Source organism: Nocardia sp. XZ_19_231, from assembly GCF_015355705.1.
Taxonomy (GTDB): domain Bacteria; phylum Actinomycetota; class Actinomycetes; order Mycobacteriales; family Mycobacteriaceae; genus Nocardia; species Nocardia salmonicida.
Genome location: NZ_JACUZI010000001.1, coordinates 1,547,601 through 1,598,369, shown reverse-complemented (window position 1 = coordinate 1,598,369; position 50,769 = coordinate 1,547,601). Strand labels below are relative to the sequence as shown.

The following is a 50,769-nucleotide window of genomic DNA, read 5'->3' as shown; positions in this document are numbered from 1 at the left end:
GATTCCTACCGGATGAAACACCGCACGAAAGCAGGTGAGCGCCCCTGATCTGAGCACCCCACCCCCGCCTGGGGGTGGGGACTTCCCGTTGGCCACCAGCGGGGACTTACGAATGGCCGTTGACACCGACCGGGCAGGGCCATCCGTAGATGTCGGGCAGTCGAATTCCTGGGTGAAGGGTCGGTTTCCGTAGCGCTCACAACCCTGCGACGACCCTTCAGCGAAAAGGCAACGCCCGGTCGCTGGTCGGATCGACCTCGACCGGGCATACTCGAATGCGGCCCGCCAAATCACATCACCACGTCAGTGTCCGGTCGCCGACGATCCGGTGGGAGATGTTTTCTGCCCGCTGCGGCGGCCGCGCGTAGGTGCGATGAGGTGCTCGTGCATGACCTGTTCCCACCATGATTGCAGCGGACTGGGGTCCGGCCAGGACACGAACGCAGTATCGATAGACGGTGTCGGTGAACGGTCGAGGTGATCGGACATGACGGTTCTCGATTGCAGTAGCGATCCCGCCGGAGGGGCAGGAACTAAGGGACGGGTGGCCGAGGGGTTGCGCACAGTCGTTGCCGAGGGCGGCCCAGGGCTTGCCCGTTGCGTTGCACGACGAGCTCCGCCAGCCGCCGGGGAAAGCTCGGACTGAGCCGCGGCCAGGGCGTCGACGAGTTCGGGGTAGACCGGCAGCCAGTCGGTCAAGCCGGTGATCTCGACGATGCGACCGGTCACCGCGTACGGTCTAGCTTCGACCACGCTGATGCCCACACCGAGCCGCTGGCCTGAGCGGGTGAGTTCGGCCAACGCGAAGATCGTGCGCAGGGACATGAACTCGACCGTGGTCAGGTCGATGATCAGATGTCGGCCGCCCTCGATCGCGGTCGCGCCGATCGCCGATTCCAGCAACCGCCGCCACGGGGTGAGTGTGTGGGCGTCAGCCATCCCGCGCACATGCAAGATGGTGGTTCGGCCGCAGGGTTCGGCCTCGGCGCGCAGGCGTTGAGCCGCGTCGGGTGCTTCAGCAGTGATGGTGTTCGACCAGTAATGTGTTCGGCGAGTGACGTTCATCGAATACTCGATTCCTCGGCACCGGCAGACCTACTACCGCCCGCCCGCTCCTGCGCTACTCAAGACCGAGCGGTTTCCCCCATTCCAACACAAGCCATGTCGAGCCCGCCTGATCGTGATCTATCTGTGGCCTTTGCGCAGGTGAACCCAGCGAAATGCCCTGTCGTGCGATTCTCGCCAAGCCACCGAAGTCCGGCAGGTCAGCGCGTTATTCGGGTATGAGTGGTCGCTGACTACTCGTGTCGGCAGCGACCTGTTTCATCGCCAGCAGCCCGCAATCCGCGGCTTCGCGGGCCTCGAATATCGGGGTGATTCGGCATTGCTGCGAATGCCGGGTCACCCCGTCCGCGTCCCGGGAGAAGCCAGCCGACTCAAACCGGTACCGGGTCGCGGCCGGAAAATCGCCCAGTCCATGCCTTCGCAGTTCGAGGTGGGTCAGGTGACTGGAAACAGTCGGCTGATGGCTATCGGTGTCAGGCCCATCGCGTCGTCCAGCCGGTCCAGCACCGACCGAAACCCAGCTCGGCCATCGACCGAGCCGGTCAGCCGGGTCAGTTCGCCGACGTGCAGGGCTTGCAGTTCGGGGAATGCAGCGCACGCCCGAGCCGACAGCAGCCCTTCGACGACGAATTCGTAGAGCATTTCTTCCAGGTTGCTCGCGCGGCAGCACTCGGCCTCATCCCCCTCGAGTGGACTCTGTGTCGACACCAACGGTGATCCACGCGCAGTGAACACGGGCCACCAGTGCGCGGTGCCGGCCGTGTACGAACTCTGACACCAAGGTGAATCCGGACGGAATACAGGTTTCCGGTGTCGGGCTCGCGGAATTGGGACAGGTTCGTCGGTCAAGTACCGCTCGAGCATTGCCACTGCCCGTGGTCAGCTAACGGGAGGCGTCGTTACGGCGACTCGCGGCGCGGATGTGGGCTCTGGCGTCATCTGATCAGAGCCAGGACGAGGTCCGAGTGTGGTTACGATCTGGGTTCTCTGGTCGAACACCAGCGACCCATGAGCGAAATCGACTCGCACGCCTGCTTGGACAGGATATTCGTTGCTGCGAGGCGCACCCAGGACACCGCGGTGACCGCCGAGCTGGGAATACCGTTGTCCGATTCGCCCGCCCACTTCGAAAATCCGGCCCTCCGCAGCTTGATACAAGTAACCGTTGACGAACTGGGCGTACTGACCACCGTCGTCGGTGGGCTTCGGCTCCGAGGCCGCCGGCCCCAGGCGTCCCCGCGGTCCACCTGCCTCGATCCATTGCCTGGCCAGCACGTTGCTGTCGCCCAGCGCCAACAGTTTCGCGGTCATAGCCTGCAACGTCGAGGCATCGGGATCGGGTTGCGCGAGTGCTGATGTCGTCGAATCCTGCCCGTCCACCATTTGTTTCGGTGCCGCCCCGGAGTTGAAATCTGCCGCGAGATCACGAATGCGGTCCAGCAGGGCATAGGCGGCGTCCCCGGCACACGCGGTGTTACCGACATCTCGGTGGGAGAACACTACGGGCAGTTGCACCTGTTCACCCTGCTCGAAAGGGGTGAATTCAGTGCCTTCGGAGATCATGGTGGTAGTCCCATGAGGATCCAATCCTGCTATGCGCGTGCGCCATCCGATGATCTGCGCCATCGCGGTGACTGCGGCTGGAGTCGGTTCCTCGGACTCGTGATTGCCCATGAATGCCACCCCGGCGGTGTTCTGATTGAACCCGCCCGCGTGCGCTCCCTGCACCGGCCGGTCTAGACCACCGAAGTGCCCTTCATAGATCTGACCGTACTTGTCGACGAGCGCGTTGTAGCCGATGTCGCACCACCCCAACGTCTCTGAGTGATAGGCGTAAATTCCACGCACGATCGCCGCGGACTCGGCGATGGTGTAGTCGTTGCGGCCTGCGGTGTGATGGACGATCACGCCGGCGAGGCCGTCGTCGTACGTCGGATCTTCACACCGAATTGATTCGTCGGCACCCCACTGGCCGCGGCTGATCACCGGGGGCCCACCATTTCCTGGCGGGGCCGCGACCACTGAGGATTCTTCCTCGCCGTGACCGGGATCGAGCAGTACCGCGGTCAGTTCCGGGCCTGCCGAACCGAGGTGGTCCGCACCCGCGATCGGGCTCGGACCCTGCAGGCGGGGTTGGTCGGAGGGCTCGGGTGTATGCGTGCTCAGGATCTGTACCGCGTCGGTGTCACCGACATAGATCGGTTCGCTACCTTGCATGTTCCCTTGGCCCGGTGGTCGAGCCGCGACACTGTCGTCGGTTCCGGCCTCGAACCACTGTCCCCAGGATCCGTCGAGTTGGCGGGCCCGCACCCTGATGGTGGTTCCCTCGAGGTCCGGCGCGGTCAACCCGATCATGCTGAATCGGCTCTGGTGGGTCAGCTCTTTGACCTCGGGCCCGACTCGATCGGCCAATTGCTCAGGCACCACACCGGGATTCAATGCCGGCGTGGTGCTGGTGACAGACTCGGACGCGCCCGCGGCGATGAGTCCGATCGGACCGGTCGCTGAACCTGTAGGAAGCGGTGATGCGCCGGGCACCAGCCGAAGATCACCGACCCGAAGGTCGGGCAACTGCATCTCTGCCAACTCTCGTAGCGGCACCACCACTGTCGGGGCGCCCGCCAGCCCGACCTGCGTGGTCGTCGTTTTCGCGAAGCCGTCGGAATCGCTGTCATTGGAAACGCTGTACTGCCCTGCGTCGCCGAGAAAAGCGGCGGCGACCGGCGCCGCAACCACAGCTAAAGCGACCAGAGGAAGCGCATACGTCCGTCTGCGCGCGTAATTCGGCACCAGCTACTCCACTTCGGTAGAACCGCGTCGATGGCAGTGCACAGTCATCGACCACACCAGTACCACCGATCACACCAACCACAATTACACCAAAGTGTGAAGTGCTACTTGACACTATAGCTACGTGTTAGCTCAGCCGTCAACGCGGGACAATCGGTACCAAAGCCTCTGTCGCCAAAGGGATGCCAGCCACATCCGCCCAAGGCGTCCGCATCACTCGTTCGGTGAATCGGCCAGTGGCAAGAACGTGGCCGGTCGGGTCGATGGCTTCGATGGTGGCAGAGCGTTTTGTGTGGATCTATTCCGATGATGACGGCCATCGCTGGGCCTGCCGTGGTCTACGAACGTGTGGTGTCCGTGCCGGGAGGGCATTGCTAGTTCGAGCGTGGGGCAGTCCCTTTCGAGCCACTCCGGCACGGCTCCGGGTGGGAGGCAGGCCAATTAGTGAGCCACACCAGTCACGATGGTGGGCAGCCGCTGAGTGATCACCCCACCGGACACCTGAACCAGATCAGGGCACCCCGCCACGAGCATATCCGGGTGCGCGCCCGGGTAGTCGGTCGAGCAGATCGAGGTCATGGGAGGCCTCGACACCGAGGAGCTCATCGTGCATCACACTGATGTCGGCAATCTCAGCGAGTTCGGCGCGCACTCTGCTCGCCGAGGCCAGCGCCTGTTCGAGTAGGTCGTGGCCGAATTCGACCATCTGCCGTCGCCACCCGTCGAGCGCCGCATAGATCAACACGTTGGGGCTGGTAGTCATCAGCAGATCAGCGCAACCGCGTAAACGCACCGGATCGATCAGATCGCCCTGCAGATGAAACACCGAGCCCTGTTCGAAACCTATGCCCATCTTGTGCAAGGAGGATGGCAGTTGGGTGCCGACTCGTCACGCTGATCAAAGGCACGGATGCCACGGATGAGCTCGGTTGCGCTGGCGACGATTCGTTCTTCGAGACCGATCGGGCGCTGGGCGATCTCGGTCATGCATTCGAACAGACTCTGCGCTTCTCGGGATATCACCGCCGAGATGATGGCGTCCTTGGATCCCAGCTTGCGGAAGACCGTCATGCGTCCGACCCCGACCCGCTTAACGATGTCGTCGATGGTGGTCTTCTCGATCCCGATTTCCTGAAATTGTTCCAGCGCCGCGTTGAGGATTCGCTGGGTCATGGCATCGGTCACGACGGTCGAATCCGATGTCTGAGCTGGTAAGACGCGGGATGTCCCTCGAAACCGCCGAGCACGTCACCCGCCGCGAAGGTGCCGACACCGCCGCCGACGCGTTTCGTTCGATCCGCACCACCACGGGCGTCCTCGAGCCCGGCGAGCTGCCCATCAACGATTACGGGAACTCAATGTCGCCCAAGCCGTAGCCGAGGTGAAGGAACTGACCGACTCGGCCGACATCCGAGCGATCGTCGCCTACGAGCAAGCTCACAAGAACCGCCACAGCGTCGTCTCGGCCGCCCAGACCCGGCTCGCGGCAATCGCCCAACAACTCGCAGGACTCACCTGAAAATCCCCGCACAGCCCCCCGACAAGATACCCACCACTGAGGCGATCGACACTCCACCCGCGGTTACCGGTTGGAGTTCCATGTCTTCGCCGCGGCTGCCCCGCCGAGCCACGGCCGGATCCACGGAATCATCCAACGGCGGGCGGGCCCGAAGTGCTGCAAGAGCCCGCCCGCCGATCGCTACCTGGCGCCGGTGTCAGCGGCAGGAGTAACTTCGGTCAGCGTGGTATAGGCGACGATGTTGGATTGGTAGCTGCGAGTCTCGGTGTCGAATACCCCGCCACAGGTGACCAATTGCAAGGCGCCGAAACCATGCGATCCGTACACTTCTTCGGCTGGGAACTCCGTCTTCGGGTAGGTCTCGACCCTGGTGACGGAGAATTGCGCTGTCCGGCCGTCGCTCAAGATCACCTCGACCTGCTCTCCTGCCTGCAGTTCGGGCAGCCGGAAGAAGATCGCCGGACCGGCGAAGGAATCCAGGTGGCCCAGGATCACCGCTGAACCCGGTTGGCCGGGAGAAGGTCCCAACTTGTACCATCCCGGCTTGCGGAAATCACGGGGCACCTCGACGGTTTCATCGGGATTGAGCCCGAGCGCGTCGATCGACTGATCAACACCGATGGAAGGGATACGCAGCCTCACAGGCACCGGGGAACCCGACTCCGACCCCTCGGCGTCGGAGGGTGCAACCGGTTCCGGCACCGACACCGACACCGCCCCGGGTTCGGAGGAACCCGGATCGTGCTGGCCGCGGGTGACGAACACGACCAGCCCCGCCGTGATCAGCATCAGCACAGCGACGAGCAGCAACCGCTTCTTCACCGACACCTGCTTTTTCGGGATGCCAGCGGCTTCGAATTCGCTCGTTCCAGATTCGAAGAATCCCACCCCATCGTCGAATCGACCCGGCTCACCGTGGAATCCGGCCGAATAGGCTTCGGGTTCCCTCGGCGGGTCTTCGAACTCGCTCCTCCCGGAGTTACCGTCACTCATCGCTGTTCTCCGGACAAGAGAGCGCCCCCGTCGATCGCTACTTCGGACCCGGCTGCGGCCGGGCCGGCGGCGGGAGAGTGAGCCGCGCTGTGCTCGGAGTGGCCGATCGTAGCGGTTGCGGTACCGCCTCCACCGGTTTCCGGATGCCCCTTCGGAATTGTGTATCCATTCCCACCGGGACCACCTTCACCCTTATCACCAGGGCCACCCGGACCCGGGCCCATTTCACCGGGACCGCTTTCACCGGGACCGTTTTCCTGCGGAGCGCCTTCGCCAGGACCACCGGGACCGCCAGGTCCACCTTCACCCGGACCACCCGGACCTTCACCCGGACCACCGGGTCCACCAGGACCTTCACCGGGTCCACCGGGTCCACCGGGTCCACCGGGACCACCGGGACCACCGGGACCACCGGGACCACCGGGACCACCGGGACCACCGGGACCACCGGGACCACCGGGACCACCGGGACCACCGGGACCACCGGGACCTTCACCGGGTCCGCCGGGTCCCACTTGCCGAGATGCCGGAAAGCGACTCGGAGCCAACGCGCTTCGGTTTGGGTCGTCTTCAACGACTCTCGAGAAACCAGATCCACCATGTGTGGTGGTAGATCGAGGTCGGCCACCGCCAACTGCGGTGCTGAAGGCGCGTACTCGACATGGAAGATGTACCGCTCGTAGGAATATTCACGCACCTTGATCCGTAGCCTGACCTCGACTAACCGTCCGTCGGCATATCCGCCCAGTTGCAATACCGCTGGCGTGTCCTTCACAGTGTGCAGCCCAGGAAACCGGGCGACCAGCGCGTCCCGGCGTGCGACCGCCACCAGCGGACGCCGGATCTGCCACGGCCCGTCCGCTAGTACGCGCTCAGCGAACACCGTGCACAGAACGCCTTCCGAACTGCCGGGGGTGCGGTGACGGTTGTCGACCGCGGGCGATTCGCATATTCCACAGCGAACGTACTCGACCATACGGAGACCCTACGGCGGGGAGACTTCGTGCGCACAACGCATTTTGATCGACCGGTGACCATCCTCAACTCGGCAGATGCGGACGTTCGTTACCGCGCACCCAGCGGCATGAACGGATCCACTCGACGGCGGTATGAGGTTTCACCTTCACCCGCTTCCTGCCCGTGGGCGTGGGCGTGGTGAAGGTTGATTGCCGTTGTCGGCAATATCTGGTCTTGCAGCGTGGGCGTGGTGGGGATCGACATTTGTCGCCGAGGAGTTCGGCTCCAGCGACCTGGTCGCGAGTTCGGTGAGGAGATGCATCAACGCTCGAGCCGCGGCAGGAGTGAGGACGGGCGGATTCGTCGGGACGATGATTTCGAGCTCTGCCGGTTCTGTGCTGGCGTCTCGGCGGGTGGGGTGCGCCGGTGAAGGGTTTTGGGGCAGGTCCGGTTTCTGCATGGGTCCACCTTCAGCAGTGGTGGCCTCGCCAGGGTTGCCTGCGGCGAACTCGAACGGTTGATGTCCTCCGAGGCTGGGAGGGTTCATGATCCGCTGATGTCGTCGTTTTCTCAAGGATCTCTCAGATGGACCCGTGTTGAACCCCCACGGGCTCCTGCCTGCGGTTTTACGAATTACCCGACCCGGCTGCACCATCGACCCACATCTATATGTGCAGGTCAGAGGGGTGATACATTGAAAAGCGTTGTGTCCGGAGGGGGACTCGACCGCTACGCACACGGACTCACCCGGCAGACGTCGCTGATGATCGATTGACGTCGGCGACCGCGTGGCAAACCGCGGCGAAGGCTTCAAGCATCGATGGCATGCCGGTTCGATCTTGGGCTGGTTATGTTCTGCACCAAACTCTGCCGGTTCAGTACCTCAACAGACTGCATGTCAGATACTACGCACCCTCAGAGGCAGCGATCGCGTCAGCCTGCCGCCACAGCTCGTTCCATTCCACGCCTATCTGCACGATGGTGACTACTGCGAGACCAAGGGAGACCAGCTCGCCGAAAGGCAGTGGTCCGTCCGCTGCTGACAGACCTAATGCCACGGCCCCGCGGATTGCGAATCGGACCGCAACAGCCTTCCAGAAATGGCGCCACAGAGCTCGCCCTGCGACCGCCAGACCGACCGCCGCGACAGCTCCGACAGCGACCGGGGCCAGGTTACGAGCCTGGACCTCACCCGACAGACGTTCGCGTTCGCGTTCTCGCTCATCGGCACCGACACTCTTAGGCGACGGATGAGGCAGCGCTTGGACCGCGTATGCCAGCAGACCCGGCATACACCAGGCTGTCTTGATGACGACCGCGGCACCCGGAATAGGCACGACCAGCTGCGGCGGTTGGTAGACCGACGGCAGCATGGGCACCACTACAGTGACGCCGGCACCCGCACGCCACATCACCTGCTCGTGGTCGGTGGCGTTACCGTGGGCGATGTAGCCCGCCAGTTGCGTCTCCCCCTCGAGAAGATGATCCGGCAGCGCGGGCTTGATCTCGGCGACCGACAGCACTCCCGCCTCGTTTCTCCGAGCCAGATCCGGTTTGCCCATACCGGCCGCTCCCCCGATTGTTTGCGGTGGAACGACATTCGGCGGCCCGCCAGTAGTCCCTCCGGTCCGGTAGGGAGCGAATGAACCGCCCGGAATGCCGATTGACAACGCGCCCGGTACGCGGAGGGCGAAGTCCTTCTCGATTAGTTGGTGCACCACAATCCCGGACAACAGACTCATATTGGGGCCCTCGGACAAATCGGCACAGCCGGCAAACTGCCGACGTACTCGCGGGGCCCGATTCGCATCGTGCTGCGTCACGTGGGCAAGTTCGTGAACGATCAGTTCGCGCCCACGATCGATGTGCGGCTCGTATGCGCCCCGCCCGAAAAAGATCTGCCGCCCGATAGTGACCGCCTCAGCATTGACACTGCGCGAAAGTTCTTCCGCTACGCCGTCAGTGTGAATCCTGACGTTACTGAAGTCGTGCCCGAAGACGGGGCCCAATGCTTGCGGCGTGGCCGCAGTTCCTGGCCGTAGCCGGGAGCGAACTGTCGCTGCCTTGCGGTCGGCCGCCACCTCGTCGGCGTCTGTTGGCGAGCTGATCTCCCACGGCACACGCGTGCGGCACACTGCCGGAGCTACGGCGGAGGACCCGCCCAGCGGCGTGTCGGTCGGTCCGTCGACATCACGATGTGTCGAGATTCGACAAAAGCCGTGTGCGAAGTGACCGGATGCGCCGACCGCCATGGCTTCGACCGGATGAACAATACGTGTCTGCCATGTAGGTGCTATCACCACAGGATTACGGGCGCGCCCCCAAACGGTGGGGACGGCCACCGGTTCTCGTCTGGACTGCTCAGCTGAATGTTCCATCTCGTCCTCCGGCACGTTTTGTCAAGCGGGACCGTTCACATTCTCGAGCGGCGCGAACAGGCGACGGCAGTCAGTCGTCACGGTGAACACGCGGTCATCGACGGCCATCTCCGCGAGCGGCGCGTAATGGTGCACCACTCCGCGCGGGGGTAGGGCATCCGGCGCCGAGCCGATCGACCATGGCCATTCAACGTCGCCGGTGGCGGTGCGGGCGGGCACCAGCCAATAGTCGCCGGTTCGGTATTCCCGTTCTGGACCTTCGCCGGTGGCGAACTGGATCCGGATTCCGTCCTCGAGGTCGATCCAGCCGTCGTCACCACTCGATTCCCTTACCGGCAGCGCACCCTCGAATTCGCTCGCAGCGTCGTGGTCCCAGCGCCGCAGGACGGGGTGCAAATCGGGCTGGGTGCCCACCCCGTCATGCGTTGCTCCGGTGAGGACCACCTCGAACTCGTCCCGATCGACCGAGGCGACCTGCAGCAGCGGCGGACTGGCAAAGGCCAATGCGGTGGCGTCGTCGGAAAGTTCCACCCAGTCACCCTCTTTCAACCCCAGACGCGCATCGCGGCCGACCGACCCAAGTGTAAGGACAACGGAGCCGCGATTATCCCGCCATTGTTGCAAGATAGGAAACGCAACGGACCCATTTTCTCGCGACCATTTGAAGGTCGCGCCGCTGGACGCGTACTCGCGACATGCCGGTCCGCCCCGGTGGATCTCGACCCTGTACAGCTGGTTCTCCGCGCCTCGGTAGCGCGCCTCGGGATCGATAACACAGGCATCGGGCGCTGGCTCGGGTTCGCGCCCCTTCGCTCGCATGAGTCCGCTACCACAGGCGAGGAATTCCTCGGTGGCAGCGCAAGTGAATATCTCACCCGCGCCGAGCAATGCACGCACCTGCCACACCAGCTGACTCCTGGTAGCGGTGTCTGGTCCGCCAAGTGCGACCTCACGCAGACCGGGCGCTTCGAGGTAGCTCACATGACGCTCCCAAACATCGAGGTAGAGCAGGAACCCGCTCGCCCGCCGCAGCTCCTCGAGCGTGGGCTCGAAGGGATAGCTGGGTTGCTCGGTATAGCCGATCTTATTCTCATTCTCGCAAAGAAGACCCTGGACATAGTACCGACCCACGCCGACAGTCAGGTCACCGGCATCGGAGACGGCGATTTGGAACCCACCATCACCCGCCGGACCACCATGCTGCCCGACGACATCCGTCACGAATACGCGCAGATAGCGCTGAGCGATCGACGCCTGTTCGTTCCAGTCAGCGTCAACCTGCACGCGTCCCTGCTGCATGAATACGCGGGTGTAGTGGTTGCGCGGGTCGAATGTATCCCGTGTGAAATCGCCCTTCATGGTGTACCCCTAACTCGCGTAGAAGATGCCGGTGGCCATACCGGCTGGTGTGTACTCGTCCAGTCGGGTCCGCAGATTGTCCAAGCGCTGCGGTTGACAGAGGTCGTGGAAGACGCCGACCTCCGACTCGTCGTCGGCGCCACGCAGGATCTCATCCGCGACCGTTTCTCTCAGGCGCAGATACTCGGGCTCGCCATAACGCATGCTGTCGAAAGACGGTGCTGGGCAGGCGGGCAAATCGTCTTGCGTCTCCGCCGGTGGCTGACACGAGTAGCGGCGGGGGGTACGCGAGCCGGGCGGAACGTAGCAGTAACGCACACACCCGATCTGGCGTCGCGCCACGCGCACAGGCCCGGTGAACAGCGAGTTCTCAGCGAGTTCGATGGCGTGGACCATGATCTCGCCGATTACCGTACAGCGGGCGAGGGTGACTTTCGTGTAGGCAAGCCGTCCCTCTGGATCGGAGACCGCCAGACCCTCGACGCTCGTGGCATCGACAATGCTGTCCGAAATCATCAGCGGGAGTGGGTCGGTGCGCCGTTCATCACCGGCCACCCAGATCGACCCGACGATGCTGTGTTCGATACGCACGGCGGCGCGGGAGTTGTCGACAGTCAGGCTGGGTTCCTCTGGGCGCGCGGGTGCGCAGTCGGCAGCCAGGTCCCATCCGGGAACCAGCGTGCAGTGCCGAATCGTGATGTCGCACAACTCGTCGGCAGCAGCTGGCTGGTGATCGTCCTCCGCACAGCTATCCCGGTGCGCATTACCGATCACCGTGATTCCCCGTCCGGCGACGAGCATGCCATCGAGCACGAATCGGCTACCGGTGTCGCCGCACACACTGAACGGGTCGGGTTGGTCCACCCGATAGTCCAGTAGCCGCAGTACCGGACGTCTGCGGTCGGCGGCGCGCAATTGCAGGCTCTCCCCTGCCACCAGCTCGAGTTCGAGCCGTTCGGCGTAGACACCGCTGTCGGCGATTTCCACGACGGCCCCGCGGGGCGACTCGCCGGTCTCTGAATCGACCTGCCGTTTGTCATGATCCCATTGGGCCAGAGCAGCATTGATGGTTGCGAACTCCCCCGCCAGGCGGTCTCGTTGCCTGACCCGATACAACCACGCGCCGAGCGGCTGGGCCAGTGGTCGCCGATACTCGCCACCGCCGATTTCGGCGCTGAACCCATACCGGTAGCTGACCGCGACGCCCTTCGGCGACTGGCCCAGCGGGAACACCATGCGCCCGCGTTCGGTATCGACGAGGACCTTGCCGCGGGGTGCGCGGTATCGGTGCCATTGCGACAGATCTGCGGGAATGACGTTGCGCGCGTCGATTATTCCGTTCACCCCGCGTTTCGGCCAGCCCCGCACCTCGATCGCGAGGCTGCGATCCTTGCCGTAGTAAGTGGCCGAAGCCACGCTGACGAGCGGATGTTCCGACAGCCGATGCTCGAAGGCGCGCAGCCGGATTCGCGCCGGGACATTGATCTCCTCGGCGATGCGCACCGGATTCGTCTCCACCACCGGTCGGGTGAACAGCGAGCTGTCGTTGCCGAGCACGCTGAACGTGTAGCACTGTGTTCCTTCCCGTTCCACACAGCAGGCCGGTGTCCAGGTCACCGGGTAGGAGCGCAGTCGCCAGACGAAGACACCGACGCTCGGAATATTGAAATGCCCCGTCGTGCGATGCGAGGTGAGCCGCCGCACGTCCACGGTGTGTGCGGCGGTCTCGAAGGGCTCGTCCTGGGGTGGCGTTCGTACGTCGAGGTACCGGCCGCGGTCCGGGTATCGATGGTCGAGATGCTGGGTCCAGCCCAGCAGGCGATAGAATTCCACGGCACGCGCCGGCCAGGCCGCTACGTCTGACGCGAGCTCCTCCAGTAGCGCCAGCGTGCCCTTGCGGCGGCGGGATCCGATGGTCTTGGCCACCTCCCGCCGGGGCACCAGGATCTTCGCTTCGCCGCCGCCCGCGTGCACCGGGCGGTAACCGATGAGGTCACCGATGTAGGGGACGGCCCAGTCCGAACAGGTTTCGATGAACCAATCGGCGTACAGCCCTTCGATATCCGCTTCGAGGATGTCGAGCTGTTCGCCCGCCACCCGTAGTAGGTCTCGCAGCGCGTAGCCGCCCTCGGCATCGCGGACCCGGTGGACGTACGGGAGCAGGTGGTACAGGTAGTCGGGTTGCCTGGTCATGCCCTCACCTCGTTCAGGATCAGCGTGTCGCGTACCGACGGCTGTAGGTAGGCCAGTTGCGCGGACAGAATCCGCCTGTCCACGAATCGCGCCGGTAGCACCCGCACGGTATCGACGCCAGGCAGCACCAGCGACGAGCCGTCGGACCGGATACCGTCGACGATCCGGGCCTCGTCGATCGCGGTCAGGACGTTGAGGTCGACGTACTCCACGCCGGGAACAGCCTGCATGGTGGCCAGCACCATGCTCGGCACCAGATCCTGGCCGAGTTCGCGCCGATCGAATCCGAAGTCCGCGAGCAGCGCCGCACGTAACGCGGGCTCGATCGTCTCCCAGCGATAGTCTGGTAGCACACCGACATTGGCACTGAGCGCGATGACGAGTAGTTCGCGCACCGCGACCTGGATCGGCAGGAAGGGATCCCCGTGGCGGCGCAGCGCGATCCGCAGGTTCGCGTACAGGTCCGAGGTGTGATCGACCGGAGCGTCGCCCGCCCCAGCGATCGTCACATGGACCACCTCGCGCACACCGTCGGACAACCGCACCGACACCGCCTTGCCGATTCCGGCGAAGGTACGTGCGAAGTCCGCGTAGTCACCGATGCCGACGAGGCGATCCAGAGCGAGCACGGCCAGCGGCGCGTTCCGACGGGCATCGTCGCGGCTCTCGGGTCCCGCCCCGCCAGAGGCCCGGATCGGATTGTCGACGCCCGTCACACCGAGCGGTTTGGTAGCGGGCAGGCTGATCTGATTCGGCCGGACATTGCCGGGACCGCCGATGCCGGTTCGGTAGGTCGCTGTGATGTTGTCGAACCCGGTGGGCAGCCTGGCGCCATGGCGTCCATTCCCGAAGGTCACCGATGTTTTGCCGGTGTCGTCGATGCTAGTGATGAATCCTCGACCCGCGGGGCCGAGTGCGAGCAGGCTGTCCGCCTCGTACCATTGCACATCGGCGACCCTGACCTCGAGCGAACTCGCTACGCCGGAGGTGGTCGGCGCGGAGGTTAAGGTGAGCGGTGATTGCTTGAGCGCGAAGGTCTGTAGCGACGCCGTCGCGTCCCCGCCGCCGAGTACCTCTCGCCGGGTCTCGCCATGGGTGGCATGCACGACATTGCCGTGCATGACGACCGTGTCGCGCTTGTAGCGGTAGGCGAGGTCCTCGGCGAAGGTGAGGTAGGTGTGCAGGGTGTCGCCCGGTCGGCGTATCACGCTGTCTCCCTGCGTGACGAAGCTCGTACCATGGCGAACACCGGCGATCATGACCAATTCGCTCGCCCGAACTCCGCTCGTGCCCGGCACATCGGTACGTTCGCCGGAGACGATCACCCATCGCCCTGATCGCAATCCCTCGTAGAGCCCGTCGAGTTCGACCTCACCGCCGACCACATCGTCGCGGATCGGTTCCTCGGCAAGTTCGAGGCGTTCGCTCCGGCAGTACACGGTCGTACCACGGATGACGTCGAATCCGTCGCCATCCTCGCCATCCTCATCTTTCGGTTTCCACCAGTCACTGGTAAAAGTCAGTCTCGTTGTCTGCGCAGACAAACCGTAGGCTGATCGTGAGAAGGTTGTCGCCGTCGCGACCTCCGAGAGGATCCAGCGAACGTCATCATCGGTCCGTTGCACGATCACCGGTGTGCCCACGGCCACAGACGGATAGGCGGCGTCGAGGAACGCGGTCTCCGAACTCTCGGTGTCCCTGTCCAGGTCCCACTCGTCCCATGGCTGCGATTTCGGCTGCCCGGCAAGCGGATTGGGCTCTTGCCCGTCGTTGTCATCACCGACGTCGTCCTCGCCGTCCTCGAAAAACCAGGGTTCGTACTGAGGCTGCCGAGGCGCATTGTGACCGAACAGCGGTGCGGCTCGGCGCATAGCCTCCACGACGAGCGGCGACGGCTCGGTGACCGGCAGGTTCGCCAGCGCGCTGTACAGCGACGGTGTGCCCGAGCTCAGTAGGCTGGGATAGACATCCGATCCGGCGGCGAATGCGGTAGTGGACGAGCGGGCGAGATGCGCGCTCGTGCGCGGGGGAAACGAGGGCGGCAGGCGCAGCGGCGCGACGATGTCGTCGATCCCGGTCGCAGGGAGGTCGGTCCCGCCGATACCCTGATCGGCCGAACTCGAGGCGGTGGCAAACTCGCTGACTCGCGTCAGTACCCCGATCATGCCGGAGAGCCACGGCACCAACCGTCCGAAGTGGCTCGCGCGCGCGGCATCACGTTCCGGCCGCAGCGCCGCCAGCGCGTCGCTGGCGGCCGCAGCCACACGGGTCGGCGTCGAATCGCCACTCACCTCACGGTCCATCGCGTCGAGGGCATCCAATGCGCGTACCGCTACCGCGCCGTCATGCGCGATGCCGAATCGGGTGAGCTCACGGAAAGGCGCCAGCTCCTGTCGCAGGATTCGCGCGAAATCGGCGCCGGTGACCCATTCACGGAGCGTGACGCGAGTGCGCTGGTTGCCGTCGTCGGGCTCGACGGTCCCGACCCGCACCGGAACCGGCAGCCCGGGTGGCGGTTTGATATTGATCAACAGCGCGTCACCAAGGTGCAAGTTGGTGGCGGTGCCCGCGAGGTACAGCCCGTTCGCGAAAATCGATTCGACGGTCTGCGGCCATGTCCTTCGAATCCGGAGAGTGCTCCACTCGGTACGAGCCTCCAGATCGTCGGAGGTCTCGAACGCCTGCATCTCCTCCCCCGGGCCGGGAACACTGCTGGCACGAGCGCCTTTCGGGATCGTCACCGGTTCAGCGCCCTCGGCGACGGTGTAGGCGAGGTAGACACTCGCCGCCACCCCGGGACGGGGAATGTAGCCGATCAGCCGCGCGAGTTCGACGATGGATCGCCGCTCGGTCGCGGTCCGCAGGTAGCCCTCGTTGGCGACACGCTCCTGGTAGAAGGTCAGCACATCGCCGACGACCGCCAAGGCATCGAGCAGGGCGACAGACGGGTCGCCGATATCGTGGGTGCGCAGCCCAGCCAGGCCTGGATACTCGGCCGCCGACAAACGTGCACGCATGTCGCGCAAGAACGTCGCATGGGTCCCGGCCCGATACGCGACCGTGCCGAGGCCCGGCCGGTTTCCGGCTCCCCCTTCCGATCCGCCACAACCGCAAGCGCATTCAGTACTCATCGCCCACCTCCCAGCACCAGTTCGAGCCGTCCGAGCTCGGCCAGATTGCGGTCGTTGGAGATCCGGGCGACCTCCATATCACCGATCCGCAGTACGCCGCTGTCGACGGCGCCGTCATCAGGCTCGTTCCAGCGGCGCAGGCGCGTCACCGACACGCTCGCCACGCCCTCCACCGCCTGCGCGGCGGCGACAATCGCCGAGACGCGCACGTCGGTGCCGAAGGTGAGACTGTCCGGGTGGAACATGCCGAGCCGCCCATCCGGCAGGCTGCCGCTACCGAGCACCGCGAGCAGTGCCCGCCGCACGTCGCCACGCGAATAGTGTGCTCGGACACAAACTGTCACCTCGACATCCAATGGAATCTTCGTCGCCGCGACGACTTCCAGGTCGTGGCCCACCCGCCGGTACGGATGGAGGAATTCGGTGACGGCCGTGCACAGCGCGTCGTCGACCTCGTCGGTGTGGTCCGGGTCGAGCCCGACGCGAGCGGCGTACCAGCTACCGGTCCACACCAGTTCCCCCGCGGCGCGCAACCCGCCGTGGCGTTGGGCGATGCGCGCGTAATCCTCGGCGGTCACCGCGCGGCGCAGCTGGGCGCGGAACGCATACGGCGCGAACATTTTCGCCTCCGCGATCGGTTCCGGGTCGGCGCCGCCCGTCGCGGCGATGGGGTTGCGCGGCCACAACCTGACACCGCTCCAGCGTTGACCGCGCACTGCCAGCGCGACGATGGCGTCGCGGCCCACATTGCCCGCCGTGCCGTTACCGACCCGGTAGGTGGCGTGCACCGAGGCGCGAGCCGGAGGTCGCGCGCCCAGCTCGCCGTCGCCGAACCGCAGGTGTGCAGCGCCTTCGTCGTCCACCTCCACGACGAAGTTTCGCGCTTCGCCGTCGCTGGACAGTAGATCCGGAAGCGGGGTCCAGCACTCGACCGGTGTTCCGATGGCCAGCGATACCGCGGGCTCGGCAAGGCCGGGGTCACGCCGCAGAACAGACACCGCCGGTCGCGCTCGATCCACCGGCTCGGCCCATGTCAGCGGCGACCCGGGCAGTGTCGGCTCATAGGGTGCGGGGCGTTCGACCAGGTCGACGAGGCTTCCCTCGCAGGCGCATTCCCCGACCGTCGCTCCGGCTGGCACCGTGCCGAGCGGAGCACCGACGGTGCGTCCGTGATCGACGAGGATCACATTGCCGCGGGCGACACTGATGCCCTGGATGAATTCGCAGGATGGAGCGGGGCGCCGCACCGACACCGTCAGGCAGAACGGCAGCGCGTCGGCAATATCCCATTCCACCTCCAGAACCTGCACATCCAAGAGCGGGTCGGTCGTCGCGTACACCCGCGTCAATCGCACGGCGTGGCGATGCGCGGGATCGGCATCGGCGGGATGGGCCGTGACCGCACCCTTGACCTCTTCGAATACGAGGAGGTCACCGCAGACGAGATGCAATACCCGGCAACCATTTCCGTCGTCGTCTAGCAGCGTCGCCCGGGTGGTGCCCTCGGGCAGACGGCATTCCTCATCTCCCCAGGTGTAGATGCTGATCTCGCTGTGGTCGGCGTGGAAAGACACTGTGCGCGCTGCGGTGACCGCCTCGAATGCCCGATATGTCGACGCGGGGTGGGCGAGAACCTCGTCCTCGGTGAGGACGTGGCCGTCGACCGGGAGGTCGGCGAGCGCGGTCACGAACAGCAGATCCTTCGGGTCGACCTTATGGATATCGGTGTCGGTCCGTACGGTCACCCAGGCACGGGCGTTGGTTCCCTCGCCCAGTCGGTAATCGACCAACCGGGCGTGACGACGCACCGAACGGCGCCGACGGGCGGTGCCCAGATACGCCTCGGTGGCCACCGCGTCCTGGTGGTAGCTCAGGTGGTCGGCCGCGTAGGCGAACAATTCGACGAGGGTGACACCGAGGTCGGCTTCGTGGCGCTCGCTCCAGTCCGGAATCGTCACGGCGAGCCGGTCGAGCATGAGCCGACGGAACGAGGCGTAGTCCTTGGCGAGATAATCAATTTCGATCGGCTCGTGTGCAGGCGGCGGGCAGTCCGCCACAGGCACGCAATCTGTGCCGTCCGGGCAGTCGATCCGGAATCGTACCTCGGCGCACACGTACCGCGGATCGAAGCCCACCGGCGGCTTCTCCGGCTCTTCCTCGTCGACCAGACACAGCAGGTAGGTCGAGAAGTCGCCCTCACGATCGAGCCGCAGGTGCAGGCAATCGTCGACTTCACCACTATTCGCCGATTGCGCCTCGACGGCCACAACCTCGAGGTTCCGGATTCGACGTCCACCCAGGATTCTGATGTTGCCGACACCGAGTTCTTCCGGCACGTCGCCGAAGAAGTGCACGCACAGGGAGGTTCCGTCGTCGAGCGCCTCGACGTAGTCGAGGCCGTTGAGCCGGTCACGCGCGGCGAAGAGTTCGGCACGGCGGTGCCGTGTGCCGCAGACAGGCACGGCGGGCTTCATCGCGTGCTCGCCAGTTCGAAGGTGTACTCCCTGGTGGCGCCCGTGCGCAACACGACATAGCTGGTCGCGACAGTTAGTGTCGCATCGCTGCTCTCGACCTCCAGTGAACGAATATCGACGACGTCGCCCAGCCAGCGCTGTAGCGCGGCGTTCGCGGTGAACTGCAGGGCGGCCGCCAATTCAGGGCTGTTCGCACCGAAGACCAGTTGGAGCAGTCCGCACCCGAAGTCTGGTCGGTTGACGCGTTCGCCCGGATTGGTGAACAGCACCTGTTCGATCATGTCGCGCACGTGATCGTCGTAGTCAGTGGTCGCGGTTCGGCCCGACGCGTCGAAGTGGAGCGGGAAGTCGATGTCCATCAGTGCCTCACTCTGCTGTGACCCTGGTCTGGGTGGTGGTGACGAGCAGCGGCGTCCCGGTGGGCGCGCAGATCGCCTGACTGTCCAAGAGCAACAACGGCACTCCGCCCGAGGTGACTCGGGTCGCAGCCGTCACCCATTGCGCGGTCACGCAGGGACCGTTGGCCGCGGGCGGAGGCGGCAGGGTGCAGCCGCCGACGACGTACGGCGCGGACATGGTCACGGTCGGCTGTCCCGAGACCATGACGCGCGGGTTCTGCGCCGTAGGTTGGGCCTGCCCCGCGTGCGCGCACAACACCGTCGCGCCCACATGCACCATGAATCCGGGCACTGTGCTCTCCTCTCAAATCACTACGAGCGCACCGTTGTTGACGGTCACTGTTGGTCCGGTGAGCACGATGCTCGCGCCCTTTCCATTGCTGATGGTGATGCCAACGTCGTTGACGAGGATCATCGCGCCGAGCGTGCTCTTGATGAGGATGCCGCCGGTGGGTCCTGGCATATCGCTGATCGTGATGCCGTTCTGCAGCCCGCTCTGGATCACGATGCTCGGGCTGACCGGATTTCCCGCGAGCGCGGTGGCGGGCACCTCGGCGGCCGACCCCCAGAAGCAGCCGGTCCAGATCGGATAGTCCGGATCGCCCTGCTCGTACTCGATCCACACGCCGGCGCCGATCTGCGGAACCAAATACGTACCCATGGACTTTCCCGCGACGGGCACGCACGCTGATGCCCACGTCGTCGGGATGATATTCGACACGTCGGGCACCAGCGCCTGGATCCGGCCGCGCTGTTCCGGGTCGATGTTCTGGACGACGGTGCCGCGATACTTGCCGAAGTATTTCGTCGGCGAACTACTCATACCGGAACCTCCTGGACCGTGGACACCAGGCCGTTCCTGGTGAGGGTGAAGTCCTGTTTGTATTCGCCGCGTTTGATGCGGTGCTTGACCTTGGTGACGTAGTAGAGGCCGTCGAATGCCGTGCCGACTCCGCGTACGCCGACCAGCTGCCTGGCCTTCAGAATTCGGCCGTACCGTGCCACGTCGAGACTCCCGTCTCCGGTCACGGTGTCCGCGGAGCGCGCGGCCTCGGCCAAGCCGACGAGCACGGCCTGCACAGCGGAGTACTTGGCCGTTTCCGGCAAGCTCCGGAACTTCACCGGAAGCGGTTGCAGCAGTCCGAGTGGCGGATTGAGCGGGCCGACATCGGGCAGCGGAAGCGGGATCGCAATCCCGGTCTGATCGTTACGGATATACACGACCGGTAGCGACCGAGCCTGGCTGTTGAAACCGAAGGTGATCTGGCCGGCGTTGGAATGCGCGTCCATATTCACATTCAGGGCCGGCTGCGGCACCCCTACCTTCACCTTCGGTCCCCAGTACGCGGTGCTTGTTCCCGGCACCGGACCTGGTTGCAGGTAGAACACGTAGCCGACGCGTTCGGCGAGGAGCCGAAGGTATTCCAGATCGGTGCCGCGCTGCGCGGGTATGCGGCTGGTCGGGATGGGGACGTCGAGCATGATGCTCGGAATGATCAGCGGAACGACACCGAGCGCGGCGTATTTGGCCAGCACGAGCGCGACGATCGCCTCGCCCGGCATCGCCGGGTAGGGCAGACCGGTCAACTCGATCTGGTCCATGATCGTGGTGAGATCCTCGCCGATCACCTGCAGCGCCGAATGCCTGCCATCGCCTCCCGGCACGATCTGGGTCTTGGTGACTACCCCGTCGACGAGGACTTCGGGCGTACCGTTCACCGTCGCCACCAGCACCACCCGGACGATGGGAATCGGACTGCCGCCAGCGATCAGGAACAGGGTCGGCAGGACCGAGCGATTGTCGAGGCTGAACGACAGCGAGAATCCGCCGACACCCTCGTCCTGCGCGGTGACCTCGACCGAAGTCAGCGCCTCGACCACAGACCGGGGCACCGGAACCGCGACCGCGGGTCCGACCATCAGGGTCAGGTTCACCGCCCTAAGCATCTCGGGCTCCCGGAAATCCCGCGGGCAGCGTGATCCGTAGCTCCCTGCCGACCACGGCGAGCAGATCGTCGGGGCGCAGCGCCCGGTTCGCGTCCGCGATCCGCCAGAACTGTTCCGGATCACCGAGGTACCGGGCGGTGACGTTGTCCAGGCGCTCACCTTCGGCGACGGTGTGCGTGTGCAGCAGCGCGAGCTCCTCGGGTTGTGGAAGGAAGCGTCGCGTCAGATATCGGGTGGTCCGGCCATCCACGTCGTGAGTGGCGGTCGGGATGGTCACGTAGCGGCTCGTCGCCGGAAAATCGGTGGTCACGAGGGCACTCCCGTCAGGCCGAGAGCGCCGAGCACCGTGCCGCCCCGGCGAGCGAACTCTTCCTTTTGCCGCAGATAGCTCATGAACAGATCACCGCCCTTGTGCGTAAATCCGACGTCGTCGACCGAGAGCACCCGCAACCCCAGGCTGACCTTCGCCCGGATCGGATTGAGCGCCGCGTCGAACGCCTCCTCGGTAACCGAGAACTCGGTAACCCGCACCGGCACGATGCGCGACTTGCTCCAGACGAACAGCGCCAGATCGGTCTCCATCGGCAGGACCTCGAGCGTGCCGGACCCGGCAAGGTTGTTGTTGGCCGCCAACTGCCCACTGGTCGGGTAGACCAGCGTCTCCAGCGCGGCCAGCTGCGGAAAGATCCCGAGCTTCGCCGCGTCGGCATGCCGCGCCGGATCCTCGAGCTGATCGGTCGCATCGATCTCGGCGTCGAGTTTGATCGTCTCGGTCGGCGGCCCGGTCAGCCGCAAAGCCTCCGACCGATCCCCGCCCTCGGTCCCCACCCCGCGCACCTGAAGGCCGCGCGACAGCGTGTCCGGGTTGTATTGCAGTGCAATGACTTTGCGCACGACTGCGGACTGTGGGTCGATGAGGACCAGTCCACCTTTGAGCAGGCGGGGCGAGAAGGGAGCGGTCATGGCTGGTTCCTCACTGTCTCGGTATTAACAACCGCTGGCCTGCACGCAGGCTCGCCCAGTCGATGGCCGGATTGGCTCGCTTCAATGCCGCGACAGAGATACCGTTCTGCGCGGCGATGCCTTCGACCCTCTCTGTCGACGCGGCGTCAACCGAAGTGACGGTGGCGACGACAACATGCTCGCGGAGCCCAGGCAACGTGACTCTCCGAGGTAAGCCGACCGGTCCGAGCCCGGGGTTCGCCGCGCGGATCTCCGACTCGGGAATGCCCGTGCGACTCGCCAGATCCGCTGCTGTCGCGATTCCGGCGGGCACCGTGACGAGGCTCGTTTCGACCGTAGCCGGGGGTGCGCCTACGAAGTCGTTCGTGGTGGGGTCGATACCCAGCATCTCGACGTGCCCCTGAAAGTATGCCGCCCGCACCGAATTGCCCCCGCCGGACATCGTCCGAGCAATCTTTTCGACATGCCGCAGGGACTCCAGGTAGCTCTCCGGCGTCTTGTAGTCGCCGACCACCTCGCGGGTCGTGGGCGGCGCGAAGATGCCGCCTTCGACCTTCTTGACGAGACCGGTGTTCTGGTGGGCGACCGGAGCGGCCTTGAGCAGAACGGCTTTCGTGAAGTACTCGGTGAATCCCTCTTCCATGACAGGCCCGATGTACGCAGCACGGAATGTGGGATGCGCGAGGGTATGCAGGTATTCATGAACGCCGACATGCCACGTCATCCACATAGCCTGGCGGTCGGGGAGGTTCGGGATCGACCCACCAGCGCCGAGCCTGCCGCCGGGCACCGTGGTCGGGACCGCGATCGTTCCGGTTTCGAGGGCAAGTGCGAATCCGAACAGATCGTATCGCTCGACTTCGGCACGGCGGCCGGGCACCGCGAGAAATGGTTCGATGACCGTGTCTTCCAGCCATCCGGGTTCACCGTATCCGGGTCGACGGGGATTGAAGCTGTGCGCCTTCATGTGGTCACCAGCACCGTGCTCGATAATCCAGAGTGCACGCCCCTCGGCACCGATCGCTGCTCCGGCCGCGGCGCGTACCGCCGGATCGTTCGCGTCGATGAGGTTGCCGGCAGCGGAGGAGAACTCGAAACCGGATCGCAACGCCGCTTGACCAGGTGGCGCCGCCGACACGGCATACCAGCTCTTGTACTCGTCATCGGTGACCTCGACCGCAGCACTCGCGGCACCCTCGAGCGTGTGAATCGGGAGCTTTAATGATTTCGCGTGCTCATCCATCTCGCCCTTCACCTGTGCCAGATGGTCGGTCAAGGCAGCGAGCAACTTCGTGCGCAGCACGTCCCTCGACGCTTCCCAATCCCCCCAGTTCTCAGGGTCATCACGGCCATCCCACAATGTTTGCTGCGGTAGCGACTTTGTCGCTTCTGCGAGCGGCTCGACGGCGGTGCCTGGCAGCAGTTCGTTGCGAACCGCCAGCAGCTGTTTCCCCGAAAGTTCGGCCGGTGTTCCGGCATGCGGGTCGGGCACCCACAGCAACTCGAGCGCGTGCGCCAGCTCCGATCCGGACATCTCGTCACCGAGCCGCATCTCAAGGGTCGCCGGGTCGCTGTTACCCATTGCCCGGGCGAAGGCGTCCTTGATACTGGCGACCTTGTCTGGATTGCCCGATAAAGGTTCGAGCACGGCGAAGATCGCCTCCTCGTCGGTGCCGAGGGTCCGGTACTCCACGGCCGCTTTCAGCCGGCGCGCGAGCGCATCCCAGCCGATAACGCTCATGATCGGCCCCGTCGGAATAGCCTGTGCGGAAATCGGCGCGACCGGCTCGCCCAACAGTCCTTTCGCGTAGTCGAGCTCATCCGAGTCGAGATCTCCCTCGAGCGCTTCGAGCAACTTCTGCTGGTACCGCCGCTGGTATGCCGACTCGAGTTCGCGAATGGACTCGGGATCCCGTCGTAGTGAATTCAAGGCGCGATAGATCGCTTCCTCGTCCGTACCGATTCCCTCGATCGCTGTATGGATCTCGCCCGCGAGCTTCTCGTAGTCGACGACCACGCCGAACTTCTGTGCGACGCACACACCGTGGGTGCGTTGCTGCGCGACGTGGGTCAGTTCGTGACCGATCAGAGCCCGTCCTGCAGGCGTCGTCGGCACGAAAGCTTTTGCAGCAAACCAGATATGCGTGCCCTCGGTGATGCCGAGTGCTCGCTTCCGTGCCGCACAGACCTGCGCCGCCGGTCCGTCATCGAACTCGACACCGGCCAATCCCGTCCCGAGCACAGGCTCTACAGCGCGGCGAACCCGGGGGGAGATCGGCCCCGCTGCCAGTGGAACCGCGACAAGGGCCTCGGCGATTCGGCTGCCAAGGCGATCGGCCTGGACTTCTGCCGGATCCCGTACGCCCGACCCGGGCACGACGCCAGGTGGTGCCACAAGTTGTTCGCCATGCGGTCGCCACGGCTGGCCTGCGAAGGTCGGCACCTGCGACAGGGATCGGCCGGGCGCCCGCGTCGACAACTCACCGACCAGCGGTGGCACGCGCCTGGGTGCGCGGTCCTGCCCGGCCTGGCGATGGTTCGGCTGCTCGGGTCGCTGCAGCGGCGCGCGGTCGATCAGCATCACTGCATACCTCCGTACACTGCCCGCGCGATATCTCGACCGAGCGTCACCGGATCCGCGGCGGCAGGCGCATCGATGCTCGGCGCTTCAACGCGGGCCAGTGCCTGTGACCGAGTATGTCCCGCTATCGGGCCATACTCTTGGAACAATCGCGCGAGTTCGGTGCGCACGGAGTCGCTGAGCGCAGCGTATCCGCCCGGCGGGATCATGATGCCATCCAGCACGATTCTTTCGATCGAGAGTTCTATATTCATGCTGAACCTCCGGCGCGTTCGAGCCAGCGAAAGTCGGCCTCGTTGACGGGGCGGTCGTTCTTGCGGAATTCCGTTCGGGCGGCAGTCAATATCATCGCCATGGTGACCGTTCCGCCGTCACCGGCGGCACGGAAGGCGGCATTGACCGCGATATTCTGTATACTGCCGCCGCTCAGGACCAGCCGCGACAGACGGTCATAATCCAATGTGGCACAGGGTGTTTCAGGCGGAAACACCTGTTCCCAGATAAGCTTTCGCTCGGCTACGGCGGGAAAGGGGAAGGTCACCACGAAGCGCAGCCTGCGCAGGAAGGCCGAGTCCATCGCGCTTTTCATGTTCGTGGCCAGAATCGCCAGGCCGCGGTATGCCTCCATACGTTGCAGCAGGTAGTTGATCTCGATATTGGCGTAGCGGTCGTGGCTGTCCTTGACCTCGCTGCGTTTGCCGAACAGCGCATCCGCTTCGTCGAAGAACAGGATGGCGCCACCGCTGTCGGCCGCGTCGAACAGTCGCCGTAGGTTCTTCTCGGTCTCGCCGATGTACTTGTTCACGACGGCGGACAGGTCTATGCGGTAGAGCATGAGCCCCAAGGCATTGGCGATGACCTCCGCGGCCATGGTCTTACCCGTGCCGCTATCGCCCGCGAAGAGCACGCTGATGCCGAACCCGCGATTCATGCGGGTGCGGAAGCCGAATCGGTCGTAGACCGCGCCGCGGTGTGACACCTGATCGGCAATCTCGTGGAGCAGAGCTTCCTCCTCGCGCGGCAGCTTGATATCGGCCCAGGTCGCCTTCGGTTCGATGCGCTGGGCCAGCCGCTCCAGGCTCGGCCGGGATTCGCCCAGACAGGCATTCCACAGGCAAGTGGACTGCTCCGTGACGGCCTCCTGGTCGCTCACCTCTTCCGCAATACGGCGGATCGTTGACAGATTGAAGTTGAACTGGCCGACTAGCCGCTCGGGATTTGCGCCGCCCGCCGACTCCGCGAGCGCGGACACCCAGCCGTCGCGCTGCTCCCCCGGCGACGGTCGTGCGATGTCCACCGTGTGCGACCGCGCCCCGAGATCCGGCAGCGGGTCGTCGACATCACAGAACACCGGACCCCTACCGTGCGACAGCCACCTGCGCAGCGACCCGAGTCCCGCGCTGTCGCGCTCTGTCCCCGAGGCGTCGAGGTAGAGCATGACCGGCGACAGAGCGGATTCGCGCTGCCATAGCCGGGCCAGCAATTCAAGTTCCGTTGCCTGCTCGGGCAGCAACTCTGCGGGCAGTTCGTACAGGCGCACGCCCATTCGATCGGCCGCGTGCGCAGCAACCAGCCGCTTGCTCTCGCCGTCGCCGCCCACCAGTTGGAGGACAGTCGATTCAGGACGCTGCGCGGCCTGCGCGATCGCACTGACCAGATGGTCGGCGACCTGCACTTGCGACGGGGCCAGATCGGAGTCCGCCGGGGGTTGGATCGGAATGCTCACCGCGCGGAACCGGAAGTCGAGATGATTCAACCCTTTGACGTAGTTGACGACTCGCTCATCGAGACGTAATGCACTCATGGTCACCGGCTCGGTTCCGCGCTCGTCGAGCGTTACGAGTCGCCAATAGCGCAGCGATCCCTCGGGGGATATCGCTTCCCAGCTCGGATCATCGAAGAGCGCCAGTGCGAGGGCGAAGGTCGGGTAGGCGCGCTGAGGGTCACCGTGCGCGCGGGCACACAGGGCGGCCATTCGAGTATCGAGTTCCATTGCGGCGCAGAGCAGCAGCACGTGGCGTTCGAACACCGAGAGACCCAGCCGCCGGGCCAGCTGGACGAGCGGAGGTGGGATGTCGAGGTCGTCGGCCGCGGTGATTGCCGTCGGCAGGGCCCTGTTCCGCCCACCAGAGGTGGCCACAGGCTCTTCGGCGAGGGAGCTTCGACCACCGCGAACCCAACGCCCGCGCCGATCGGGCTCCGGTGCCGGTGCGGTGGATGTTTCGGCGGCCGACTCCGTCAAACGCGCACGCAGCCACCCCACATACTCGGCCAGGTAGTCGCCGTTCGTTGCGAGCCACCGCTCGTAGTCCTGCGGCTGCTGTGTCATGAGATCACCACCTGCTGGCGGACGTCGAAGGTGGGCGGGTCACCGTCGGCGAGCGGGATGCTGTCCACGTCATCGACGCGCAGGCGAACCAGGTATCGGCCCGGCGGCATTTCCGGCACCGCGCAGGTGACCGTTGTCGGGGTCGTCCCGAAGTTCGGTGATACTGGGACCGGATTGGTCCGCGCGGTCGGCTCGATCACCTTGTCGCCGAACAACACCCGGACGCGCTGGGTGTCGAGGATGCGGGGTGCGCTGGTCAACGTGAGCGTGTCGCCGACGTGTACGGGCCCGGGCGAGGTGCTGTTCGGACTGACTGTGATCGTTGGTGCGAGATCGCAGGCGATTTCATTGCTGATCACGGTCGAAGTTGCGGGGGCCGATACCGCTGCGAGGACCGCGTAGTGTCCGGGTGCCCAGCGACCGAGCGCATCGGGATCGCTCGCGACATCCTGGATGGTGACCAGCGTTTCGCCGGGACGAGCACCTGCGGTGGGCGCCAGGGCCACTGTCGCGAGTGCGGGCACACCGTCGGCGGTGGTCGTCAGACTGCGGAACCGCAGCGTCGTATCGGCGATGGTGAGCGCTTCGGCGATCACCACCAGTTCGTCGCCGAGCAAGGCCGCCGGGCGCCGCCGCGGTGCACGGATCTCACGCAACTCCGGTACCGCACCCACCGATGCGACCGCGCCCGTATCCTCGGCACCCCGACGCAGCACCGGCTGGGGCACGCGGCCGGGCTCGCTGTCAATCAGAACCACTCCCACCTGGTAGGCGGCCGAGATCCGGTACTGCGACTGAAACGCGCTCCACAACTTCGATATGTCATCGACCGACAGCGGTAGGGCGGTGATCCGGATCCGCTCGGCCTGTGCGGCGAGGTCGCTGTCCGCAACGGCGGACAGATCGGTCACGGAGAACAGCGGCTGGTTGTACAGCACACTCATGGCCGCCGCGAGCACGCGGTGCCCCAGCATGTTTGTGTCGACATCATCCGGCCCGAAGGCAGTGATCAGGTACTGCAAATTGAGCGGCAGCGGCGGAACTTGCGGCTCTCCGGCCAGCACCCGAGGCGACGGCTCACCGTTGAACCAGGCGGCGTCGACAACGGTTCGATACAGGAACAGATTGAGCGACGAGCCAGTGACATTCGTCCGCGCGTGGTCGGGCGTTCGGGTCGTGACGGTGAATGGTCCGAGGCCGGCATCCTTGTTCTGCACGCCCGCGAGCAGCAAGTTGCGCAATGCCGTCGTCACCGCCGTGAGCGCGAGGGTATTTGCCATCTCAGCCCCGATGGTTTCGCTGGGCCAGGTAGTCGTCCAGGCTGGTGGGTTTCGCGGTAGCGCGTTCGACGTGGGGGCGAGCGGCGGGCGGCTGAGTCGCGCGCACATCGATGCGACCGATGGTGACCTGAACCGTCGGAGGCGCCGGCATCGCTGCAGACGCCTGCGTGCGGCGGACGGACCAGCGGGCGGTCCCCGCGGTAGTCGCGGCCGGAGGGCGATCCGGGTGCGCCGGGAGTGGTCGTTCGTGGTCCGGTGATGGTTCCGGCGCGCGGCGTTGCACGACAACGGGAACGACAACGCGATCCCGTGGCGCCGGCGAATCCGGCGGAGAGTCGGCCGCCGAATCCCCGGGGTCGACGTGTTCCGGATTTGTCAGCATGACAACCACTTTCGGCGCGTCGGAATGATGCTCGGCTTCGGGCCGCGCGGTCGACGGTTCAGCTTCGGGCCGGACCGTAGACCGATCGCCATCGACTGGGCCGGGCACCAGGGAACTTCCAACACCATGGTGCGGATCATCCGATCGCTTTCCCTGCCGCGCCTGAGATTCCGGCGGGACGGGGGTAGTCGGGCGAGGGAGCGAGCGACTCGGCTCAGCGAACTCGATCGAACCCCGATCGGTTGCCGGTGGATCTTCCAGGTCGGTGAACACGACCGGCCACCGGACCGGCGCCACCCCGTCCTCGGCCTCAGCCCTCTGCCGGAGCAGGGGCTGATCATCACCGTCGCGTGCGCCATTATCGTCGAAGCGTGTATCCAGTTCCATGACAGGCGAAGAGGTTTCGAACCAGATGGGCAGACGTGGCCGCAGTGCCAGCACCTGCAGGCGGCTGCGGTCGATGAGGTCGAGCAGGAAGTCGCTCATGTGCCGATCAGCTCCAGATACCGGCGGCGGCGGCGGGCGGACATGGCCATGACGTCCCGTTCTCGCCACCCGTAAGCCAGTGCGAGCATGTGAACCTCGCGCAGTTGGCGCTGCGCCCAGTGGTCGACCTCGGCCCACAGGAAGGAAGCGATATCGAACGGCTCGGCCCAGTGGTTCGCGCACTCCGGGCAGGCCAGGGCGAACTCGACCCGCGCCGCAGGATCCGCCTGCGCCAAGGCGTCGACGAGGGCGTCGATCACATCGGTGGGTATGGTGTCGAGCCGTGTTGCCTCGCCTTCGAGCCGCACGTCGCGCACACACCGTGCAAGGAGAAGCTCCCTGGCCCGGGGCGGTGGGCTCTCGGCCACGTCGAGCAGGTCGGCGCTGGTCGGGGTGCGGTAGGCGATCTCGAAACCGCCCGTACACAACACACCCCCATCGGCCGACGGAGCGGGTTGCACCTCGCCGATCCCGAACGACAGCTCCAGCGACGCCTGGCACGTCGGACACACGGCGAGACAGGACGCGAGGTCGCCGAACAACTGGGCACGCAATCCCATCAACTGCCGGTCCCGGTCTCCGATGGACAAGGTGGCCAACTGATTCAGCGATGCCCCCGGATTCACTGTGGCGAGCAGCGCCAGCGCCCCGTGTGTCAGCGACCGGTCACAGCCGTAGTCCCACGCCGCGAGCAGCGTCTCGATGTGTGGCTCAGTCATCGCTCACCCCGCCGTGAAGGTCGGCTCCGACGGTTCGGGCACCTCATAGTCGCGTTCCCACCCCTCGTTCTCCAGCTTCAGGTGCTGGATCGCAACGGCATTGGCATTGGCGTCGAGATCGGGCAATGCCTGATACTCCGATACCCAGCAGCGAAATACCTTGTAGGCCAGCGCGACCTGTCCCGCCTCGTTGTAGACCTCGATGATGATGTCCTTGCGGAAGTCCTGGAGTGAGGATTCCGCACCGAGGCCGGATCCGAAGTTCCACACCTTGTTCGCCCACTGCTCGAAGTCGGGGTCGTGGGTCACCCCGCGTTCGATGGTGATCGCCTCGAATTCGGTACGCCCCGGCGACTTCCGGCTCGTCGAGGGATCGCCGCCCTCGCGATGCTTGACAACCTCCGTGGTTCGCTTGAGACCGCCGACCTTACTGGCGCCTGCGACATAGTGACCGTCCCATTTCACCCGGAACTTGAAATTCTTGTATGGATCGAATCGCGCGGCGTTGACGCTGAATTGAGCCATGCTGTCCTCACTAGGTCTGGAGTTGTCCAGCGAGCTGCTGGAGCGTGACGATGACGAATTCAGCCGGCTTCAAAGGTGCGAAACCCACGACGATGTTGACGATTCCGAGGTTGATATCGTTCTGTGGGGTCGTCTCCTTGTCGCATTTTACGAAGTACGCCTCCTGCGGAGTCTTACCCTGGAACGCGCCCTGTCGGAACAGGTTGTGCATGAACGAGCCGATATTGAGCCGAATCTGCGCCCACAGCGGTTCGTCATTGGGTTCGAAGACCACCCAGTGGGTTCCTCTATACAGCGATTCCTCGATGAACAACGCCGTCCGGCGGACCGGGATATATTTCCACTCGGAAGCCAGCCGATCGTCGCCCTCCAGCGTGCGCGCGCCCCAGCACACCCGACCGGCGGCGGGCATCACACGCAGACAGTTGACCCCTAGCGGGTTGAGCTCGCCGTTCTCCGCATCGTTGAGTGACACACTCAGCTCCGGCACTCCGACGAGACCAGCCCCCAAGCCTGCCGGGGCCTTCCACACCCCGCGGGTCGAGTCGGTTCGCGCATATATGCCCGCGATCGCACCGCAGGGCACGAAGTCACCGATCTGGTTGTCGCGCTTGGGATCCGGCTGCCGCAGCCGAGGGAAGTAGAAGGCGGCGTTTCGCTTGGCGTCATCGTCGACGCCAAGGGTCGAGGGGTTCTTGGCATTGTCCTTTTTCCACGCTGCTGGCGGATCCACCAGCAGAATCGCCCGTCGTTGCAGGCAGTATTCCGCCGCACGGGTGACCAGGTTCGTTTCGACATCGCCCGATTCAAGATAGGGAGGGAGGCAGAGGATATTGAACAGGTCGGCGTCGGCAAGCGCGTACAGGCCGTCCTTCTTCGATGCCTTCCCGTCCCCGATGAAATCGTTGACCTCCAGCCAAACACCATCAGAAGCCTTTGCCGCATCAGCCACCTTGGTGTTGGTCTCGGGGCTGCGGTCCGCCCACACATCCGCCCCCGGAGATGCCGGATCATGCGATGGGTCCGGACGCGCCGGCGGCAATGCCCCCGTCACCCGAACCAGGTTCGACTCGTTCGTCAGGACTTTGTCGAGTCGCCGAATGTGGTTCGGCTCCACTGAGACATTCCGAAAGACCTCGACCGAACGAGTGGTGCCATCTCGAACAGAGATGTTGAACAGGTTGACCGAATCCGGACCGGCGACATCGTGGTCGATGCGGGCTCGCAAGGCATTGGCCCAGGACCCCTCCGACACCGCCTCGAGGGCAATGCTCCCGATGCTGAGCGATGCCTTGGACACGGGAGCCGCCTTTTCGGCGGCCGCTTTCGCGGCGGCTGTGACCTTCTCAACGGTGGCGCCGGATGCCTTGCTCGCGGTGTCGGCGGCGAGCGCGACAGCGTTGGCTGCGGACTTGTCCGGATCAGCGGTATAGGTATCAGCCTTGGCTTTCGCGGCGGCCGCCGCCGCAGCCAGGTCGGCACCGACCGCGGCGTCCGCGGTCGCCTTCGCCGCCGCAGCGGCCTTCTCCTGATCCGCCGCAGTGTCGAATGTGGGATGGAAGAGGCGCACGATGACGGCCTGGCTCCCACCGTTGAGGTAGAAGTCGCGCACCGCGTAGCCAAGCGAGCTGTCCGCCCACAAACCGCCGAAGGCGCGCTCGAAGTCGCCGAAGCTGTTGATGGTCACTGGCGTGTCGGTTGGGCCGCGCACCGCACGGCCGATCATCGCGGTGATGGAAGTCGCCACCCCGGTGATCGTCCTGACGTCACTTGCTTTCTCGACGACATACACGCCGGGATAGGTTGTTGCGATTGGCATCACACACCCGCTTTCCGTGAGTTTCACGTCCGCTCAAGCGGAGTGTCCGGCATTCGCGTCACACCAGCGCCAACGCGACGTCTCCCCGAACGGGTTCGCGGCAGAGCGGGACGCGCGGCCGGAGCCGCGGTCAACGGGCCGAATTCCTTCACACCGGCACCGGCAGCCAGGTGCGCTCAGGACGCACAGGGCCATCATGCCGGACCCGCAGCAATCGTCGCCTCGATCCCTCGGTCTGCTGTCCGACTGCTGGTACGCAATGCGGCAGTAATTGCAGTAATTCGGGTAGGCTATTACTCATGCTCCGCATGAGTGTTCGCGGACGTAGATCGGGCGGGTTCAGCGCAGAGTCTTGGCGGTGGGAGTTGTGCACTGAGCGAGCGAGAGGGTTTCGATGTCAAATCCTGACTACTCCACGGCCACAGCATGTTCCAGCTGACGCTCGTCGAGGAGTTCGCGCTCGAGGTGGATAGTCACAGGCTCGTCGTTCCGCATATGGCCGAACGCGTACTCACCTACCTCGCGCTCGTCGGCCGACCTGTGGCACGCTGCCGCCTGGCGGGCACCCTGTGGCCGGAATGCAGCGAGCTGGCCGCCTCGAAAAGCCTACGCACGGCCCTATGGCGCCTCCGCCAGGTGGAGGAGAGCCTGGTCGAGACCGACCGCGATCGACTTCGACTCGACCCTAACGTCGCCGTCGACTTCGCCGACCTCGTCGGCCTTGCCTATGCACTCGTCGATGATCCCCGTTCTGCGGAGCTGGCCCATGTCCATTTGCTGATAAATCACGCTGAGCTACTGCCAGATTGGGACGAGGAGTGGGTTGTCGCAGACCGCGAACGCTATCGGCTGGTTCGGTTGACTGCCCTCGAATCGGCGGCGGAGGCACTGCTGACCATCGGGCAACTGGGCGGTGCACGGGTGGCAGCGGCCGCAGTAGTGCGGGCAGAACCCTTGCGTGAGAGCGCGCGGCGAATATTGATGCAGATCCACCTTGCACAGGGCAACTCGGTCGAGGCGATTCACGAGTACCGCCGATTCCGAGACCTGCTGCGGGACGAGATCGGCATGGATCCGTCCCCTTGCATCGAACGACTGTTGCCCAAAACGCGCTCGAATTGACGACGCGGTGACGAAGCAGTGTCTGGCGGATATCGCCGACAGCGCACGATGAACCCTGTGCCGACTGATAGCAGGCGCCACAGTGTGGCGGTGATCCGGGTGGAGGTGCGCTCGCGTGCCGCCGACGGTCTGCTCATCGAACTGCTCGAGGTCGGGCGAGACAAAGGTAGCGACCGTCCACTCGGCTCGGCGACATCGGCCGCCCAGCTGTGCACGATCGTCGAACGTTGGCTGGCCCACATCGCGTCGCCATGACCGGATGCGTCGGCTCACGCCCACCCGACATCGAGGGCCTGGGTCACCAGTGACGTTGGAGTGACGCGCCATGCCGATACTGGAGATCAGCGAGGCATCAACCGTGAGTGCCGCACCGACCGTATCGCCAAGAGCGGACCCGTCGAAAGCCATGACGCCATGCCGATTGAAACCACCGTGTCCGGGCATACCTCCCGCCGACGGAGTCCCCACCAGAAATCCGACGTGATTCCGGCACGCCGATGACATCACCCAGGTTCACCGAACTTCCCGGCCCCGTCCAGCGTGACCGGGTGATCCGTATTGTGGAACAGGTTCGTGCAAGGCCTGGAACCGAGCTCGATACGACTGTCCGGCACCGGATGCAAGACCGGTTCGGCCGAGATTTCAGTCATGTCCGCGTCCATACAGACACAATTGCGGCGGCGTCGGCGCACGCAGTCGGCGCTCGGGCGTACACGATTGGGCAGCACGTGGTGTTCGGTGCCGGTCATTTCGCGCCGAGCACACCAGAGGGTGCCACGCTGTTGGCCCACGAACTCGCACACGTGGCGCAACAGGAGACGACCACGGGGCGGCCGCTCGACCTGGACGATCCGCACGGTGCGGTCGAGCGCGACGCCGCGCGAGCGACGCAAGACGGTCGAGTCGGCAAACGAAGCAGCAGCAACGTCATCCATCGGTCGCTGCTCGGTGGCGCCGTCGGCGGTCTGCTCGGCGCCGCCGGCGGGGCTCTCCTGGGTGGCTTGGCCGCAGGGCCGATCGGTATGGCCGTCGGAGGCCTCGTCGGATTGGTCCTCGGTGCGGCCATCGGCAACGACGCAACGACGCAGGAGCGTCCGCTCGGCGACGACGAGAGCTACGCCCGCGAGGTCTTCCTCGACAGCCTGGACTACAGCAAGATCCGAATCACCCGCGACAGCATGTACGCGACGGGAGCACCCCGCACCATCGGTAACACGATTCATCTCAAATCGAGTTGGGGACACTTCGTCGGCGACGGATTGGAGCTGACCGAAAACGGCAAACTCACCGTGATTCACGAGATGACGCACGTGTGGCAATACCAGAACGGTGGATTGGCCTACATCCCCGAGAGTTTGATCGCGCAGTTGGGTGCCGCGCTCGGCGGTGGCGACCGAGGGGGTGCCTACGACTGGCGTGCCGCACACCAAGAGAAGCGGCCGTGGGCGAAGTGGAATCCCGAGCAGCAGGCTGCGGCGGTGGAGGACTACAACAAGCTGCTGCGACGGAGCAAGGACACGACCGCCACGGTCGCCGAGATCGCCGAACTGGCTGTGTTGAGCACATATATGCGTTTCGTGTGGAACCGTGAAGGCGCTCCGGACTGGTCGAAGGCGAAGTGACATGGTCACCAGTCGAGCCCGCCGATCGGGACTGATCCAAGAATCTCAGGCCGACCACGTCGCAACCACCGTGTCGCGGCCTGCAAACGGGACCGAACCCGCGCATCGGTCGGGCGCACCGCTGCCCGATCCGCTGCGACGTGGCATGGAAGTGCGTTTCGGGCACGACTTCTCGGGAGTGCGGGTACACACCGACAACGCGGCGGGCCGGTCGGCGCGCGCCATGGGTGCGGCGGCATACACGCTCGGCGAGAACATCGTCTTCGGAGCTGGCCGTTTCGCGCTCAGCACCGTCGAGGGCACCCGGCTTCTGGTGCACGAGCTTACGCACGTCGTCCAACAGGCAACGTCGGGCCGACGGGTGCAATGTAAGCCGGATCCGGCCGCCGGCCCGTTCGCGGTAGGCAAGCTGCGGGCACCTATCTTGGCGGTCTTCGCCAACTTCGATCACGCCAAGGCAGAGCTCAAACCCGAGCACACACCGCTGCTGCGGTCGCTGGCGGAACTGTATTTCACGATCGGCGCCGCGGCGCCGGGCGCAGTACTGGTGCTCACCGGTCACACCGATCTGACCGGTGGGGAACAGGTCAACGTCGACTTGGCGCGCTCCCGTGCGGCGGCGGTGGCGGTCGCGATGAACAGAGCCGGTGTTTCACCCGTGGCGATCCGTGTCGAATCGGCGGGGGAATCCGAGCCGGTCGTCGGTACCCCGGATCAGGAGCCTCGAAACCGCCGCGTCGAAGCGCGAATCGAGCAGATTCCCTCCTCGTTCGGTCTACCGCCGAAGTTCGATCCGGTCGACCCGCGCCGGCAGGTGCTGCCGCCGCCACGGCCTCCGATCTTCCCGCCAGGGCCTTGGCCCCGATCCGGCATCGGACCGTCACCGTCACCCTCTGCCAGCCCACCCGTGCCCGGCCCCAGCGTTCCTCGCCCCGATGAGGAGTCGGCGCCCCGACCCGGAAATGTGGGTGATGTCGCCAAAGCAGCCCTGAAAGCCGTTCTGGCAGATCGGGCGATCATGAAGCAGTTCGATGACGCCAAGGCCCAACTCGAGCGCGACTTCGACAAGCTGACGCCGGGCGAGAAGGCGCTCACGATCTCTGTCAGCGCCTCGATCGCTGCAGGTGCCGTCGCGGGAATCGCCTCGGACCCGGAGGCACGACGCACGGTACTCGACGCGCTCGACGGCCAGGACCTCCCCGTACCCGGGGTCACCTGGCTGAAGTTCCACATCAAGACCAAGGACGCCGGCGGCGGAATCACCATCGACGTCTACAAGTTCATCGGGAAATGAAGGTGGCGGAAACGGCCGTTAGCCAGCCCGTTGTACCGACGAAGCGAGGAGGCTTTCCATGACCACCAGGCCATTGCACAGCACATTCCGGGTTTCGTCGGGTTTTCGAACGCCGGAGCGGCCGGACCATGACGGTATCGATATCGCCGCACCGGCTGGCACGCCGATCTTCGCACCGGTGGACGGTGTGGTCGTCGAGGGTGCGGAACGCCCGCCGGGGTCGGTGTCGGGGTTCGGAAACTGGGTGTGGCTGGATGCGCAGAACAGCCGCGGTGTGGATCTGATCTTCGGGCATATGCGTCATGTGAGCATCCTGGTGAAGCGAGGCGATCGGGTCCGGGAGGGCGAACAGATCGCGAGCGTGGGGTCGGAGGGCCAATCCACCGGCCCTCATGTGCATTTCGAGGTGTGGGGCCCGCCCGGGCGCGTCGGCGGTGAAGCGAGGAATCCGCAGGATTTCCTCCAGGGCGCGGTCGACCCCGGCACACAGCCCGGCCCCGGCACGGACGGGTCCGGCCCGGAGTCCTTCCCGCTGCCGCGCGGGTTCTACTACGGCCCGCTGGAGGGCCCCGCCTCGTCGATCTCCGGGCGTCACAGCAGCGAACGCCCCGAGTGGATCGCGGGCTTGAAGCGCTGGCAGCAGGCACGGGGCCTGCCGCAGACCGGTGTTTACGATCAGGCCACCGCCGACGCGGCACGTACGGTTCAGTTCGCGAATGGGTTCACCCCCGATGGACTGATCGGCCCGGCAACATGGCGCGCGGGATTCACCAGCGCCTCGCCTGGGGAGCGGCCATCGAGGATGCAGCTGGTCGATCACGCCGCGGCGCGCCCCGGGGCGCAGGCAGTGAAGGCCGACGGGTACCACGGGGCTGTTCGCTACCTGGTGGACTCGCCCGAACGCGGCTTGATCAACAAGAAACTCACTCCCGAGGAAGCCGCGGGGTATCTCGACCTGAAGATGCCCCTTGTCAGTAACTGGCAGAAGGGAAAAAACGCCACCGCTGATTGGCGCCGCGGGTTCGACGGCGGTGTCGCCGACGCCGAGGCCGCCGACGCGTGGCACCGGCACTGCGGCGGCCCGGCCGAGGCGCCGATCTTCTTCTCCATCGACGACGATCTGTCGCTGTCGGAGTGGAACAGCATGGCAACCCATTATCTGCGCGGCGCTGCGTCGGTGCTGGGCAAGGAGCGCGTCGGCGCGTATTGCAAGTATCTGGCGTGCGATTGGGCAGTCGAGGACGACGTCGTCGGCACGTGCCGCGACGGCAGCGGAAAACGGTTCCTGTGGCAGCCCAACACCTGGCTGGGCGGTAGGCCGAGGGGCACGATCTCCGAGCACGCCTGCCTGTTCCAGCGGCTCATTCACCCGCGCGACAACGTCAAGGTCGCTGGGATCAACGTCGACGTGAACGACACCCTCACGGCCGACTTCGGGCAATGGCAATATGCCTCTCAGCCCGTTACCCCGGAACCGGTCGTCGTTCCCGGCCCGATTTCGGTGCGGGAACCCGACGGCTACGACATCGCCTGGCACGCCGGGCCGGGCTCCCGCTCAGGGCATGGCCCGTACAAGCGGATCTACCTGCACACCACCGAAAACCAGGACTGGATCAGCCGCGCCGAAATCGTCGCCGACGGTCAAGCTGCCAGACGGGACGGGTCGTATCACTACATCGTCGACGACAACCACATCATCCAAACGGTCTCCACGAAGAACGCCTCCTGGAGCGTTCCGGTGCGCGGCGTGAACGACGAGAACCAGGTTTCGGTGCATATCGCCGTCGTCGGAACGTCCGGCGCGACTCCGCGGTGGACCAGTGGCAACCCCAACGTCGAATCCAACCCGAAGAAGCGCCAGGTGTGGCTCGAGCACGACAAAATGCTCGACATGGTGGCCTTCACCATCGCCAAAGTGTCCAACGAACACCACATTCCGATCGAGCGGGTCGACATCGCCGGTGTCGGAAACGACATGCATGGCGTCTCCAGCCACAACAATTACACCTACGGTTCGGTGAAACTGAGGGGCTTCAAGGACGGCACCCACTGGGACGTCCCCGACTCCTTTCCCTACGATGTCGTCCTCGCCGCGGCAAAGCAGTACGCGGCCATCCCCGACGACCCCGACCGTTTCCCGCTTCCGAATGGGCACTACTGGGGTCCCTTGTCGGGGCCGCAGGAGTCGTGGTCGAACAGGTTCGGCAACGAGCCGCAAGCGTCGAAGGACGGCTTGCGGCGCTGGCAGGCCACCCTCAAAATCGCACAGACCAGCGTGTACGACGACGCCACCCGCGACGCTGCGACCGCGATGCAGAAGGCCAAGGGCTGGCCGGTCACCGGCCATCTCTACGCCGGCGAGTGGTATGGCGTCATCAAGGACGGCTGGCGGTTGCCTGCCCCCGCTGCCGTCCCCACCGGCACACGCAAGATCACCAACGCGACCGGACCCGGCCACACCGACCAGTTCGGTATGGCCGCAACCGATCTCGGGGTGATGACCCGTACACCCTCGGGCCGGATTCTCGCCGTCTTCGGCGACACCTTCCGCGACCCGATGGTCGGCAGTGACGACTGGCGCTCGCCGGTCGCGTTGTACTCGGACACAACGAATTTGGACAACGGAATCGTGTGGCACGAAGCCGCGGGACCGGATCCGAACTATGCCAAGCAACTGTGGCCCTACGACCATGTGGGAGGGACGACGGCGCTGCCCTCCGACGTCATCACCATCGGCCAGGACATCTACCTGCACGTGATGATCAACCAGGGCCTCGGCAACGTGGTGCGCACCGAGATCTGGACGTCGAGCGACAACGGAAAGTCCTGGCGGCACACCGGTGCCCAGTTCGACGCCGGCCTGCACAACGGGTTCGCGCAGCTCTGGACTTGGGAACGCGACGACGACGGGTGGGTGTACGTCTTCTCCACCGGATTCCAACGCGACAAGGGGATCATCCTGCGCCGCGTCCGCCAGGACCGGATCACCGACCCCGGCGCCTACATCGGCTGGGGTTGGCGCGACGGCAGCTGGAACTGGGGAAACCCACCGACACCGGTACTCGAAAGCCAGCCCTCCGCGGAAAAGTTCGGCGAGATGTGCCTGCGCAAAATTCAGAACAAATGGGCTCTGGTCAACTTCGACGCCTCCACCACCGGTGGCTACGACATCGACCTGCGCCTGCTCGACACTCCCACCGACAACCTCTACCTGGTCCCGAAGACGACACCCATCCGCGGGTCGGCATGGGGAGAAGAGGGCAATGACAGGGTCGCGCAACTCTACGGCCCGTGCATCATCCCCGGATCCACCCTCGACGCCGGCCTACACCTGTTGGTGTCGCAATGGAAGACCGCCGAAGGATGGCCTTACCGCGCAATGCACTTCAAGATTCCTGTCCCATGATTTCCCGTTTTCATGGAAAGCTGAGGCGGATCGATCACCAACGCTGCTGTGACTACGTTCCGATCCCGGAGTGGCTGGCATGACACATTTCTTGGACACCCTGCCGCTGGACTTTTCGAGATTGCCTGCCCAGGAGCTGGAACGGTTTCTTTGCCGATACCTTCTTCAGGGAAGCCGACGTCGTCCGGCTGGTACAAAATGTCGGGCTCTCGCCTGATACCCAACGCGGCCTCGACGCCGCCCACGCGGCGGGCGACGACAACCTGACGGCCTCGGCGAGCCTGGCCCTGCTCCGCATCAATCGCAGATGGGACATCGGATCTCCCGACCAGGTGGACGAGTTACGCACGCAGGTCATCCGATTCGCTTCCAGCACGCCGTCGTATGAACGCGCACGCAATCCAGCGCTGCTTTGCGAACTCGCCGCCGAAATCGGCGAGGACATGCCGGTACTTGCTCAGAGAAGCAGCCGTATCCTCCGGTGTCGATATCCCGTTGGAACCCGACGACGATATCGTCGCGCCGGCACCGATGACCGATAAACTGTGCGAAATCCTATGGCCAGCAGCGCAACCGCCGGACGAGTCACCTGGCGCCGCGGAAGCACACCCGCGGCCCAAGGTGACCAGTCAGGCGATCGGCCAGGCCGTCAGCGAATACCTGGAATCCGAACCCGAAGACACTGAAGCATCCGCGGCAGTCGCGGAGTATTTCCAGACCGAATCCGACTCCACGTGGTTCGACTATCGCGATGAGGACGACTGCCGCTGAATCACCGGCCGGGCGTGCTCGGGGCGGTTGACACCACTCCCGAGGTCGACGTCGGCGCGGAAGGAAGGCCGGGCGCTGTATGCCACGCCACCAGTCCGCCGAAGACCATCAAGACTGCGCCGACCACAACCAGCGCGGTCGACGACTTCACATCTTTCAGTGCGGCGGCGAGCTCCTTGCCAAGGTCTACTACCGATGGCAGAATCGCGCCGACGTTGATGGGCCCCAACCCATGGCCGCCTTCTTCACCGATGCCACTCGCAACGGTGTTGGTCTTGGTCAGATCGGCGAGCGCGAGCACGAAACCGCCGACGAAGAGCAGCGCGCCAACGACCATCAAAACCACGGTCGCCCACTGTGCGGTTACCAAGGCAGTCGAGTCAATTCTGGTGTTGCTGGTTACTCCCTGGTTCGTGACTGTTGTTGTGGTCGTGACGTCCTCGAACAGTTCGGCAGCATTGGCGAGCCAGCACGCACCGACAACGACCGCGACGCTCGCCAAGATCCCGACGGCGATCAGCACCCAACCACGAAAACGCGGTACAGCCTCGATCTCGATATCAGCCATCGGCACCATCCTGAGTCGATTCATGAGTGGATCCAGCATAGAGGTTGTCAGCCAGTTGTTGACGTGCCCCGGCCTCGGCTAATCGGGCGATGTGATGTCACGGAGGACTTGCTTGGCCCGCTCGATTCCGGTCTGTCCGTTGAAATCCGGCCAGTCGTGATAATGGATGTGCGGATTGCGGATCAGGAACTCGGAGACGACCTGCATGGTTCTCACGGACGTGACGAAGTCGACGTCACCGAGTCTCGTCAGCGCTGTCGGTGCCGCCATTCTTCCGACAGCGCCGAACGGGCCACCGAGACCACCGCCGAGAATGTTCGATTGCATCAACTGCAACACCGCAACCGCAAACGGTACCGACAGCTCCGCTTGGACGAGAAGGTCGTAGAACTGCTCCAGCAATGTCTCGCGGGTGGTCATTGCATACATGTCACCGTCGAGCACGAAATCGAATGTGCGGTCGCGGAACTCTTGGGGCGTGTAGTCGCCGGAGATTCCGGCTCCCTGCGGGTTGTTGCCCAGCAGGGTGCGCCCCGGTGGACGACACGGCGATCCGAAGGTGATCACTCGCCGCAGATCGTCCGCGCGGTGTTCGAGCGGCCCGCCATCGATCATGAACATCATCAGCCGAACCGCGACTTCCGCGCCCTGGCTGTATCCAGCGAGGATGAACGGGCCGGAGTTCATCAGGATCAGCCGCATCCCCTCCACAACGCCGAGCGCAACCGATTCCTTATAGCTGGTGTGTGGGTCCGGGTTGAGAAAACCACTGGCCGGGTACGCGACCGGTTGGTTACGGACCCGGCGCTCGCCTTCGAGCGCCGAGCCGACGTCGAACTGTGGCCCCTGATTCCAGTGGCCCCACGTACCGGCGAAACTGAAGTAGAACGGCCGTGTCCCGGGTGGCGGCGGAAGCTTGTCGAAGTTCAGGCCGAGCCTGTGCAACGTCGTTGTATCGGCTGTGCCGGGTTCAGCGACATCGAGTCCCGCCCGGCGCTGAAACTCCGCGACGGCTGTCGTCGTGGCTGGGCCGTATTCTCCGTCGACAACCAATCTGGAGTAGAGCGGGTAGTCACGGTTCAGCGTCGCCTGGAGCACCCCGACGAGGTCGCCCCGATCTCCGGGCCTGAGTACGGCGGTCATCGGAACGGCCCGCCGGCTCTCGGATGCAAAGCCCCTTCTATGTTGCGGTTCACAACTGCTCCTTCATCATGGCTCACGCCCACACAGCCGGATCAGGGCGTGAAGATCTCCGGAGAACTTGTCGACGCAGCACGTACTCTGTGTGCCGACCTATAGCCATGACGGAATACCTTTCAATCCTGACGTCGCAAGGTAGCCGACTCACGACCAGATCGGCTCACGCACAGAACTCCGAAATCGCACAGAATGCACGAAAATCGAACGAAGGAATGCAGCTGGCACGCCGTCCGTCAGCGCAGCCGGCACCCCGAGGTGACACCAGAAAGGCTGGGCGGAGTTGCAGAGTGTAGCTTCTTCGCCATCATCCATCCAAGTTCGATCAAAAGATAGAGCATGAGACCGATTTGTTGCGACCACAGTTCGCCCACCCGCCAACGCACTACGACAAACGGGCGCAGCACCCACTTTCGACGCCTGGAGTCTTGTCAACCTGGTGATGATCTCGGCTGCGGCACAATGTGATCAACGTTGCCACTGACATGCAAACTTGCGAAGAAGTCTCGCACGGCAGCCGCTCGTTGTTGGTCAACCGCCTTCCCGAAGACCGGCGTCGTGAGAAGGGATTCAACGTTCCACCATGCTCGGATGCCTTGTGGAAACATGAGACTCATTGATAGTAGACTCTTTGTCGATCGTACGTCAGCATCGATACCCGTCACAAGGCGGAAACTAGTCGCCGCGTACGCGGTTTGCGCACCGATGAAGTTCGGCCAAATGACTCTTGGGCAGTGCATGATAGGTACGTGGCCCAATAATTCCGGCCTCTCCCATCGTGTCGTCCCGAGGCCCACCCGACCCGAATCCGTCTCGTATCAACTCCGGCAATTCGATCCGAAGGAGAGCCAGCCATGTACGCCAACGGCCTCGACAGCTACACGATGCACGTCGACGATGAGGGATCCGCGCCGACGATGGAGTCCATCGACGCGGAGCTCGGTGATGGGCCGCCGGTCGATGCAGGCGATCTCGACCCGGAGACGGCCGCCCGGAGGTACCTGAACGCGATGATCGCGAGCCCGGAGGTACCGTCGATTACCACCGCCGACACCGAAACTCCCGCGACGGAGTATCGCACCGTGCGTACCGAGACGGTGCCGCTTACCGGATCCCGGATCGTGAAATTCACGCAGTATCGGCACCGAATTCCGGTCCACGGATCCCTCGTGACCGTCGAGATGGATGGAGGCAACTCGCTGCTGTCGATCGGTTCGGCCCTGGGCGAGCCTGGCGATGTCGATCCGGTGGCGACGATCTCGCCGGCCGACGTGCAGAAGGCGATCTACAAGGACGCCGGGAAGTCCGCGGTGCTCACGGACTCACCGCGGCTGTACTACTACTTCGACACCAATGCCGAGCCGAACCGATGGCGGCTGGTGTACATCGCGCAGAATGTGCAGCGGCATCCCCCCGTCGACGGTTCCTCGCCGGCCGTGCCCGACATCGTGGACTACGTCATCGACGCGCACAATCGCGAGCTGGTTACGAAGTTGCCCCGTGTGTACACGGTCGCCTGGAGCGCCGACACGGTCGAGGCGCTCGACGGACTGGGCCAGAATCGGCGAGTCAGAATCGAACGCGACGGGAACGGCAATCGCCGCTTACGAGATCCGGAACGCAGGGTCGAAACCTACGACCTCGGCTTCAAGAAGTGGAATGGGCCGGGCACCCTATTGCCGGGAAACGACGTGCTCAACCCGCCCGACCCGTGGACTCCCGCCGCGGTTAGTGCCCACGCTAACGCGCAGGAAGTCGCCGATTTTCTGTTCAAGGTCTTGCAGCGCGACGGTCTCGACGGCATAGGCGAACGGTTCGTCTCGTCGGTCAATTGCACCAGCGTGCGCGAGCCGTCGGCGACGGTCTGGCACAATGCCGCCTGGCTCCCGACGCGCGCACAGATGGTCTATGGCCAGCGCCCGGTCAACGGTGAGCTGACGTCCTACGCGATCGCGAAAGACGTTGTCGCCCACGAGATCACGCACGGGCTTACCGACCGAACCGCCGGCCTCGTGTACCAATCCGAGTCCGGTGCACTCAACGAGTCCTACTCCGACATATTCGGCATCCTCATCTCGAATCAGCACGAACCCGATGTCGACCACTGGAATTGGGAGATGGGCGAGGATCTCAGCCAGACCGGAATACCGCTGCGTGATCTCAGCGACCCCACCAAGCGACATCAACCGGCACACATGGACGACTTCCTCGTTACCAGCGACGACGACGGCGGCGTCCACACCAACAGCGGAATCCACAACAAGGCCGCATTCAATCTGATCACCGCGAAACGCAACGGTCGGCATATCTTCACGTTCGAGGAAGTCGCCGCCTTGTTCTACATCGCACTAACCCAGTTCCTCGCGAGCACCTCCAGGTTCATCGACAGTAGACGCGGCATCGAACGAGCTGCCAAGACATTGTTTCTGCAAGATCCACCCGCGACTCGCGCCAGCAAACTGGCCGCGATCGGAGATGCGTTCGACGCAGTTGGCGTTTCGCTCATATAGCGCGACCGGCAGGACGACAGGCGATTCGCGCGGCGTATCGCCAAGGCGCTCACGCTCCCAGTGGCGCATCCGATCAACCCGCTGCGGCACCGGCCGGAACCGCGTCCCTGACATTCACGAGAAGGGTTCAGCCGATGCTCCGGATAAACGCCCAGCCGCTCGCAACCGACGAAGACCTACGCACCGCCCTGCAAAACGCGATCCGCCTCGAGCACGCGACCATCCCGCCCTATCTCACCGCACTGGCCACGCTGATTGGCAATTCCGATTCGGTGAAGTATGCCCGCCAGGTCATCACCGATATCGTAGTCGAGGAAATGCTGCACATGACGCTCGCCTGCAATATAATCAACGCGATCGGCGGCCATCCAGTTATCGCCGATGAGGAATTCGTCCTGAAATATCCGGACGCGCTGCCGATGTGCGTCGCCGGGGACCTCGCGGTGCACCTGAAGCGCTATTCCAAAGCGCTGGTTGAGGACACATTCATGAAGATCGAGGAGCCCGAGATCCCACTCGACATCCCAGAGATGGCGGGAGTAGCGGCTGTGGCGGAGCCGATCACCATCGGCCAGTTCTATACCCGCATCCGCGCCTATGTCGCCGACCATCCGGAACTGTTCACCGGCGATCCCGAGCTGCAGGTGAGCGGCCACTTCTTCGACGCGGGCGAGGACATCCGCGTGACCGATGTCGACTCGGCATTGCTTGCGATCCAGACCATCGTGGAGCAGGGTGAGGGCACGCCGAAGTCGCCATTCGACCTTCAGAAGGACATCGCGCACTACTACGCTTTCCAGCAGCTCTCCAAAGGCATGCGCATCGTCGAGGACGCCTCTTCGCCGCTGAAGGTGAGCTTCGACCCGGCTCAGCCGATCACCATCGACGACACCGCTGACGTCATCCAGATGATCGACGACCCGCGGCTGGTGACCTACCACGCCGCCGACTCGCGCGCTGAGCAGATCTCTGCCGAGGCCGACGCGTCCTACTCGAACATCCTGCGCGCGCTGCACCGCGGCTTCAACGGCGAGCCCGACAAGGTCGGTGACGCCGTCGCAGCGATGTTCGAGTTCAAGACCATTGTGGGTGAGCTGCTGCAGCAACAACTCACTGTCGGGGACCACGCCGGGCAGTTCGCCGGCCCGCGCTTCCGGTACGTGGTGCAAGGGTGACCTGGAACCAGGACTGGAGTCGATCCTGAGGGATACGCACAGCTGTAACCGGTGATGGCGGACTTTGTCGACCTCGCCGATTACGACAGCGTGGGCGCCAACAAAGACGCGCTCACGCGGGTGCTCAATGCCAGGGGACATTGCAAAGGGCCGGCCGTGTGCATTTCATCAAATTGGCAAATCAGGTTCGACGGCTGGAGTAATTCGTACGATGAAATGTACACTACTCGACGATTGCCGCATCGATTGCGCGAAGCGGTTTCGGCCAACAACCAGACATTGACAGCTTCGGCAAAAGGCGGCGCAAGGTATCACGCAGCGTTGGAACGAGCAGAAAGGCGGTACGCGGATGGGATTTCAGCGTGTCATCCAGATCCTCGACGATTCTGTTGGCGGACCCGATGCCGGCGTGTTACGCCACGGGCCGTTTTGGCGAAACATCAGCCGGGATCAGTTCATCGTCAAAAAGGTGTTCGGACGCCCACTGGTGGTGCTCGGCGACGGCGCGGCCTCAAACCTGGTGCTGGCACTCAAAGGCGAGTCTCCGTTCGGTTCGGATCTGGACGACGCGCCCGAGGATGCCGATACCAGGCGCATGCCGGCCGGCCGCCCGGCCGTGCCGGCGGACCAGATTGCCTTCATCGAGAAGTGGATCGACGACGAGTGCCCGGAGGAGTCCACCGAGGCCGGACCGACGTGGCGTACTACCAATGCGCCGATTGCCAGTTCTCGCACCGACGACATCTGGTTCATTGATCCCGACCACGGCTGGGCGGTGAACAGCAACGGTCAGATCCTGCACACCGAGGATGGCTTCACCACCTGGCAGGAGCAGCTGCTCGATGACGAGGCATATTTCCGCTGCATCGGATTCGCTTCGGCGACGCGCGGCTGGGCCGGGACGCTGACGCCACCGTCGAGGCGCCTGTTCGAAACCTCGGATGGCGGAACCACATGGACGGTGGTCACCGGCCTGCCCGCTTCGGCTCCGGTGAAGGTGTGCGGTTTGTCTGTTGTCAGCGATTCCGTCGTGTACGCCTCTGGCAGCAATGAGCCCGGCGAGCCGGCGCGGATGATGCGCACGGTCGACGGCGGGGTCAGCTGGCAGGGCTTCGACATGGAGGATCACGCAACCCTGCTGGTGGACACGCACTTCGTCGACGATGACAACGGTTGGGTGGTGGGCGGGCGAGCCGCGCAACCTGCCGATCCCAATCCCGCGACTGAGGCAGCGAAGCGCGCCCACGTGCAGGCGGTGGTGTTACGGACCAGCGACGGCGGCCAAACCTGGACAGACATGGCGGAGCCGATTCGTGACCACCTTCCGCTGGGCGAGTGGGGATGGAAAATCCACTTCATCGACGACCGGATCGGATTCGTCGCATTAGAGAGCTTCGAACGCGGCGCCATCCTGAAAACCGTTGATGGCGGCGACAACTGGACACGAATCGACATCAACGACCCACAGGGCAACGCGAACCTGGAGGGCGTGGGCTTCGTCAGCGAGACCGTCGGCTGGGTGGGCGGCTGGGGTCCCGGTCCGAATCACTTCTCCAGAGGATCATCCAGCGCCACCGCCGATGGGGGCGCCACCTGGCAGGACGCCAACGACATCGGCTTGTTCATCAACCGGTTCCGATTCTTCGGTGACCCGGTCAGCGTCGGCTACGCGTCGGGGCAAACCATCTATAAATACTCCGCCGAACCGCTACCGCCGCCTTCGGTGGCCGCGGTCGCAGCGGATGGAGTGCGCCTGCTCGCCGACAACAAGCCCAGGATCAGCGGTGTGCCGCTACAAATCCCGGTCGAGGTGCCCGCCGACGCTGGCAGGCTCAAGGTGGCCATTTGGAACCGATTCGGGCGTGCGGTGCGTCGGCTCGTCGACGAGACGGATCCGGTTGCGGGCATTCGAACCATCGAGTGGAACGGCGTAGACGACGCCGGGCAGCCGGTAGGCGACGGCGAATTCCTCATCCGCGTCACCGTCGACGGCCACGCCGAGAGCCAGATCGTCCACCTGGGCGCCTGAGGCAACGCCGCGAGCCTGCTCGACGATGGACACCTGTCGCCGTCAGTGCGGCCGACACAACCCATCGCTAATCCGCGTGCGAACGGGCCAGATATGTCAAGGCGACTGCTGCACGAGCAGGTCAACCTGTCACCTGATCCTGCAGCAGTCCCAGGCTTCCTGCGTTGGGCTTCCCTGCCGCCCGATCGCGGGATAGATCCGATACCGAACGTTCGCTGAGCCGATAGCGGCGATGTCAGCGGTTTGCGGCGGCCAGTGCGGTCAGAACACGTTCGGTCTTGTTGGTGATGTCCTCGGCGATCGTAATCCCGCGCTGGCGCACCAACTGTGAGAACTTCTCCTGCTTACGCATCGCGCGATCCTGCAACTCGTCGGCAGACTCACCGCCCTTGGGCTTGACCTGTATCGACAGTTCCAGAAAGTCCAGGCCACCGCCCTGCCAACGCTCCATGTCGACCTCGAGGTCGGCGAGCTCGAGGTCGGTCCACTTCGTGGATGCGATAGGGCCCAACGCCTCGAGATCATCGAGGCCGACCGACGTTCGGACGCATGTGTCCACGAATTGCCGTGCGACCGGGTGCAGGGCGGCGGCGGCATTGTCGCCGACCCCGGCGAAATCCACAGTCCCGGGTGGGAGTTCGTTGACCAGCGACGCCGCCAACACTTGGCTATCCCCCGACCAATCACCCTCGATCCGGTACTTCAGCCTCTCGGCTTCCACCTCGAAACGGTCGCTGAACCGGCCGACCAGCTGTTCTTGCACGCACGGCCGCAACTTCGCTGTCAGCTCATCGCCACCCGCGCCGCTGCGGAATCTGATGATCACGCCACTGTCCAGCAACCGAAGCTCACCGTCGCTGAGGCCATCGCGGACCTCGGCGAACCACACCTGCCGATGCAACACCGCGTTCGGCTCGCCGAGCGCGGACAGCGCATCGGCGACCTGGCCGTTGATGTTCACCTTGATCTCGATCGGGAAAAGCATGCAGTACCACTTCCTTCCGCTGTGTCATGCCGCCCGACACGTAGCGCGGGCGGTGCGCCTGAGCGTCAACTCGGCGACTACCGGTGCAACTGAACTCTGTGGGTGCAGGTCTACCCATCCCCGCGTACGCGGTGGACTCGCCACAGCACTCGTGCGACCCATGACCGCGAGACGACGCGGTCGAGCCGACTCTGATCAAGCTATTCGGTGACTCTCGTCGCCAGGGTCAGCACCCCGGTTACATTCGGCACGGCCGCGAGATCACGTAGCGCGGCTTCGAGAACGGCCGCCGACACGGAAGGCGTATCGTCTACCGGCGCCGCCAGGATGTGGACGACGTAACCGTAATCCGGCGCCTTCCCAATGACGAGTTGCTTCGCCTCGCCGAGCGATACCCGGAGGTCGTCCTCCGTGACACGATTCCCTTCGATGAGAACAAGACTCGAGCGCATAACCTGCTCCTTCGCAGTGCCGTTTTCGTCGATGACGCAATTGTGGGCGTGCCGCTGCTACGAGTGATCTTCTAAACCGGCGAACTCACCGCGATCGTACTCGGAGTCACCCCGCGTTTGCGAGTAGTCTCCGCGGTCAGCCTCACGGGCTTCAACCGGGCGCGCTCGGTCATCGTCAACTCTAAGATCCGCGGTGGCACGCGGATTCATCCTCGGCGATCACTTCATGTGATCAGGCAAGCTCGCATCGCATAGCACCACATCGGTGAGGCGGTGGTGTGCTTGAACGGGGAATTCATCGACCCAGAACTGGAGGCAAGTCTGATGCCCGGAAAAACCAAGCCCTTGGCGAAGGGTGTCTACTCGATAAGCAGCAACTACCGCACTGCCGATCGGCCAGACCATCGTGGTACAGATTACGCTGCCCCTGCTGGGACGCCGATATACGCGGCCGCCGACGGAGTGGTGGTGCGCTCCGGTCATGCTGAGGGGTTCGGTTGCTGGATTGTGATCGACCATCAGCCGGAGCACCTAGTGGATACAGTGTACGGACATATGTTCGATAGCGACCTGCTCGTCCGCAACGGCGACACTGTCAGAGCAGGCGATGTGATTGCCCGTGTCGGCTCTAACGGTCAATCATCTGGCCCGCACCTGCACTTCGAAGTGTGGGGACCACCCGGGAGGTTCGGCGGCGTCGACCGAAATCCAGCCGAGTGGCTCGCGGGCGCTGCCGATCCGGGCGCGCCGGTTTGGGTGACCGGCGGGTCGACTGTGAACGGCAAGCAGTTCAAGGCGGATATAGACATTCTGACGACCGCCGACTCGGGCAAGCGCGACCCCAAGCTGTGCCAGTTCTGGTGTCTGCACACCACTGAGAACACCGATACGACACCGCCAGACAACGTTGCCCGCTGGCAGCAGAACCGAGCCAATGAATCGTCCTACAACATCTTGGTGGGCACGGACGGGCGCACCGTCCGCGGAAACGACGACGACTACCGCCCTTGGTCCGCGGGCCCGACCGGCAACGACCGCGGCCTGCACCTCGCATTCGTCGGATTCGCGGCCCGAACCCCCGCCCAATGGCTCGCCAAGGATGTGCAACTGCACGCCGCCGCACGGGTAGTGGCGGACTGGTGCGAACGCTATAACATCCCGACGCCCGAAGTCTCGCCGAAGGACCTGCGGAAGGGAATGAAAGGCGGCTGCGGGCACGCAGATGTGTCTGATGCCTGGCATGAGGTCGACCACCGCGACCCCGGCCTCGGATTTCCCTGGGGTGACTTCGTCCAAATGGTACGGGAAGCCGTCGTGGTGTCTAACTCCGTGCACGCTCCACATGCGTGA

38 protein-coding genes and 2 pseudogenes are annotated in these 50,769 nt (G+C 64.5%); 11 read left to right on the top strand and 29 right to left on the bottom strand.

What is annotated here, in order from left to right; translation table 11 throughout:
* Nucleotides 1-303: 303 nt before the first annotated feature.
* From IBJ82_RS07245 to IBJ82_RS07225, 5 genes and pseudogenes are all read right to left on the bottom strand, one after another.
* Nucleotides 304-1,065: an STAS domain-containing protein gene (locus IBJ82_RS07245; RefSeq protein ID WP_194825072.1), complete on the bottom strand. Its 762-nt coding sequence runs from the start codon at nt 1,063-1,065 to the stop codon at nt 304-306.
* Between the two features lie 435 nt (nt 1,066-1,500).
* A complete protein-coding gene (locus IBJ82_RS07240) occupies nt 1,501-1,773 on the bottom strand; it encodes a hypothetical protein (RefSeq protein WP_370585193.1) in 273 nt (90 codons plus the stop codon).
* Between the two features lie 171 nt (nt 1,774-1,944).
* On the bottom strand, nt 1,945-3,801 hold the full coding sequence (locus IBJ82_RS07235; RefSeq protein ID WP_370585192.1) for an N-acetylmuramoyl-L-alanine amidase: 1,857 nt from the start codon (nt 3,799-3,801) through the stop codon (nt 1,945-1,947).
* Between the two features lie 607 nt (nt 3,802-4,408).
* A pseudogene (locus tag IBJ82_RS07230) lies at nt 4,409-4,720 on the bottom strand (ornithine decarboxylase); the annotation flags it as partial.
* Complete coding sequence (locus IBJ82_RS07225; protein WP_228536789.1) at nt 4,699-5,028, bottom strand: TetR/AcrR family transcriptional regulator; 330 nt, start codon at nt 5,026-5,028, stop codon at nt 4,699-4,701. The pseudogene IBJ82_RS07230 and the gene IBJ82_RS07225, both read right to left, overlap by 22 nt.
* 44 nt (nt 5,029-5,072) lie before the next feature.
* Between IBJ82_RS07225 and IBJ82_RS07220 the strand changes: the two are divergent.
* A pseudogene (locus tag IBJ82_RS07220) lies at nt 5,073-5,374 on the top strand (ferritin-like domain-containing protein); the annotation flags it as partial.
* Between the two features lie 180 nt (nt 5,375-5,554).
* Here the strand turns inward: IBJ82_RS07220 and IBJ82_RS07215 are convergent.
* From IBJ82_RS07215 to IBJ82_RS07120, 20 genes are all read right to left on the bottom strand, one after another.
* Nucleotides 5,555-6,367 (bottom strand): class F sortase, encoded by an 813-nt coding sequence (locus IBJ82_RS07215; RefSeq protein ID WP_228536474.1) that lies wholly within the window; start codon nt 6,365-6,367, stop codon nt 5,555-5,557.
* Between the two features lie 37 nt (nt 6,368-6,404).
* Complete coding sequence (locus tag IBJ82_RS34580) at nt 6,405-7,343, bottom strand: hypothetical protein (protein WP_228536473.1); 939 nt, start codon at nt 7,341-7,343, stop codon at nt 6,405-6,407.
* An 886-nt stretch (nt 7,344-8,229) separates the two neighbouring features.
* Nucleotides 8,230-9,702, bottom strand: a complete 1,473-nt coding sequence (locus tag IBJ82_RS07205; protein WP_194825069.1) for a DUF4157 domain-containing protein — start codon at nt 9,700-9,702, stop codon at nt 8,230-8,232.
* A gap of 21 nt (nt 9,703-9,723) precedes the next feature.
* Entirely contained in the window at nt 9,724-11,061 is a 1,338-nt protein-coding gene (locus IBJ82_RS07200; RefSeq protein WP_194825068.1) for a DUF6519 domain-containing protein, read from the bottom strand.
* A 9-nt stretch (nt 11,062-11,070) separates the two neighbouring features.
* A complete protein-coding gene (locus IBJ82_RS07195; RefSeq protein WP_194825067.1) occupies nt 11,071-13,254 on the bottom strand; it encodes a hypothetical protein in 2,184 nt (727 codons plus the stop codon).
* Nucleotides 13,251-16,271, bottom strand: a complete 3,021-nt coding sequence (locus IBJ82_RS07190; RefSeq protein ID WP_194825066.1) for a putative baseplate assembly protein — start codon at nt 16,269-16,271, stop codon at nt 13,251-13,253. Before IBJ82_RS07190 ends, IBJ82_RS07195 begins: the two co-directional genes overlap by 4 nt.
* 110 nt (nt 16,272-16,381) lie before the next feature.
* A complete protein-coding gene (locus IBJ82_RS07185; protein ID WP_194825065.1) occupies nt 16,382-18,859 on the bottom strand; it encodes a putative baseplate assembly protein in 2,478 nt (825 codons plus the stop codon).
* Complete coding sequence (locus IBJ82_RS07180) at nt 18,856-19,218, bottom strand: GPW/gp25 family protein (protein ID WP_194825064.1); 363 nt, start codon at nt 19,216-19,218, stop codon at nt 18,856-18,858. Before IBJ82_RS07180 ends, IBJ82_RS07185 begins: the two co-directional genes overlap by 4 nt.
* Before the next feature lie 7 nt (nt 19,219-19,225).
* Entirely contained in the window at nt 19,226-19,549 is a 324-nt protein-coding gene (locus IBJ82_RS07175; protein WP_194825063.1) for a hypothetical protein, read from the bottom strand.
* 12 nt (nt 19,550-19,561) lie between these two features.
* On the bottom strand, nt 19,562-20,080 hold the full coding sequence (locus IBJ82_RS07170) for a phage baseplate assembly protein V (RefSeq protein WP_194825062.1): 519 nt from the start codon (nt 20,078-20,080) through the stop codon (nt 19,562-19,564).
* On the bottom strand, nt 20,077-21,192 hold the full coding sequence (locus IBJ82_RS07165) for a hypothetical protein (RefSeq protein WP_228536472.1): 1,116 nt from the start codon (nt 21,190-21,192) through the stop codon (nt 20,077-20,079). Before IBJ82_RS07165 ends, IBJ82_RS07170 begins: the two co-directional genes overlap by 4 nt.
* 4 nt (nt 21,193-21,196) lie before the next feature.
* Nucleotides 21,197-21,514, bottom strand: coding sequence for a LysM peptidoglycan-binding domain-containing protein (locus IBJ82_RS07160; RefSeq protein WP_194825060.1), 318 nt, complete (start codon nt 21,512-21,514; stop codon nt 21,197-21,199).
* Complete coding sequence (locus tag IBJ82_RS07155) at nt 21,511-22,167, bottom strand: hypothetical protein (RefSeq protein WP_194825059.1); 657 nt, start codon at nt 22,165-22,167, stop codon at nt 21,511-21,513. The genes IBJ82_RS07160 and IBJ82_RS07155 overlap by 4 nt, the downstream gene beginning before the upstream one ends.
* Nucleotides 22,168-22,177: 10 nt before the next feature.
* Nucleotides 22,178-24,748, bottom strand: a complete 2,571-nt coding sequence (locus tag IBJ82_RS07150) for a DUF4157 domain-containing protein (RefSeq protein ID WP_228536788.1) — start codon at nt 24,746-24,748, stop codon at nt 22,178-22,180.
* A 250-nt stretch (nt 24,749-24,998) separates the two neighbouring features.
* Nucleotides 24,999-27,077: an ATP-binding protein gene (locus tag IBJ82_RS07145; RefSeq protein ID WP_194825057.1), complete on the bottom strand. Its 2,079-nt coding sequence runs from the start codon at nt 27,075-27,077 to the stop codon at nt 24,999-25,001.
* Nucleotides 27,074-28,357: a DUF4255 domain-containing protein gene (locus IBJ82_RS07140; protein WP_194825056.1), complete on the bottom strand. Its 1,284-nt coding sequence runs from the start codon at nt 28,355-28,357 to the stop codon at nt 27,074-27,076. The genes IBJ82_RS07145 and IBJ82_RS07140 overlap by 4 nt, the downstream gene beginning before the upstream one ends.
* Before the next feature lies 1 nt (nt 28,358).
* The gene (locus IBJ82_RS07135; RefSeq protein ID WP_194825055.1) at nt 28,359-28,508 is read right to left on the bottom strand and encodes a hypothetical protein; all 150 of its coding nucleotides are present in this window, start codon (nt 28,506-28,508) and stop codon (nt 28,359-28,361) included.
* A gap of 713 nt (nt 28,509-29,221) precedes the next feature.
* Nucleotides 29,222-29,944, bottom strand: coding sequence for a phage baseplate protein (locus IBJ82_RS07130; protein WP_194825054.1), 723 nt, complete (start codon nt 29,942-29,944; stop codon nt 29,222-29,224).
* 3 nt (nt 29,945-29,947) lie between these two features.
* Nucleotides 29,948-30,469 carry a phage tail protein gene (locus tag IBJ82_RS07125; RefSeq protein WP_194825053.1) on the bottom strand — a complete coding sequence of 174 codons (522 nt, stop codon included), beginning with the start codon at nt 30,467-30,469 and terminating at the stop codon, nt 29,948-29,950.
* A gap of 10 nt (nt 30,470-30,479) precedes the next feature.
* On the bottom strand, nt 30,480-32,315 hold the full coding sequence (locus tag IBJ82_RS07120; protein WP_370585191.1) for a phage tail sheath family protein: 1,836 nt from the start codon (nt 32,313-32,315) through the stop codon (nt 30,480-30,482).
* 399 nt (nt 32,316-32,714) lie between these two features.
* Between IBJ82_RS07120 and IBJ82_RS07115 the strand changes: the two genes are divergently transcribed.
* From IBJ82_RS07115 to IBJ82_RS07085, 6 genes are all read left to right on the top strand, one after another.
* A complete protein-coding gene (locus IBJ82_RS07115) occupies nt 32,715-33,410 on the top strand; it encodes a BTAD domain-containing putative transcriptional regulator (RefSeq protein WP_194825052.1) in 696 nt (231 codons plus the stop codon).
* A gap of 57 nt (nt 33,411-33,467) precedes the next feature.
* Nucleotides 33,468-33,665: a hypothetical protein gene (locus IBJ82_RS07110; protein ID WP_194825051.1), complete on the top strand. Its 198-nt coding sequence runs from the start codon at nt 33,468-33,470 to the stop codon at nt 33,663-33,665.
* 242 nt (nt 33,666-33,907) lie between these two features.
* Nucleotides 33,908-35,032 (top strand): DUF4157 domain-containing protein, encoded by a 1,125-nt coding sequence (locus IBJ82_RS34575; protein WP_228536471.1) that lies wholly within the window; start codon nt 33,908-33,910, stop codon nt 35,030-35,032.
* Nucleotide 35,033: 1 nt separating this feature from the next.
* The gene (locus tag IBJ82_RS35055) at nt 35,034-36,326 is read left to right on the top strand and encodes a DUF4157 domain-containing protein (protein ID WP_194825050.1); all 1,293 of its coding nucleotides are present in this window, start codon (nt 35,034-35,036) and stop codon (nt 36,324-36,326) included.
* A gap of 58 nt (nt 36,327-36,384) precedes the next feature.
* A complete protein-coding gene (locus IBJ82_RS07090; RefSeq protein WP_228536470.1) occupies nt 36,385-39,732 on the top strand; it encodes a DUF4185 domain-containing protein in 3,348 nt (1,115 codons plus the stop codon).
* A 495-nt stretch (nt 39,733-40,227) separates the two neighbouring features.
* On the top strand, nt 40,228-40,503 hold the full coding sequence (locus tag IBJ82_RS07085) for a hypothetical protein (protein WP_194825049.1): 276 nt from the start codon (nt 40,228-40,230) through the stop codon (nt 40,501-40,503).
* Nucleotide 40,504: 1 nt separating this feature from the next.
* Here IBJ82_RS07085 and IBJ82_RS07080 read toward each other — a convergent pair whose 3' ends face one another.
* Together IBJ82_RS07080 and IBJ82_RS07075 are read right to left on the bottom strand one after the other, a co-directional pair.
* Nucleotides 40,505-41,071, bottom strand: coding sequence for a hypothetical protein (locus IBJ82_RS07080; protein WP_194825048.1), 567 nt, complete (start codon nt 41,069-41,071; stop codon nt 40,505-40,507).
* A 78-nt stretch (nt 41,072-41,149) separates the two neighbouring features.
* Nucleotides 41,150-42,214, bottom strand: coding sequence for a peptidoglycan-binding protein (locus IBJ82_RS07075; protein ID WP_194825047.1), 1,065 nt, complete (start codon nt 42,212-42,214; stop codon nt 41,150-41,152).
* Between the two features lie 1,136 nt (nt 42,215-43,350).
* Here IBJ82_RS07075 and IBJ82_RS07070 point away from each other — a divergent pair.
* The 3 genes from IBJ82_RS07070 to IBJ82_RS07060 all read left to right on the top strand — a co-directional run bounded on the left by IBJ82_RS07070 (nt 43,351) and on the right by IBJ82_RS07060 (nt 47,982).
* A complete protein-coding gene (locus IBJ82_RS07070; protein ID WP_370585190.1) occupies nt 43,351-44,778 on the top strand; it encodes a M4 family metallopeptidase in 1,428 nt (475 codons plus the stop codon).
* Between the two features lie 134 nt (nt 44,779-44,912).
* On the top strand, nt 44,913-45,953 hold the full coding sequence (locus tag IBJ82_RS07065; protein ID WP_194825045.1) for a ferritin-like protein: 1,041 nt from the start codon (nt 44,913-44,915) through the stop codon (nt 45,951-45,953).
* A gap of 349 nt (nt 45,954-46,302) precedes the next feature.
* On the top strand, nt 46,303-47,982 hold the full coding sequence (locus tag IBJ82_RS07060) for a YCF48-related protein (RefSeq protein ID WP_194825044.1): 1,680 nt from the start codon (nt 46,303-46,305) through the stop codon (nt 47,980-47,982).
* 235 nt (nt 47,983-48,217) lie between these two features.
* Here IBJ82_RS07060 and IBJ82_RS07055 read toward each other — a convergent pair whose 3' ends face one another.
* Nucleotides 48,218-48,967, bottom strand: coding sequence for a hypothetical protein (locus IBJ82_RS07055; RefSeq protein WP_194825043.1), 750 nt, complete (start codon nt 48,965-48,967; stop codon nt 48,218-48,220).
* A gap of 200 nt (nt 48,968-49,167) precedes the next feature.
* On the bottom strand, nt 49,168-49,419 hold the full coding sequence (locus tag IBJ82_RS07050; RefSeq protein WP_194825042.1) for a hypothetical protein: 252 nt from the start codon (nt 49,417-49,419) through the stop codon (nt 49,168-49,170).
* Nucleotides 49,420-49,701: 282 nt separating this feature from the next.
* Here IBJ82_RS07050 and IBJ82_RS07045 point away from each other — a divergent pair, with 282 nt between their 5' ends.
* A complete protein-coding gene (locus IBJ82_RS07045) occupies nt 49,702-50,769 on the top strand; it encodes a peptidoglycan DD-metalloendopeptidase family protein (protein ID WP_194825041.1) in 1,068 nt (355 codons plus the stop codon).

What these genes read in the sequence shown, in the direction of transcription:
- IBJ82_RS07155 (WP_194825059.1), bottom strand. Translation starts at nt 22,167, where the DNA reads ATGACCGCTCCCTTCTCGCCCCGCCTGCTCAAAGGTGGACTGGTCCTC.
- IBJ82_RS07170 (WP_194825062.1), bottom strand. Translation starts at nt 20,080, where the DNA reads ATGAGTAGTTCGCCGACGAAATACTTCGGCAAGTATCGCGGCACCGTC.
- IBJ82_RS07060 (WP_194825044.1), top strand. Translation starts at nt 46,303, where the DNA reads ATGGGATTTCAGCGTGTCATCCAGATCCTCGACGATTCTGTTGGCGGA.
- IBJ82_RS34575 (WP_228536471.1), top strand. Translation starts at nt 33,908, where the DNA reads ATGACATCACCCAGGTTCACCGAACTTCCCGGCCCCGTCCAGCGTGAC.
- IBJ82_RS07065 (WP_194825045.1), top strand. Translation starts at nt 44,913, where the DNA reads ATGCTCCGGATAAACGCCCAGCCGCTCGCAACCGACGAAGACCTACGC.
- IBJ82_RS07200 (WP_194825068.1), bottom strand. Translation starts at nt 11,061, where the DNA reads ATGAAGGGCGATTTCACACGGGATACATTCGACCCGCGCAACCACTAC.
- IBJ82_RS07135 (WP_194825055.1), bottom strand. Translation starts at nt 28,508, where the DNA reads ATGCCGGCGCCTCCGACGGTTCAGGTCACCATCGGTCGCATCGATGTG.
- IBJ82_RS07080 (WP_194825048.1), bottom strand. Translation starts at nt 41,071, where the DNA reads ATGGCTGATATCGAGATCGAGGCTGTACCGCGTTTTCGTGGTTGGGTG.
- IBJ82_RS07205 (WP_194825069.1), bottom strand. Translation starts at nt 9,702, where the DNA reads ATGGAACATTCAGCTGAGCAGTCCAGACGAGAACCGGTGGCCGTCCCC.
- IBJ82_RS07180 (WP_194825064.1), bottom strand. Translation starts at nt 19,218, where the DNA reads ATGGACATCGACTTCCCGCTCCACTTCGACGCGTCGGGCCGAACCGCG.
- IBJ82_RS07245 (WP_194825072.1), bottom strand. Translation starts at nt 1,065, where the DNA reads ATGAACGTCACTCGCCGAACACATTACTGGTCGAACACCATCACTGCT.
- IBJ82_RS07215 (WP_228536474.1), bottom strand. Translation starts at nt 6,367, where the DNA reads ATGAGTGACGGTAACTCCGGGAGGAGCGAGTTCGAAGACCCGCCGAGG.
- IBJ82_RS07195 (WP_194825067.1), bottom strand. Translation starts at nt 13,254, where the DNA reads ATGACCAGGCAACCCGACTACCTGTACCACCTGCTCCCGTACGTCCAC.
- IBJ82_RS07125 (WP_194825053.1), bottom strand. Translation starts at nt 30,469, where the DNA reads ATGGCTCAATTCAGCGTCAACGCCGCGCGATTCGATCCATACAAGAAT.
- IBJ82_RS07225 (WP_228536789.1), bottom strand. Translation starts at nt 5,028, where the DNA reads ATGACCCAGCGAATCCTCAACGCGGCGCTGGAACAATTTCAGGAAATC.
- IBJ82_RS07050 (WP_194825042.1), bottom strand. Translation starts at nt 49,419, where the DNA reads ATGCGCTCGAGTCTTGTTCTCATCGAAGGGAATCGTGTCACGGAGGAC.
- IBJ82_RS07150 (WP_228536788.1), bottom strand. Translation starts at nt 24,748, where the DNA reads ATGCTGATCGACCGCGCGCCGCTGCAGCGACCCGAGCAGCCGAACCAT.
- IBJ82_RS34580 (WP_228536473.1), bottom strand. Translation starts at nt 7,343, where the DNA reads ATGGTCGAGTACGTTCGCTGTGGAATATGCGAATCGCCCGCGGTCGAC.
- IBJ82_RS35055 (WP_194825050.1), top strand. Translation starts at nt 35,034, where the DNA reads ATGGTCACCAGTCGAGCCCGCCGATCGGGACTGATCCAAGAATCTCAG.
- IBJ82_RS07140 (WP_194825056.1), bottom strand. Translation starts at nt 28,357, where the DNA reads ATGGCAAATACCCTCGCGCTCACGGCGGTGACGACGGCATTGCGCAAC.
- IBJ82_RS07075 (WP_194825047.1), bottom strand. Translation starts at nt 42,214, where the DNA reads ATGACCGCCGTACTCAGGCCCGGAGATCGGGGCGACCTCGTCGGGGTG.
- IBJ82_RS07115 (WP_194825052.1), top strand. Translation starts at nt 32,715, where the DNA reads ATGTTCCAGCTGACGCTCGTCGAGGAGTTCGCGCTCGAGGTGGATAGT.
- IBJ82_RS07130 (WP_194825054.1), bottom strand. Translation starts at nt 29,944, where the DNA reads ATGACTGAGCCACACATCGAGACGCTGCTCGCGGCGTGGGACTACGGC.
- IBJ82_RS07185 (WP_194825065.1), bottom strand. Translation starts at nt 18,859, where the DNA reads ATGAAGCCCGCCGTGCCTGTCTGCGGCACACGGCACCGCCGTGCCGAA.
- IBJ82_RS07145 (WP_194825057.1), bottom strand. Translation starts at nt 27,077, where the DNA reads ATGACACAGCAGCCGCAGGACTACGAGCGGTGGCTCGCAACGAACGGC.
- IBJ82_RS07190 (WP_194825066.1), bottom strand. Translation starts at nt 16,271, where the DNA reads ATGCGTGCACGTTTGTCGGCGGCCGAGTATCCAGGCCTGGCTGGGCTG.
- IBJ82_RS07090 (WP_228536470.1), top strand. Translation starts at nt 36,385, where the DNA reads ATGACCACCAGGCCATTGCACAGCACATTCCGGGTTTCGTCGGGTTTT.
- IBJ82_RS07055 (WP_194825043.1), bottom strand. Translation starts at nt 48,967, where the DNA reads ATGCTTTTCCCGATCGAGATCAAGGTGAACATCAACGGCCAGGTCGCC.